The 56,406-nt window shown below is 71.2% G+C and carries 48 protein-coding genes and 8 pseudogenes; 25 read left to right on the top strand and 31 right to left on the bottom strand.

Translation table 11 applies throughout. The features are described from left to right. Window positions 1–109 precede the first annotated feature (109 nt). Window positions 110–2,506, top strand: coding sequence for a GH92 family glycosyl hydrolase (locus tag DVA86_RS34265; RefSeq protein WP_208884112.1), 2,397 nt, complete (start codon window positions 110–112; stop codon window positions 2,504–2,506). A 156-nt stretch (window positions 2,507–2,662) separates the two neighbouring features. On the opposite strand, the gene DVA86_RS34260 is transcribed toward DVA86_RS34265, so the two are convergent. Further along, window positions 2,663–3,403, bottom strand: a complete 741-nt coding sequence (locus DVA86_RS34260) for a FadR/GntR family transcriptional regulator (protein ID WP_208884110.1) — start codon at window positions 3,401–3,403, stop codon at window positions 2,663–2,665. A 241-nt stretch (window positions 3,404–3,644) separates the two neighbouring features. Between DVA86_RS34260 and DVA86_RS34255 the strand changes: the two are divergent. Next, window positions 3,645–4,154 (top strand): annotated as a pseudogene (locus DVA86_RS34255) (L-lactate permease); the annotation flags it as partial. A gap of 289 nt (window positions 4,155–4,443) precedes the next feature. Here the strand turns inward: DVA86_RS34255 and DVA86_RS34250 are convergent. The 6 genes from DVA86_RS34250 to DVA86_RS34225 all read right to left on the bottom strand — a co-directional run bounded on the left by DVA86_RS34250 (window position 4,444) and on the right by DVA86_RS34225 (window position 9,758). Then, window positions 4,444–5,202 (bottom strand): thaumatin family protein, encoded by a 759-nt coding sequence (locus DVA86_RS34250; RefSeq protein WP_208884109.1) that lies wholly within the window; start codon window positions 5,200–5,202, stop codon window positions 4,444–4,446. Between the two features lie 79 nt (window positions 5,203–5,281). After that, window positions 5,282–6,802, bottom strand: coding sequence for an Nramp family divalent metal transporter (locus DVA86_RS34245; RefSeq protein ID WP_245997479.1), 1,521 nt, complete (start codon window positions 6,800–6,802; stop codon window positions 5,282–5,284). Between the two features lie 91 nt (window positions 6,803–6,893). Continuing rightward, window positions 6,894–7,847: a phosphoglycerate dehydrogenase gene (locus DVA86_RS34240; protein ID WP_208884107.1), complete on the bottom strand. Its 954-nt coding sequence runs from the start codon at window positions 7,845–7,847 to the stop codon at window positions 6,894–6,896. Continuing rightward, window positions 7,847–8,650: an HpcH/HpaI aldolase family protein gene (locus DVA86_RS34235; protein ID WP_208884105.1), complete on the bottom strand. Its 804-nt coding sequence runs from the start codon at window positions 8,648–8,650 to the stop codon at window positions 7,847–7,849. The genes DVA86_RS34240 and DVA86_RS34235 overlap by 1 nt, the downstream gene beginning before the upstream one ends. A 160-nt stretch (window positions 8,651–8,810) precedes the next feature. Continuing rightward, window positions 8,811–8,963, bottom strand: a complete 153-nt coding sequence (locus tag DVA86_RS34230; protein WP_208884104.1) for a hypothetical protein — start codon at window positions 8,961–8,963, stop codon at window positions 8,811–8,813. Between the two features lie 348 nt (window positions 8,964–9,311). Then, window positions 9,312–9,758 carry an anthrone oxygenase family protein gene (locus tag DVA86_RS34225; protein WP_208884102.1) on the bottom strand — a complete coding sequence of 149 codons (447 nt, stop codon included), beginning with the start codon at window positions 9,756–9,758 and terminating at the stop codon, window positions 9,312–9,314. Window positions 9,759–9,853: 95 nt separating this feature from the next. Between DVA86_RS34225 and DVA86_RS34220 the strand changes: the two genes are divergently transcribed. Beyond that, window positions 9,854–10,429, top strand: coding sequence for a TetR/AcrR family transcriptional regulator (locus DVA86_RS34220; protein WP_208884101.1), 576 nt, complete (start codon window positions 9,854–9,856; stop codon window positions 10,427–10,429). Between the two features lie 51 nt (window positions 10,430–10,480). On the opposite strand, the gene DVA86_RS34215 is transcribed toward DVA86_RS34220, so the two are convergent. Then, on the bottom strand, window positions 10,481–10,936 hold the full coding sequence (locus DVA86_RS34215) for a MarR family winged helix-turn-helix transcriptional regulator (RefSeq protein WP_208884100.1): 456 nt from the start codon (window positions 10,934–10,936) through the stop codon (window positions 10,481–10,483). Between the two features lie 231 nt (window positions 10,937–11,167). Between DVA86_RS34215 and DVA86_RS34210 the strand changes: the two genes are divergently transcribed. After that, window positions 11,168–11,719 (top strand): DoxX family protein, encoded by a 552-nt coding sequence (locus tag DVA86_RS34210; RefSeq protein ID WP_208884098.1) that lies wholly within the window; start codon window positions 11,168–11,170, stop codon window positions 11,717–11,719. A 167-nt stretch (window positions 11,720–11,886) separates the two neighbouring features. Continuing rightward, on the top strand, window positions 11,887–12,654 hold the full coding sequence (locus DVA86_RS34205; protein WP_208885578.1) for a dioxygenase family protein: 768 nt from the start codon (window positions 11,887–11,889) through the stop codon (window positions 12,652–12,654). Window positions 12,655–12,662: 8 nt separating this feature from the next. On the opposite strand, the pseudogene DVA86_RS34200 reads toward DVA86_RS34205, so the two are convergent. Then, a pseudogene (locus DVA86_RS34200) lies at window positions 12,663–13,025 on the bottom strand (dihydrofolate reductase family protein); the annotation flags it as partial. 343 nt (window positions 13,026–13,368) lie between these two features. On the opposite strand from DVA86_RS34200, the gene DVA86_RS34195 reads away from it, so the two are divergent. Next, entirely contained in the window at window positions 13,369–13,908 is a 540-nt protein-coding gene (locus DVA86_RS34195; protein ID WP_208884097.1) for a hypothetical protein, read from the top strand. Window positions 13,909–13,982: 74 nt separating this feature from the next. Here the strand turns inward: DVA86_RS34195 and DVA86_RS34190 are convergent, their stop codons facing one another. Next, the gene (locus tag DVA86_RS34190) at window positions 13,983–14,339 is read right to left on the bottom strand and encodes a hypothetical protein (RefSeq protein WP_208884096.1); all 357 of its coding nucleotides are present in this window, start codon (window positions 14,337–14,339) and stop codon (window positions 13,983–13,985) included. 320 nt (window positions 14,340–14,659) lie between these two features. Further along, window positions 14,660–15,019: pseudogene (locus DVA86_RS35820) on the bottom strand (ArsR/SmtB family transcription factor); the annotation flags it as partial. Window positions 15,020–15,511: 492 nt separating this feature from the next. Here DVA86_RS35820 and DVA86_RS34180 point away from each other — a divergent pair. The 4 genes from DVA86_RS34180 (at window position 15,512) to DVA86_RS34165 (ending at window position 18,823) form a co-directional block, all read left to right on the top strand. Then, on the top strand, window positions 15,512–15,997 hold the full coding sequence (locus tag DVA86_RS34180; RefSeq protein ID WP_208884093.1) for a cation:proton antiporter regulatory subunit: 486 nt from the start codon (window positions 15,512–15,514) through the stop codon (window positions 15,995–15,997). Window positions 15,998–16,003: 6 nt separating this feature from the next. Continuing rightward, window positions 16,004–17,362 (top strand): cation:proton antiporter, encoded by a 1,359-nt coding sequence (locus DVA86_RS34175; RefSeq protein WP_245997477.1) that lies wholly within the window; start codon window positions 16,004–16,006, stop codon window positions 17,360–17,362. Window positions 17,363–17,731: 369 nt separating this feature from the next. Beyond that, the gene (locus DVA86_RS34170) at window positions 17,732–18,016 is read left to right on the top strand and encodes a colicin D domain-containing protein (protein ID WP_245997476.1); all 285 of its coding nucleotides are present in this window, start codon (window positions 17,732–17,734) and stop codon (window positions 18,014–18,016) included. A 111-nt stretch (window positions 18,017–18,127) separates the two neighbouring features. Beyond that, complete coding sequence (locus DVA86_RS34165; RefSeq protein ID WP_208884090.1) at window positions 18,128–18,823, top strand: colicin immunity domain-containing protein; 696 nt, start codon at window positions 18,128–18,130, stop codon at window positions 18,821–18,823. 293 nt (window positions 18,824–19,116) lie between these two features. Here DVA86_RS34165 and DVA86_RS34160 read toward each other — a convergent pair whose 3' ends face one another. The 3 genes from DVA86_RS34160 to DVA86_RS34145 all read right to left on the bottom strand — a co-directional run bounded on the left by DVA86_RS34160 (window position 19,117) and on the right by DVA86_RS34145 (window position 26,644). After that, window positions 19,117–19,968, bottom strand: a complete 852-nt coding sequence (locus tag DVA86_RS34160) for a hypothetical protein (protein ID WP_208884089.1) — start codon at window positions 19,966–19,968, stop codon at window positions 19,117–19,119. Between the two features lie 105 nt (window positions 19,969–20,073). After that, on the bottom strand, window positions 20,074–22,836 hold the full coding sequence (locus DVA86_RS34155) for a beta-ketoacyl synthase N-terminal-like domain-containing protein (RefSeq protein WP_425470961.1): 2,763 nt from the start codon (window positions 22,834–22,836) through the stop codon (window positions 20,074–20,076). Between the two features lie 13 nt (window positions 22,837–22,849). Continuing rightward, entirely contained in the window at window positions 22,850–26,644 is a 3,795-nt protein-coding gene (locus DVA86_RS34145) for a type I polyketide synthase (RefSeq protein WP_208884087.1), read from the bottom strand. 72 nt (window positions 26,645–26,716) lie between these two features. Here DVA86_RS34145 and DVA86_RS34140 point away from each other — a divergent pair. Together DVA86_RS34140 and DVA86_RS34135 are read left to right on the top strand one after the other, a co-directional pair. Next, window positions 26,717–26,848 (top strand): annotated as a pseudogene (locus DVA86_RS34140) (IS481 family transposase); the annotation flags it as partial. 201 nt (window positions 26,849–27,049) lie between these two features. Further along, entirely contained in the window at window positions 27,050–27,562 is a 513-nt protein-coding gene (locus DVA86_RS34135) for a GNAT family N-acetyltransferase (RefSeq protein ID WP_281279366.1), read from the top strand. A gap of 36 nt (window positions 27,563–27,598) precedes the next feature. On the opposite strand, the gene DVA86_RS34130 is transcribed toward DVA86_RS34135, so the two are convergent. Beyond that, window positions 27,599–28,609, bottom strand: coding sequence for an aldo/keto reductase (locus DVA86_RS34130; protein ID WP_208884085.1), 1,011 nt, complete (start codon window positions 28,607–28,609; stop codon window positions 27,599–27,601). 84 nt (window positions 28,610–28,693) lie between these two features. On the opposite strand from DVA86_RS34130, the gene DVA86_RS34125 reads away from it, so the two are divergent. After that, window positions 28,694–29,131, top strand: coding sequence for a VOC family protein (locus tag DVA86_RS34125; RefSeq protein WP_208884083.1), 438 nt, complete (start codon window positions 28,694–28,696; stop codon window positions 29,129–29,131). A 36-nt stretch (window positions 29,132–29,167) separates the two neighbouring features. Here DVA86_RS34125 and DVA86_RS34120 read toward each other — a convergent pair whose 3' ends face one another. The 3 genes from DVA86_RS34120 to DVA86_RS34110 form a co-directional block, all read right to left on the bottom strand. Then, a complete protein-coding gene (locus tag DVA86_RS34120) occupies window positions 29,168–29,626 on the bottom strand; it encodes a pyridoxamine 5'-phosphate oxidase family protein (protein ID WP_208884082.1) in 459 nt (152 codons plus the stop codon). Between the two features lie 43 nt (window positions 29,627–29,669). Next, window positions 29,670–30,611 (bottom strand): hypothetical protein, encoded by a 942-nt coding sequence (locus tag DVA86_RS34115; protein ID WP_208884080.1) that lies wholly within the window; start codon window positions 30,609–30,611, stop codon window positions 29,670–29,672. Between the two features lie 79 nt (window positions 30,612–30,690). Beyond that, complete coding sequence (locus tag DVA86_RS34110) at window positions 30,691–31,233, bottom strand: GNAT family N-acetyltransferase (protein WP_208884078.1); 543 nt, start codon at window positions 31,231–31,233, stop codon at window positions 30,691–30,693. A 238-nt stretch (window positions 31,234–31,471) separates the two neighbouring features. Here DVA86_RS34110 and DVA86_RS34105 point away from each other — a divergent pair. Then, window positions 31,472–33,775, top strand: a pseudogene (locus DVA86_RS34105) (GH92 family glycosyl hydrolase); the annotation flags it as partial. Window positions 33,776–33,799: 24 nt separating this feature from the next. Here the strand turns inward: DVA86_RS34105 and DVA86_RS34100 are convergent. The 3 genes from DVA86_RS34100 to DVA86_RS34090 are packed head-to-tail and all read right to left on the bottom strand — an operon-like array spanning window position 33,800 to window position 35,125. After that, complete coding sequence (locus tag DVA86_RS34100; RefSeq protein ID WP_208884075.1) at window positions 33,800–34,198, bottom strand: hypothetical protein; 399 nt, start codon at window positions 34,196–34,198, stop codon at window positions 33,800–33,802. Window positions 34,199–34,211: 13 nt separating this feature from the next. Further along, window positions 34,212–34,463 carry a type II toxin-antitoxin system Phd/YefM family antitoxin gene (locus DVA86_RS34095; protein ID WP_208884073.1) on the bottom strand — a complete coding sequence of 84 codons (252 nt, stop codon included), beginning with the start codon at window positions 34,461–34,463 and terminating at the stop codon, window positions 34,212–34,214. Between the two features lie 53 nt (window positions 34,464–34,516). Then, window positions 34,517–35,125 (bottom strand): TetR/AcrR family transcriptional regulator, encoded by a 609-nt coding sequence (locus DVA86_RS34090; RefSeq protein ID WP_208884071.1) that lies wholly within the window; start codon window positions 35,123–35,125, stop codon window positions 34,517–34,519. A gap of 95 nt (window positions 35,126–35,220) precedes the next feature. Between DVA86_RS34090 and DVA86_RS34085 the strand changes: the two genes are divergently transcribed. Further along, window positions 35,221–35,964 carry an SDR family NAD(P)-dependent oxidoreductase gene (locus tag DVA86_RS34085; protein ID WP_208884069.1) on the top strand — a complete coding sequence of 248 codons (744 nt, stop codon included), beginning with the start codon at window positions 35,221–35,223 and terminating at the stop codon, window positions 35,962–35,964. 137 nt (window positions 35,965–36,101) lie between these two features. Here the strand turns inward: DVA86_RS34085 and DVA86_RS34080 are convergent, their stop codons facing one another. Together DVA86_RS34080 and DVA86_RS34075 are read right to left on the bottom strand one after the other, a co-directional pair. Next, complete coding sequence (locus DVA86_RS34080) at window positions 36,102–40,346, bottom strand: putative T7SS-secreted protein (protein ID WP_208884067.1); 4,245 nt, start codon at window positions 40,344–40,346, stop codon at window positions 36,102–36,104. Beyond that, complete coding sequence (locus tag DVA86_RS34075; protein ID WP_208884065.1) at window positions 40,346–40,957, bottom strand: hypothetical protein; 612 nt, start codon at window positions 40,955–40,957, stop codon at window positions 40,346–40,348. Before DVA86_RS34075 ends, DVA86_RS34080 begins: the two co-directional genes overlap by 1 nt. A 172-nt stretch (window positions 40,958–41,129) precedes the next feature. Between DVA86_RS34075 and DVA86_RS34070 the strand changes: the two genes are divergently transcribed. Genes DVA86_RS34070 through DVA86_RS34060 form a run of 3 tightly spaced genes read left to right on the top strand, consistent with a single transcriptional unit; the run spans window position 41,130 to window position 43,345 of the window. Further along, window positions 41,130–42,089 carry an SDR family oxidoreductase gene (locus tag DVA86_RS34070; RefSeq protein WP_208884064.1) on the top strand — a complete coding sequence of 320 codons (960 nt, stop codon included), beginning with the start codon at window positions 41,130–41,132 and terminating at the stop codon, window positions 42,087–42,089. A gap of 46 nt (window positions 42,090–42,135) precedes the next feature. Continuing rightward, window positions 42,136–42,708, top strand: coding sequence for a GNAT family N-acetyltransferase (locus DVA86_RS34065; protein WP_208884063.1), 573 nt, complete (start codon window positions 42,136–42,138; stop codon window positions 42,706–42,708). 58 nt (window positions 42,709–42,766) lie between these two features. Beyond that, on the top strand, window positions 42,767–43,345 hold the full coding sequence (locus tag DVA86_RS34060) for a suppressor of fused domain protein (RefSeq protein WP_208884061.1): 579 nt from the start codon (window positions 42,767–42,769) through the stop codon (window positions 43,343–43,345). Window positions 43,346–43,391: 46 nt separating this feature from the next. On the opposite strand, the gene DVA86_RS34055 is transcribed toward DVA86_RS34060, so the two are convergent. From DVA86_RS34055 to DVA86_RS34045, 3 genes are all read right to left on the bottom strand, one after another. Continuing rightward, window positions 43,392–43,775, bottom strand: a complete 384-nt coding sequence (locus DVA86_RS34055; RefSeq protein WP_208884059.1) for a VOC family protein — start codon at window positions 43,773–43,775, stop codon at window positions 43,392–43,394. Between the two features lie 77 nt (window positions 43,776–43,852). Next, entirely contained in the window at window positions 43,853–44,155 is a 303-nt protein-coding gene (locus DVA86_RS34050) for a DUF397 domain-containing protein (RefSeq protein WP_208884057.1), read from the bottom strand. Beyond that, window positions 44,155–44,991, bottom strand: a complete 837-nt coding sequence (locus DVA86_RS34045; protein WP_208884055.1) for a helix-turn-helix domain-containing protein — start codon at window positions 44,989–44,991, stop codon at window positions 44,155–44,157. Before DVA86_RS34045 ends, DVA86_RS34050 begins: the two co-directional genes overlap by 1 nt. A gap of 114 nt (window positions 44,992–45,105) precedes the next feature. Here DVA86_RS34045 and DVA86_RS34040 point away from each other — a divergent pair, with 114 nt between their 5' ends. Further along, entirely contained in the window at window positions 45,106–45,537 is a 432-nt protein-coding gene (locus DVA86_RS34040) for an ATP-binding protein (protein ID WP_245997475.1), read from the top strand. 16 nt (window positions 45,538–45,553) lie between these two features. On the opposite strand, the gene DVA86_RS34035 is transcribed toward DVA86_RS34040, so the two are convergent. Next, a complete protein-coding gene (locus DVA86_RS34035) occupies window positions 45,554–45,958 on the bottom strand; it encodes a VOC family protein (RefSeq protein WP_208884054.1) in 405 nt (134 codons plus the stop codon). 171 nt (window positions 45,959–46,129) lie between these two features. Continuing rightward, a pseudogene (locus tag DVA86_RS34030) lies at window positions 46,130–46,441 on the bottom strand (heavy metal translocating P-type ATPase); the annotation flags it as partial. Window positions 46,442–46,594: 153 nt separating this feature from the next. Here DVA86_RS34030 and DVA86_RS34025 point away from each other — a divergent pair. Then, complete coding sequence (locus DVA86_RS34025) at window positions 46,595–47,800, top strand: outer membrane protein assembly factor BamB family protein (RefSeq protein WP_208884052.1); 1,206 nt, start codon at window positions 46,595–46,597, stop codon at window positions 47,798–47,800. Window positions 47,801–47,916: 116 nt separating this feature from the next. On the opposite strand, the gene DVA86_RS34020 is transcribed toward DVA86_RS34025, so the two are convergent. From DVA86_RS34020 to DVA86_RS34010, 3 genes are read right to left on the bottom strand one after another with little or no spacing between them, the layout of a single operon-like run. Further along, a complete protein-coding gene (locus DVA86_RS34020) occupies window positions 47,917–48,774 on the bottom strand; it encodes a carbohydrate ABC transporter permease (RefSeq protein ID WP_208885568.1) in 858 nt (285 codons plus the stop codon). Between the two features lie 32 nt (window positions 48,775–48,806). Continuing rightward, window positions 48,807–49,799, bottom strand: a complete 993-nt coding sequence (locus DVA86_RS34015; RefSeq protein WP_208884050.1) for a carbohydrate ABC transporter permease — start codon at window positions 49,797–49,799, stop codon at window positions 48,807–48,809. After that, the gene (locus DVA86_RS34010) at window positions 49,796–51,112 is read right to left on the bottom strand and encodes an ABC transporter substrate-binding protein (protein WP_208884048.1); all 1,317 of its coding nucleotides are present in this window, start codon (window positions 51,110–51,112) and stop codon (window positions 49,796–49,798) included. The genes DVA86_RS34015 and DVA86_RS34010 overlap by 4 nt, the downstream gene beginning before the upstream one ends. Window positions 51,113–51,221: 109 nt before the next feature. Between DVA86_RS34010 and DVA86_RS34005 the strand changes: the two are divergent. From DVA86_RS34005 to DVA86_RS33985, 5 genes and pseudogenes are all read left to right on the top strand, one after another. Then, window positions 51,222–51,395: pseudogene (locus tag DVA86_RS34005) on the top strand (ATP-binding protein); the annotation flags it as partial. A gap of 347 nt (window positions 51,396–51,742) precedes the next feature. Then, on the top strand, window positions 51,743–54,958 hold the full coding sequence (locus DVA86_RS34000; RefSeq protein ID WP_208884047.1) for a sensor histidine kinase: 3,216 nt from the start codon (window positions 51,743–51,745) through the stop codon (window positions 54,956–54,958). Between the two features lie 10 nt (window positions 54,959–54,968). Next, window positions 54,969–55,382: a roadblock/LC7 domain-containing protein gene (locus tag DVA86_RS33995; protein ID WP_208885566.1), complete on the top strand. Its 414-nt coding sequence runs from the start codon at window positions 54,969–54,971 to the stop codon at window positions 55,380–55,382. A gap of 131 nt (window positions 55,383–55,513) precedes the next feature. Beyond that, complete coding sequence (locus DVA86_RS33990; RefSeq protein WP_208884045.1) at window positions 55,514–56,221, top strand: DUF742 domain-containing protein; 708 nt, start codon at window positions 55,514–55,516, stop codon at window positions 56,219–56,221. Further along, window positions 56,202–56,406 (top strand): annotated as a pseudogene (locus DVA86_RS33985) (ATP/GTP-binding protein); the annotation flags it as partial. The gene DVA86_RS33990 and the pseudogene DVA86_RS33985, both read left to right, overlap by 20 nt.

The following is a 56,406-nucleotide window of genomic DNA, read 5'->3' as shown; positions in this document are numbered from 1 at the left end:
CGCGGCTACATTAACAGAGAAAATCTCAGCGGTGAGACGTCAAAAGCATCTGTGTGCAAGGGACAGCTAGCGCGTGAGCGTACACCTAGGCCGGCGTCGGCGGGGTCCGATGGGTATAGGGGCCAATCGCGGGGGCCGGGGCGTCGGCAGAGACACCCCACGCCTCGCCGCCCTCGCCGCGGCCGCCCTGTGCGCGGGCCTGCTCGGCGCGCCCCAGGCCGCCTCCGCCGACGCCCCGGCCCCCGCGAAGGACGGGCAACTCACCGACCTGGTCAATCCGTTCATCGGCACGCAGAACGAGGGCAACACCTTCCCCGGCGCCGCCGTCCCCTTCGGCATGGTGCAGCTCTCCCCCGACACCGGCCACAACACCGGCTACAACTGGGACCAGAACACCATCCGCGGCTTCTCCTCCGTCCACCTCTCCGGCGTCGGCTGCGCCCTCGGCGGCGACCTGCCGGTGATGCCCACCACCGGCGACATCACCAGCACCGACAACGAGAAGTACGCCGCCACCTTCAGCCACGACAACGAGAGCGCGTCCCCCGGCTCGTACAAGGTCGCGTTCGACGACTACGGCGGCACCACCGCCGAGTTGACCGCCACCCAGCGCACCGGCCACCAGCGCTACACCTTCCCGGAGACCGGCAAGGCCAACGTCCTCCTCAACTCCGGCCAGGCCCTGCACAAGGTGACGGAGTCCGAGGTACGCGTCCTGGACGACCGTACGATCGCCACCGCCATCACCGGACGCGGCTTCTGCCAGGACACGGAGAAGGAGTACACGGTCCACACCCTCACCCGCTTCGACCGGCCCTTCGACGGGCACGGCACGTGGAGCGGCGACGAGGTGACCGACGGCGGCGACACCTCGTCCGGGGCCGGCAGGCGCGGCGCGTACGCCCGCTTCGACACCCGCGACGGCGACCGCGACGTGGAGGCCGTGACCTCGCTGTCGTACGTGGACGCGAAGGGCGCCGCACGCAACATGGCGGCGGAGGGCACCCGTTCGTTCGACGCCACCCGGGACGCGGCGCGTGCCGAGTGGGAGCGGCGGCTCGGGCAGGTACGGGCGGAGGGCGGCAGCGAGGAGCGCCGCCGGGTCTTCTACTCCTCCCTCTACCGCGCCCTGCTGCACCCCAACACCGGCGAGGACGTGGACGGCCGCTACACCGGCTGGGACCAGAAGATCCACCGGTCGGAGGGGTTCACGTACTACCAGAACTGGTCGCTGTGGGACACGTACCGCACCCAGGCGCAGCTTCTCGCGCTGCTCGCGCCGGACGAGTCCCGTGACATGGCGCTGTCCCTGCTCCGCGTCGACGAGGAGGGCGGCTGGCTGCCCAAGTGGGGCTACGGCACCGTCGAGACGAACATCATGACCGGCGACCCGGTGACCCCCTTCCTCACCAACGCCTACCGGCAGGGCCTGCTGAAGGGCCACGAGGAGGACGCGTACCGGGTGCTGAAGAAGAACGCGGACGGGGTGCCGCCCGCGGACTCCCCGTACGTCGGCCGGATGGGCAACGCGGAGTATCTGAAGGACGGTTACGTGCCGTTCCTGCCGGACCGCGAGAAGGAGAAGCCCGGCGACTCCGATTTCCACCACGGCGCCTCCGCGACCCTCGAGTACGCACTCGCCGACGCCGCGCTCGCCGAGATGGCGCGCGACCTGGGGCACGAGGAGGACGCGGCGCGGTACGCCGAACGCTCCCGCAACTACCGCACCGTATTCGACGAGAGCACCGGCTTCTTCCGGCCGCGGGACGGCGAGGGCGCGTTCACCGGGCCCGAGGACCCGGCCCGCAGCGAGGGCTTCCACGAGGGCACGGCCTGGCAGTACATGTGGCTGACGCCGCAGGACCAGCCGGGGATGATGTCGCTCGTCGGCGGGCGCGAGGCCACGGGCAAGCGGCTGGACTCGTTCTTCGCGTACGAGCAGCTGCTGGCCGACCCGGAGAAGACGGCACGCGAGGTGTGGGTCAACGGGCCGTATGACTACTACAACGCGGACAAGTACAACCCGCAGAACGAGCCCGACCTCATCGCCCCGTACACGTACCTGTCGACGGGGGAGCCGTGGAAGACGACGGACGTCGTGCACGCCGCGCTCACCCTCTTCACCGACGGGCCCGACGGCGTGACCGGCAACGACGACCTCGGCACCATGTCGTCGTGGATGGTGCTCACCGGCATGGGCATCTTCCCGGTCTTCCCCGGGACCGACACCTGGGGGCTGTCCACGCCGGCCTTCGACAAGGTGACGCTGACGCTGGACCGCAAGTGGTACCCGCGCGGCGGGTTCACGGTGGACGCGGACGGCGCGGGTGAGGGGAAGCGGTACATCCGCTCCGCCTCGCTCGGCGGCGACGACCTGCCGCGGACGTGGATCACGACGGACGACATCCGGCGCGGCGACCTGTCGTTCGAGACGGGCACGGAGCCGTCGGACTGGGGCACGGGAGAGGACGCCGCACCACCGTCGACGCCGCTGCGGGGGCGCTGAGCCTGACTGCGGTCGAACGGCTCTGCGGCTGAACGGCCTTGCGGGGGCGGGTGCGTACGTGATGTGCGCACCCGCCCCCGTACGCGCGCCTGGTGCGGGTCGGCGGGTCGGCGGGTCGGCAGGTTGATGGGGAGGCGGGGGTTCGCGCCGAGCGGGTCAGCCGCGGAGGTGGCCGATGTGCTGGTGGAAGCCGCGGATGTGGGCCTCGACGAGGTCGCCCGCCCGCTCGGTGTCGCGCAGGGCGATCGCGTCGTAGACGGCGTGGTGCTCGGCGCGCAGCCGGGCCGAGACCGCCTCCCAGTCGTCGAGCTTGTGGAACGCGGTGAGCAGCGCGGTGCGTACGGCGCTGCGGACGGCGACGGTCATGTCGGCCATCAGCCGGTTGCCCCCGGCCTCCGCGATGGCGACGTGGAACGCGGTGTCGCAGTCGTTGAACTCCTCGCGGGACAGGCCGGTGTCGTCCATGCGCCGCAGTGGCTCGTCCATGCGCGCCAGGTCGTCGTCGGTGGCGCGTTCGGCGGCGAGCCGGGCGCTGGAGCGCTCCAGGGTGGCGCGGGCCTCGACGACGTCGGGGAGCGGGAAGTTGGCCAGCGCCATGTGCAGCCGCAGGAACTGCGTGAGGCCCTCACTGGGCATCGCGGAGATCACGCTGCCGGAGGCCGGTCCGGTGCCGACACGGGACCGCAGGACGCCCTGCGCCTCCAGCACGCGCAGCGCCTCCCGTACGGCGGCGCGGCTGACGCCGAGCAGCTCGACGAGCTCGCGTTCCGGGGGCAGCCGGTCGCCGACGCGGAGGTTTCCGGCCAGGATCTGCTCCTCGATCCTGGCCAGGACGAGTTCGAAGGTGCGGGAGCGCGGGACCGGCTCCCAGGCCGCCGTGGTGGTCGGTTCAGCCATCGCTCGCTCGCCCCTTCCCCCTCTGTCTGCCGCATCGCTGCGGACGGGGGTGTTCTCCCCCGGGTTGCCGCCTGCCACGATCCTAGCTTGAGGTACCCAGGCAATGGTCTGACCAAGCACATTTTACTTTCGCTGGTCTGGACACGCTTTCGGCCCGTGTTTAGCGTGTGCCCTCAACCAAGGAATGGTCTGACCAAAGACGCATTGTGAGGGTTGCATGTACGAACCCGATCTCACACCCGTCGCGGCCGCCTACCGGGTGTCCCCGGCCGCCGCCGCCCGCGAGTTCGCCGCCACCCTCGGCAAGCTGCGCTGGGCGCTGCTGACCGTCGCCGCCGTGCTCGCCCTCGCGTACGTGATGAACCTGTCCGGGCAGACGCTCACCATCGGGCAGTGGATCGCCGGTACGGGCGCGGCGTTCGCGTTCCTGTCCCCCGTACTCGGCTGGCTGGGCACCGCCGTGACCGGCTCCGACACCTCCGCCAACGCCCTCTTCGCCACGCTGCAGCAGGCCGCCGCCGAGAAGGCGGACCTCGACTCGACGCTGCTCGTCGCCGCCAACACCTCCGGCGGCGTCGTGGGCAAGATGATCAGTCCGCAGAACCTCACGATCGCCGCCACGGCGGTCGGCATGGTGGGCCGCGAGGCGGAGCTGTTCCGTGGCGCCATCAAGTGGAGCCTGCTCCTGCTGCTATGCATGTGCGTGCTGGTCTACCTGCAGTCCGGCGTCCTGGACTGGATGCTCCCGTGACCCCGCCGCCCCCGAACGGCCCCGACCCACCGCCCACGGCGCGTGCCCCGAGCGCCCGGCGCGCGCGACGCCGCGCGGCGCCGACCCCGGCAACCGCGCGGCGAGCCGCCGCCCGCCGGCCGACCGCTGGGGGGCGCGCGCCGGCGCCGCGCGCCACATGGCTCGGTGTGCGGCGTACGGAGTGGATAAGAGGCGGGGGACGGTGGGGACGTACGGGTGTGGGGCGGCGCGTACGGCGTACGGCTCGGGGTCAGCGGCTCGGGTGGGTCAGCGGCTCGGGGTCAGTGGCTCAGTGGAAAGTGACCGTGAAGCCCGAGCACTTGGTGCAGTTCCGTACGACGTCGTTGCCCGGCACCTCGTCGTTGCGGGACCACGAGTACGCCTTGGGGCAGAGCTCGGACATCGTCCGGCTGTACTCGGTGTCGGGCGAGTCCGGGTCCGGGTTGTCGCAGTACAGCGGCTCGCCCGTGTCCGGGTCCGTGACCAGGTTGTCGGCGGGGCAGGAGGGCAGCAGGTCGTCGGGGCAGCCCGCGGTGGAGCACTCGCCGGTCTCGGGTATCGGGTCGACGTCGGCGTCGACGGTGACGGGCACGGAGACCCCGTCGACGTAGCTGGTGTTGTACCAGAGCCCGAGCGGGTCGTTCCGGTCGAAGTGGAACTCGGCGTAGCTCGCGGGCTGCGGCGTGTAGACGTCGCAGCGGTCCGAGTGCGGGCCGCAGTCGCCGACCTTGCAGTGGAAGCTGTCGCCGTCCTCGCCGCCGCACTTCTGCCGGGGGACGAACTTCCCGTACCACTTGCCCTCGGCGTTCTCCGGAATCGGAACGGTCGCCTGCTGGCCGTCGTCGAGCACGGGCAGCCCGGTGAGGTTCTCCGAGCCGGGCTCGGCGACGCTGCCGATCCAGAGGCGTTCGCCGGTGTGGTTGACGAGGGTGACGGTGTAGCCCTCGGCGGCCTGCGGGGTGCCTGCACCGGCGCTGGCGGCTCCGCACCACGCCAACATGACCATGACAAAGGCCAGAACGGCCGTCCTGGTACGGGTCGTTCGCACGGGATCTCCTCTGCCGGCAGCGGGTCGCGGTCTGCACGCGCAACAGCACCGGACATCGTTGTCGGCGCCGCCCCCGCTGTCAACGACACCGCCCGGCCGTCGTAGCGCCCCAACTGCCGCCGCCGCCCCCGCAGTTGCGGGAGCGGCGGCGCGCTGCGGCGGGGTCGGAGCAGGTCAGTCCGCCGAGGGCACCAGCTCCAGCGTCTCCAGCACCCCGTACACGCCGAGGAACAGGATCGCCGCGCTGCTGACCCACCAGCGCCGCCGTCAGCCACGGATTGGCGCGGAACCGCTCCGGGATGCCCGTACTCCGCAGCCGCCACACCGCGACGACCACCGCGAGGAGGAAGACGCCGCCGCCCACGCCGCCGATCTGCACCATGAGCACGGGGGACTGCACGAACAGGAAGAAGCACACCCACAGCAGGGGCAGCGTGCAGGTGAGGATGCGGATGGTGCGGCGGCGGACGGTGACGTCCCGCCAGTCGATCACCCCGAGGATGCCGAGGGTGTTGGCCCACAGCCGCGGCACGCTCGCGGTCGAGCCGATCAGCGTGGAGAACAGCACGGCGATGGCGCCGACGAGGAACGCGTACTCGGCCCACGGGCCCATCGTGTCGGTGTAGATGCGGGACAGCGTGGTGATCATCGAGTTGCCCTCGGGGACCAGGCCCTGCGGGTTCAGCACGGCCGCGCCGATCACGTAGAACGACAGCGTGCACAGGGTGCAGACGACCCAGCCAGCGAAGATGTCGAGACGCATCACCTTCAGCCAGCCCTCGGCCCGCCGCGCGCGGGCCTCGGTGCCGTCGTCGGGGCCGGTCCAGCGGGCGTAGCCCTTCTCGATGCACCAGTACGTGTACGTGGTCATCTCGTCGGCCCCGATGCCCGTGATGCCGAACATCGCGAGCGCGACCCCCATGGTCCCGGCCGGCACGGTGAACGCCAGCCCGTCGCCCAACTCGCCCGCACCGTAGCCGAAGTCCGTGAACGGGAGGCCGAAGGCCAGGCCGACCGTGGCGAGGGTGAAGACGATGACGGACAGCATGCAGACGCGCTCGATCACGCCGTACCGGCCGGAGTAGAGCAGCGCGACGGCGAGGAGCGTGACCACGACTGCCCACAGGTTCAGCGACGAGGCGCTGAGCGCGTCGCCGGTGATCGGCCAGAGGATCGAGCAGGCGGCCGCCGTACCGCCGATGATGCCGCCGCGCTGGAACATCTTCGCGAAGTCCATGCCGATCCACAGCCAGTTGATCCAGCTCGCGCGGCCGATGCGGGGGCCGACCTCGCGGTAGCCCTCCAGCGCGGGGCGCCCGTTGAGCACCGTCCAGCGGGCGAGCTCCATCTGCACCCAGACCTTGACGCCGGTGGAGACGAGCACGAGCCAGAGCAGGGCGAAGCCCGCCTTGGCGCCGAGGGAGGTGGTGACGATGAGTTCGCCGGAGCCGACGACGGCGGCCGAGAGGACGAAGCCGGGGCCGAGATGGCGCAGCCGCCCGGGCAGCGTGTCCGGGGCCTCCCGTACGTCGTCGGGGTGCAGGGCGTACGGGTCGGCCTGCGCGGGCGCGGGTGCCGCGGCGGGTGTCGCTGTGGACATGGCGGGTCCTTGGGTTGCGTCCGGCGCCGTCGCCGGAACGGGGAAGCGGGAGCGGGGGGGACGGTGGTGCGGCGGGGCGTGGGGAGTGGCCTCAGCCGGTCTGGTGGAGCGGCTCGCGGCCGGCGAGGACGCGGGTGACGTCCTCGGCGACCATGAGGCCCATCGCGCGGTTCGCCTCCGGGGTGCAGGCGGCGATGTGCGACGTGAGGAGCGCGCGGGGAGCGGTGCGCAGGGGGTGTGCGGCGGGCAGCGGTTCGGTGGAGAAGGCGTCCAGGGCGGCGGCGCCCAGGTGGCCCGCGTGCAGGAGTTCGGCCAGCGCCGTCTCGTCGACGAGGCCGCCGCGGGCCGCGTTGACGAGCATTGCGTACGGGCGCATCGACGCCAGCCGGGCGCGGTCCAGCAGCGGGCGCCCGTACGGGTCGGCCGGCAGGTGCAGCGTCACCACGTCGGAGCGGGTGAGCAGCCCGTCCAGGGTGAGCGGTTCGGCGCCGGCGGCGGTGATGTCGTGGTCCGGTACGTGCGGGTCGTGTACGAGCGGCCGCATGCCGAAGGCCAGTCCGTACCCGGTCACCAGGCGGCCGATGCGGCCGAAGCCGACGACTCCCAGCGTCCTGCCGTGCAGTTCGGGCCCGAACGGCTTCGGCCAGCCGCCCTCCGCGACCGCCGTGTGGGAGCCGGTCAGCTGCCGCGCGGCGTCCAGGATCAGGCCGAACGTGAACTCGGCCACCGCCCGCGAGTTGCTCCCCGGCGCGTACACGACGGGGATGCCGCGTGCGCGGGCGGCGGCCGTGTCGATCGTGTCGACGCCGACGCCGTGCTTCGCGATGACCCTCAACCGCGGTGCGGCCTCGACGATTTCGGCGGTGATCTGCTCCATGCCGACGATCAGCGCGTCCGCGCCGCCGACGCGGCGGAGGAGTTCGCCGTACGGGAGGGCGCCGTCCTCGCGGGCGCGCTCCGGCCCGGCGCCCGCCCGTACGAGTACGTCCCACGGGTCGCGCGAGTGGCGGGCGAACGTGGGGCTGGTGATCAGCGTCGTCGCCATCAGGCGTCCGCTTCCCGCGCTGGCTGCTCCCGCGCCGCCTGTTCCCGCGCTGCCCGCAGGTGCCCGGCGGCGGCCTGCTGGAGGTGGACCACGTCGCACGCGACGCTGGCGAACGTGAAGCCCTCGGCGAGCCGCCGTGCGGCGCTCGCGCCGTCGGGGGTGTGGATCCCCGCCGCGATGCCGGCGTCCGCGGCGGCCGTACGGATACGGGTGAGCGCCGCCTCGAACGCCTCCGCCACGGCCGGGTCGGTGGACGTGCCGCCGCCGATGGCCAGCCGCAGGTCGGAGGGGCCGACGTAGATGCCGTCCAGGCCGGGGGCCGCGCAGATCTCCTCGACGTTCGCGAGCCCGTCGGCGGTCTCGATCATCGCGAGGACGGCGGTCTGCTCGTGCGTGTCGGCGGGGTCGGGCCCGATGCGGAGCTGGGCCCGCATCGGGCCGTACGAGCGGCGGCCGTGCGGCGGGTAGCGCACGGCGGCGACGGCGTCGGCGGCGTCCCGCGCGGTGTCGACGAGGGGCACGATGACGGCGGTGGCGCCCGCGTCGAGGGCGCGGCCGATGTACGTCAGGTCGTTGGCCTCGACGCGGACCACGCCGACGGCCGTGCTGCCCTTGGTGTCGGTGGCCAGCAGATTGCCCAGCATGCCCTGGTAGCCGAACAGGCCGTGCTGGGCGTCGAAGGCGAGGTAGTCGTAGCCGACACCGGCCAGACGCTCGGCGGCGACCGGCGAGTCGAGCAGCGACCAGTAGCCGATCAGCCGCTGGCGGGCACGGAGCGCGGCGGTGAACTCTGCGGGTGTCATCGGGGCCTCTCTGCGGGCGTCGTACGGGCGGGTGCGGGCGTACGGGGCGGTGCGGGCGCGGCCTGGTGGCGTCGCCGGACGCGGTGGACCCCCGCCCCGCCACCGCAGCCGGACGACGCTGTTCAGCCGCCCGGCCGTTCCCCCTCACCGGCAGAGATCACTACACGCGTCGTGCTTCGTCCAGTGCGCGGTACAGGTCCGCCGCACGCGCTTCCTCACCGAAGTCCTTGAGCGTCCCGGCGAACTTGAAGCCGATGTTGTCAGCCCGTGGATCGTCGACGCAGTTCTGCACCCACGACAGCGTGAACTGCACGGCCCCGCCTCCCTCGCGGCGAGCACATCGCGCAGGTTCATGCCCTCCCCGTCGATGACGCATCGGACGCCCTGGCAGGTATCGGCCAGCAGCTCGGCCAGGCAGACCGAGTACGCCAGGCACTTGACCGCCCGCAGCGACGGCTCCTCGTCGGGATCCTCCGCCATCGATTCGAGAACGCCCTGGATGTACCAGACGCTCTCGTCGGTGCCGTCGAGTTGAGCGCCCTGCTCCCGCGCCCAGTCCAGGAACCGGTGTGCTTCAGCCAGGAGTTGATTGCTCATGGGCGCACCATGACGGCGGACACCAGGCCTCGCGGCCCCGGCGGACAGCGCTGGCCGCCGCGCACTAGGCGAGGGCCACGGCGTAGAGGGCGAAGGCCAGGACGATGACGGCCACCCGGACGTAGTGGTACCGGTCCCAGCGGTGCGCCTGCTCCTTCCAGTCGGCGGGGGCGCTGTCAGGGGTCCATGTGATGGCCCGGGAGTTGATCGGCACCAGCAGTGCGAGCGACATCGCCACGCTCACCAGGAGCAGCGCCGTGCCCGCGGCCGCCGGTGACGCGCCCGCGCCGCCCCATGCCATCGCGGTCCACGCCCCGCCCAGGACGACCGAACAGATGTACCAGACCGGCATGACCCGGCCGAGAACGCGGCCGCCGTCGCTGCGCGCCGCGAGTGTGGCGTCGTCCGGGAGGCGGTCCAGGATCGGATTGACGAAGACCGCCACCGCGAACTCCACGCCCACCATCAGCCCGACCACGACGACGGTGACAACGCCCAGTGAGTCCTGCATGTCCCCTCCAGAGAGTCAGATCTAGCAGCGCTAGATTCTGATTCGATGCTAGGCGTGTCACTGCCATAATGTCTAGCACTGCTAGCATCGGGGTCATGTCGGTACGTGAACGCAAGGAACGCGAGCGGGCCAGCCGCCACAGGCTGATCGTCGCCACGGCCCGCGAGCTCGCGGAGGCCCGCGGCTGGGACGCCGTGACCACGCGCCGGCTCGCCGAACAGATCGAGTACAGCCAGCCCGTGCTCTACAGCCACTTCCGCGGCAAGAAGGAGATCGTCGGGGCGGTAGCACTGGAGGGATTCGCCGAACTGGCCGAAGCACTGCGCGCCGCCGCGCCGGACGGAGCCACCGGGCGGCAGGCGGTGACGGCGGTCGCCCGCGCCTACACCGACTTCGCCGCGCGCAACCCGGCCCTGTACGACGCGATGTTCAGCCTCGACAACGGCCTCCTCTTCGCCGACGAGGACACACCCGCACCGATGCGCGCCGCCTTCGATGCCATCGACCGCCCGCTCGCCGGCCACGCGCAAGGCGGCGCATCGGGGCTGGTCACCGAAGTGTTCTGGGCCACGCTGCACGGGCTGGTCACCCTCACCCGCGGCGGCCGCCTCCCCGCCGCTCACGCCGCCGACCGCCTCACGCTGCTGGTCGACCGCTTCGTGCCGCGTTAGCTTCACCCGGGCCGGTCGGCCGACCCCGACCCCGTGGCCGCCCTGGCCGGGCTAGCCGCCCAGACGGCTGCCGACCCGGCCCAGGGCCTCGGCGATCACGGCCAGCTCGTCGCGGTCGAGGACGTCGATGAGCGACTCCCGTACGGCCGCCACGTGGCCGGGCGCCGCCTCCTCCAGCACTTGCCGTCCCTCGGGGGTGAGGACCGCCAGCACGCCGCGTACGTCGGTCGGGCACGAGCGGCGGCGTACGAGGCCGCGCTTCTCCAACTGGCCCACCTGGTACGTCAGCCCGCTCTTCGAGGTGATCAGCCGCTCCGCCAGCTCCGTCATACGGATCTCGCCGTCGGGCGCGGCGGAGAGCCACACGAGGATCTCGTACTGCGGGTGCGACAGCCCCGCGTCCTCCTTGAGCTGGTGTTCCAGATGGCGGGCGACCCGGTTGCTCGCCTGCAGAAAGCCCGTCCAGGCCGCCATCTCACGTTCGTCCAGCCACCTGGTCTCCGTCATACGGCCATCCTACGCGGTTGTTCAAATTCGAACCAGCCGCTACGCTCGGCCGAGATAGTTCGAATTTGAACGATGCGTGTGCGGGCCAACGATCTGCGTTCGATCCGCGTGCCGCCACGCGCACCTCGCGCACGGTCCGCACCGCCCCGCATCACCCGCCTTTCGCACCTTCCATACCCCTCTCACCTTTCACACCTTCCACAGCCGCAACGACGTAGGAGGCACCGCCACATGACGTCCCCCCACGCCACCACCACCGCTCCCCAGCCGTACTCCCCCGACTCCGGCCCCCAGCCGCCGCACGCGACCGACCTCGGGCTGCTGCTGCTCCGTATCGCACTCGGGCTGATCATGGCCGCGCACGGGTCGCAGAAGCTGTTCGGCTGGTTCGACGGACCCGGGCTCGAGGGCACCGGCCAGTTCTTCACCTCCGTCGGCTACCCGGCCGGCGAGACGATGGCCTTCGTCGCCGGAGTGACCGAGACCTTCGGCGGGCTCGCGCTGGCCGTCGGGCTGCTCACCCCGCTCGCGGGCGCCGCCGTGCTCGGCACGATGCTCAACGCGCTCGCCGTGAAGTGGGGCGACGGCTTCTTCGCCCCGGCCGGTGTCGAGTACGAGCTGCTGCTCATCGCCGGCGCCGCCGCGGTGACCCTCACCGGGTCCGGCCGGTACGCCGCCGACTACTTCGTGCCCGGCCTCCGCCGGCACCGCATCACCCACGGCATCGGGGCAGTGATCCTCGCCCTGGTCACCGCCGGCGTCGTACTGCTCCTGCGCGACTGACCGGCACCCGCCCGCGTACGTCCCAACCGATCACCGAGGTACGGGCCTTGAGCACCGACGGCACGAGCACGAACCGTACGAGCACGAGCACGAGCACGAGCACGACCGCGAACACGAGCACGGCTGCGAGCGGCGGCGTGGGCAGTGGCACGCCTGCCCCCGCCCGCATGCCGGTGCTGTATCTGAGCCACGGCGCGCCGCCCCTCGCGGACGACGCGCTGTGGACAGGCCAGCTGGCCGAGTGGGCAGCCGCGCTGCCCCGCCCCCGGGCGATCCTGATGGTCTCCGCACACTGGGAGTCGGCGCCGGTCACCCTGTCCGCCACCCGTACGGTGCCGCTGGTGTACGACTTCTGGGGCTTCCCCGAGCACTACTACCAGGTGACCTACCCGGCACCCGGCGCCCCTCAACTGGCCGAGCAGGTACGGGGCCTGCTCGGCGCGCCCGTGACCCCCGTACGCGACGCGCCCCAACGCGGCCTGGACCACGGGGCGTACGTCCCGCTGGTCGAGATGTACCCGGACGCGGACGTGCCCGTGCTGCAACTGTCCATGCCGACGCTGGAGCCCGCGGGCCTCATGCGCCTCGGGCGGCGGCTCGCGCCGCTGCGGGACGCGGGCGTACTGGTCGTGGGCAGCGGCTTCTTCACCCACAACCTGCGCGGGCTGACCTGGGGCTCCGGCCCGGACGAAGCACCGGGCTGGTCGCGGGAGTTCGACGCGTGGGGGCGCGAGGCGCTGGAGCGCGGCGACGTCGACGCGCTGCTCGACTTCACGCACAAGGCGCCGGGCGGCCTCATCGCCCACCCGCGCTCGGAGCACTTCGCCCCCCTGTTCGTCGCGCTGGGCGCGGCGGAGTCCGAACTGGACACGCAGCGGTCGGTGATCGACGGGTTCTGGGGCGGCCTGGCGAAACGGTCGGTTCAGTTCGGCTGAAGGGCTGCTCAGACATGCAGCGCGGGCTGGTAGACGAGCTCCTGGATGCCGCCGTCGAACGTCCGGCTCCCGATCAGCTCGAGGTCGAAGTCGGCCGCGTCCTGGAAGATCGGGTGCGCTCCGGTCTGACCGGTGATCACAGGGAAGATCGTCAGCTGGAGGCGGTCGACCAGACCGGCGGCCATCAGCGCCCGGTTCATCGACACGCTGCCGTGCGAGCGCAACGGGACCTCGGACTCCTCCTTGAGCCGGGCGACGACTTCCACGGCGTCGCCCTTGGCCAAGGTCGCGTCCGGCCATTCGAGAGGTTCTTGCAGCGTGGTCGACACGACGGTTGCCGGGAGCGCCCTCATCCGGGTGACCCAGGGGTCACCTGCCACCCAGGCCGGTGACACCGCGCGGCCGTCCGCAAACGCCGGACGGGCTTGATCGTGCGGGCTGGGCTCGGTGGTGGGGTTGTCTCTTATCCACATCTTACGCTTCCGACGAAGTCCTGTGGTTCGTCGACGGCGTGCGCCGATATGGTAGGACTTCAGAGAGTGATATGCGTGAGCTAGTGAGGTTGGAGAGGGAAACGGTGAACACCGAAGAATACACGGGATAGTGCGGCGGCGGCGTGAGGTGTGTATAGGTGAGAGGGGGCGGTGTGCGAGTTGCCGGGGGGCGGGCGCGGGTGTGCCCTGGTAGAGGCGGGGACGACGAGAGGAGCCCGTCATGCACGCGCACGCACACAGGCCCGGCCACCGCCCGCGCTTCAGCGCACGTACGGCCGCCCGCGTGGCGGCGCGTACGGAGGTCCCCGCACGGAGGCGTACGGACGCCCGTACGGACGTCGCCGCGGGCGGGCGGGACGAGCGGGGCGTACGGGCAGGCGAGCGTACGGGCGCCGCTCCGGCGCGTACGCGGGCGCAGCACCGTACGGCGCGCTGGACGGTCCCGCTGCTGATCGGGATCGCGTACGGCGCGTACGCCTGGTTCCTGGCGCGCGACGAACGGTTCACCACCGAGGCGACGGTGACCGGGCTGGTGGCGGGCGCGGCGGCAGCCGTGGTCGCCTTCGCGCTCGGCAGGCTGCGGCGGCCCCTGGTGGCGGAGGTGCGGGCGGCCGCGTACGGCGCGGCGTTCGGCTGCGCCATCGGCTACCTCTCCAGCCTGACCGGGCCCAGCATTCTCTGGTCGTCGGTGCTCGGGCTCGGCATCGCGGCGGGAGTGACACCGGTGGTCTTCTACCACCTGCACACGCACGAGGCCTGAGCCGTTCCGGGCTCCGGCGGAGCGGTTACGCGCGCCGGCGGGGCGGGTCTCGGGGGCGCGCGGGCGGTCGCCGCTCACCAGTGGGCGTCGCGGGTGTCGCGCACGTCGTGCGGGTCGAACGGGGTGAACGGGTCGCGGGGTGCGAACGGTTCGCCGGCGTCGGCGTCGGCATCGTCGTAATAGCGCTCGTCGCACACGCGCCCGTCGTACAGGCGCGGATCCTCGTACGGGGGAGAGGCGCGCCCGTACGGATACGCCGCGGCGCGGCGCCGGGCTCCGGCGCGCAGGGCCGCGAGAGCGAGGCCGAGGAGGCCGCCGCATATGAGTATCGTGCCGAGGACCTGAACGTCGATCCACGGACTCTGCCAGGTGACGGCGTACTTGAGGATCGCGCCGATGAGCGTCAGCGCGAGTCCGCCCGCTGCGGTCATGCCGGGACTCCTTGACTCGCCGGTCGCCGGGGTGCGAACGCGGTTCCTCCAGCGAAGTCCCGTACGGGCGGGTAGGCGAGCGGTGCTGATGCACCGGAGTGACCGGGCGAGGGGCGCGGGCCGGGTGAACCGCGGACGCGCCGCGCGTGAGCGCCGGGCTACGGCGTGGGCTCGGGCACCTGCCCCGGCGTGCGGCCGGGCGCGGGCGCGGATCTGTGCCCGGGCGCGCGCGCAGGCTTGCCCGCGCCCACGTCCTGGTCTACGGCCGGCAGTTCGGGTGCCGTCTCCGCGGACATCTGGTTGCACGTCGACGGCTCACGTGCCGGACCGGCACGTTCCGCGAGCATCGCGCCCATCGCCGCCAGCACGCCGGGCGCCACCCGGTAGTACACCCACGTACCGCGCCGCTCGGAGGTCAGCAGTCCGGCCTGGCGCAGCTTCTTGAGGTGGTGCGAGACCGTCGGCTGGGAGACGCCGACATCGCCCAGATCGCACACGCACGCCTCGCCGCCCGGGTGCGACGCCACTCGCGAGAACAGGAGCACGCGGGCGGGGTCGGACAGCGCCTTGAACATCGCCGCCATCGTCGCCGCGTCCGCGGGCGACAGGCCCGGCGTGGTCAGGGGCGGGCAGCAGGGGACGGCGGTCTCGGCGGTCGGCGGTTCCGTCACGTTCGGCATGAATCTATGTTGACACTTGTCGATACAACCGCCAAACCAGGCGTCACACCTATGACCGCCGACAGGGGGCCGCGAAGGCTGCTCACCTACGGGAAGACGCGCCCGGACCGCGAAAGGATGCGGGGAATTCACGGGGATTTTCGTCCTCGATGGCGGGCTCTGGCCGTAATTGTCCCGTCTGCCGCCAGGTAATGTACTGGTCAAGCAACGGGTTCCGCACGCGCTGTGCGGTGCGCGCGGCGGGGGGTCGGGGGCCGTTCCGGGGCAGGTGTGACGCGGCACCGTTGCGGCGGCTTCGCGCCGTCCTCGCGGCCTCGTAACGGCTGGTCACTGCGGTCGCGGCCGGTCGTGGCCGGTCGCAGCGGCGCGGTCCGCGGAACCGTACGGACCTGTGCGTACGGGCCCCTGTGCCGACCCCGCCGTACGGGCCGGGAGCCCGGTGCAGGAACGTTCAACGGAACAGCGAACAGCCACGTCCACTTGGAGCCCCGTATGGAGCGCACCGCCCACCCCCGTAAAACCAGCCTGCCCGGGGTCGGCGCCCGCTACGACCTCACCACCGACGCGGGGCACCATCTCTCCGTGGTCGCGCACCAGGACGGCCGCCGGATCATCGCCTTCCACGACCCCGAAGACGACGACGCCTGCAAGGACGCCGCGCCGCTCGCGCCGCACGAGGCGACCGCGCTGGCCCAGCTCCTCACGCCCGACCCGGTGGCCCACCTCTCCCAGCACGTCGAGATCGACCTCGTCACCGAGCACATCCCGGTGACGTCCAAGTCGCCGTACAGCGGACGCACACTCGGTGACACACAGGTACGGTCCCGCACCGGTGCGTCGATCGTCGCCGTCCTGCGCCGTACGTCCGCGGAACCGTCACCCACCCCCGACTTCCGTTTCGCCACCGGCGACGTCCTCGTCGTCGTCGGGACCCGCGAGGGCGTGGACGCCGTCGCCGAACTGATCGCCGGAGGATAGAAGCCCGTGCACGACACCACCGCCCTGCTCATCGAACTCGGTGCAGTCATCCTCGGCCTGGGCATCCTCGGCCGGTTCGCCGTGCGCTTCGGGTTCTCGCCGATTCCGCTCTATCTGCTGGCAGGGCTCGCGTTCGGCCACGGCGGCCTGCTTCCGATGGGGGCGAGCGAGGAGTTCATCGCGACCGGCGCGGAGATCGGCGTCATCCTGCTGCTGCTTCTCCTCGGGCTGGAGTACAGCGCTTCCGAACTGGTGACGACGCTCAAGACGCAATACCCCTCAGGCGCAGTCGACTTCGCCCTGAACGCCGTGCCCGGCGCCGTCGCCGCGCTCATGCTGGGCTGGGGGCCGGTGGCCGCGGTCGCGCTCGCCGGCGTCACCTGGATCTCGTCCTCCGGCGTGATCGCGAAGGTGCTGGGCGACCTGGGACGGCTCGGCAACCGCGAAACCCCCGTCATACTCGGCGTCCTCGTCCTCGAGGACCTGGCCATGGCCGTCTACCTGCCGATCCTCACGGCGCTGCTGGCCGGAGTGAGCCTGGCGGGCGGCAGCCTCACCGTACTGATCTCGCTGGGCACCGTCTGCGTCGTGCTCTACGTCGCGCTGCGGCACGGGCGGATCATCAGCAAGGCCGTCTCGTCGGACAACCCGGAGATGCTGCTGCTCGTCGTCCTGGGGCTCACGCTGCTGGTCGCGGGCGTCGCTCAGGACCTGCAGGTCTCGGCGGCGGTCGGGGCGTTCCTCGTCGGCATCGCGCTGTCGGGCGAGGTCGCGGAGGGCGCGTTCAACCTGCTGACGCCGCTGCGCGACCTGTTCGCGGCGGTCTTCTTCGTCTTCTTCGGGCTGAGCACCGTCCCCGGCGACATCCCGCCCGTCCTGCTGCCCGCGCTGATCCTGGCGGTCGTCTCGGTGGGCACGAAGGTCGCCACGGGCTGGTACGCGGCGAGGCGCGCGGGCATCGGTACGAAGGGGCGCTGGCGGGCGGGCGGAACCCTCGTGGCGCGCGGCGAGTTCTCCATCGTCATCGCCGGGCTGGCGGTCGGCGTGGAGCCCCGGATCGGGCCGCTGGCCACGGCGTACGTGCTGATCCTGGTCATCCTCGGGCCGCTGACGGCCCGCTGGACGGAGCCGCTGGCGCGGCGCTTCGGCTGGTCGAAGGGTACGACGGGACCGAAGGGCGGTGCCGCTCCGAAGGGCGGTACGGGCAGGGACGGTTCGGGCGGCACGGGCGGTACGGGCGGTACTGGTGGTGCGGACGGTGCCGGTGGACCGGGCAGCGGGGACGGCACGAGCGCTGCGGGCACCGCGGACGGTGCGGGGTCCGGCGCCTCGTCCAGCGGCACGACCGCCGAGGCGCACGGCTGACCGTACGCAGGACCCGCCCCGTCACCGGCTGCTGACCGCGGATCACGGGGCACGGGTCACGGGTCACGGGTCGCTCCGTAGGCCATCCGTAGGCCACAGGTGCCAAAGGGGCGTCCGTGACAAGGCGCTGGAGGTTGGTGGGAGGTTGGGGGACGGGATCGAGGCGACGAGGCCGCCGGGCGGGGCCGCGAAACAGCCGCGCCCGGTCAGCGGCGGTCGCACCCGGCAGAGGAACGTGCGTCAGCCGCCTCCCCCCCCAACCCCCACACCTACGTCACCAACCCCCACGAGGAGACCGACCAGCTCGGATTGGCGCCGTGCCCCCGGGGCGGCTGGGAAAGGAAGGCGGACTTTTCCAGTCAGAAAGTCATGAGCAAGAAGTACCATGCCCATGCGCGAGACTTCCTGAAGTCCCCCGGCAACCTCAACGGTCCAAACATGAAGCAATTTGAGCAAGCCATGCGAGATCACATGACCAAGGAAGGAACGAAGATCTATAGATTTGACTACAGAAACCAGGGGCAAGCTATTGGATTCATTGATCCGAGTTCACAGAAGATGGTCATGCTGCACGCGGACGGAAGATTCTGGTCAGCATGGAAGCTGAGGGATCGACAGTTCACCCGAATCATCGACGAGGGCTTTCTCTTTTAGGGGGAATCTGTGCGTTTTCGAACCAACGGCGAACTCCGCGACGAGATTCTCGCCGGGCCGGGGAAGTACAGGGATTCGTGGATTGACGCTGCGAGTAAGCAGGTAGCCCCGGTGCCAGCAAATACTGGAGTCGGTCGTGAATTGATTGACCGGGCGGTCTCGGGCAGCAAAGAAGCAGCCGCGCACGGAATCTACCTCGCGGACCTCGCCCCCGGAAAGGCCGATGAGGAGATCGTCCTCACTTCGGTCTCACGCGACGTGATGGCGGATGCGACGAACGGGATTAATGATCCGTGCATCATGGCGGCCTCAAATCTTGAAGGCGCTATTCTCGTAACTCAACAAGGTTATGCACTTATCGCTGGCTCCGCTGACTACTTGAGCGGTGCGCTCGCCGAGGGCGTCGACGAAGCTCGTGCCCGATTTCGGCGATATGCAAGCAGAGTAGGGTCACCTCTGCCAGAGATTCGCCATGTCGCAGACCTCTATACACCACGGTCATTTGCTTGGTCGTCCAAGTCGGCAGTTGAACCTGGAAGTTCCACCCACGAGCAGCTTCGCCTCATGCAATCCATGGCGAGTGGTGAAATCACCGCACCGGAATTCGCACAGGAATGGCAAGGTGCCAGGCGCCGAGCCATGGAACAGGGAGAGCGAGTCACAACCCCTCTCGAAGATGCCTTGGACCGCGTATTCTACGCCATTGAGGACTACTCATTTTCTCCTGAGTTGCAAGAGCCAGGGGACCTGACGGATGAAGACCTGCTCACCGAGGTGGCAGAAGCACTCAATCAACTGGATCCTTAATCCGTGCTGAGAGCTATGAATGTGGCATGAATTCGCTCACGAGCGGGGATGATGCCATTCGGAACGACGGAGCGCATGGCCACAGAGACCGAAGCAGCCCGCTCGAACCGAGTCGTGTGACATGGAAAGAACCGACTCAACCCATTGACTTGCGCCGACACAATCTGCCGATCACAAGGCGAGCGAACTGAACCGGGGCGTCAACTTGTCCAGGTCAAGCTGACGCCCCTCATTCATGCCCCGTCACAACTCCAGGGGCCCGAGACACGTCTCGGACCCCTCGGGAGGAGGCCTCACCCGCGGTTTGTGCCGTCGAGGTAGGCGTCGAGTGCGGAGAACAGCGCTGTCAGATCGGACCCGTGCCGGGCGTCGCGTCCGGACTGGATGCCGTTCTGTTCGGGGATGGAGTCGTAGAGCACTTCGACGTGGTTGGGATCCTCGCGTTCGCGGGTGACCAACCAGCCGTTTGCCGTCTCCGGGCCCTCGGCGTGAAGGTCGTGGCTGATCGTGAGGTACGTGCCGTCGGACAGGAACGCGTAGACCGTGTGCGAGTGGAGGCCGAAGTCCACGTCACACATCAGGCCGCGCGCGCGAAGCGGTGTCGTGAGGTGGGTGAACCGCTTCCAGTGGGCTTGCCATTCGGCGTCGTTTACCAGGCTGTGGTCAGGTAGCGGCGCCAACTCGCCGTCCGGTGCGCCGTTCGCGAGCCCGCCGTCGCACGTCCCGATCGGCTGAGTTTCGGTGGCGGCTTCGTAGACGCGCAGCAACCGCGCGAGCGCGGTGTGCGCTACCGCGTACATTCCGGCGATCCGGGCGCAGGGCAGGTGTTCCTGACCGCACGTCGGCCCAACCCACCCTCGGCCGCTGCTCGAGCCGCTCCCGGGCCCGGGCGCCGGCCGGGTCGTGCAGGACGGGGTCGACGGGCACCGGTGCGCGCATTCGGCGTCCAGGGTGTCGAGCTCCGTGGCCGTGTCGAACAGCGCCCGGGCGAGCGTGTGCAGGGGGTCGCCGGGTGTGTGCTCGTCCAGGAACCTGGCGTATGGGGCGGTGTGGGTGGGGCGTTGGGTTCGCGGGTCCGGTGCCGGGTTGTGGTCTCGGTCTTCGGGGTCGCGGGGGTGGGGGATGCCGTCGCGACGTGACGTCATGGCTGGTTGTCCTTCCGTACGGGGGTGAGTGTTACGGGGTGCGCGGGTTCGCGTGGCCCGGGGGTGCCGGTGCCGCAGGTGGCACCGGCACCTGTCCGGAGTCGTTCAGGTGCGGGTGTCGGTGAGTGCTGCGGTGGCGGCGTTGCCGATGACTGCTGCGGCCTGGGCGGGGTCGGTGAGTTCGAGGAACGTGGCGCCGGAGATGGGGCAGGCGCCGGGCCGGAAGGCGAGCCACAGGACGGCGCACCCGGCTTTGCGTAGCGCCGCGATGCGGGCGGCGGCTCGTGCCCTGTCGGTGCGGCCGTAGATTCCGTCGGAGGCAACCACCAGCAGGCGTGCCGTGCCGGGCCGGGTCAGTTCGAGTCCGGAGGTCAGGGCGTCGGTGGCTTCGGCAAGGCTGTGGCCCCTGCCGTTGGCCCGGAACTGGGTGACATGGCCGGGTGTGCGCCCCGGCGCTGTGATCGCGGTCAGCGCGTGGTCGTACGCCACGGTGGCGGCGCGGGAGTCGGGGTCGGTGAGTGCGGCTGCCTTGGCGAGGATCCAGGCTGCGGAGGCGATGGGGCCCTCGGCCTCCTTCATCGATGCGGAGACGTCGACCGCGATGCCGACGCGCAGCGGCGGGTCGGGGTTGTGGTGATGGCGGGTGTGGCGCCAGGGGCGGGCGGTGGGGGTGGCGCCTGCGGCTTTCTGTGCCTCCCGTGCCAGTGCGGCGCGCATGTTGAGGCGTCCGGGTGGGGCGGCCGAGGCGGTGACGGTGGCGGTACGTTCGCGGTGGGCGGCGGCCCGCAGCGCCCGGGCCAGCCGCCCGGCAGCCGACTTCTCTCCGGCTCCGGGCGGGCGTGTGCCGATCACCGGCGAGCGGCCGACGGTGCCGCCCCGGGGATCATGCGGGCGTGCGCCGGGCGTGAAGACCTTCTCGGCGGTCCGGGCGGACTGTCGTTGCTGTGCGGCCTGTTCCGCCTTGACGCGGGCGCGTTCGGCCGCTGCGGCCCGAGCCTGCTGCTCGGCCCTGGCGGCCTGCGTCTCGTGTGCGGTCACGCTGACGATGACTTCGCCGACTGCTTCGGACAGTGCCCCTGAACGGCCGTTGGCTGCTGCGGTCTCGCCCGAAGAGGGGGCGGGCTCGTACGGGTCGGTGCCGAGTGCTTGGCACCAGGCTCGGGCGTGCTCGATCATCCCGGGCTGGTCGGTGTCGGCAGTGGTGTGCACGGCCTGCCAGATCTTGGCGAGGGTGCTCAGGGTGTCGATGCCGAGGACGCCGGTGAGGACGTGCTCCAGCGGTTCGACTTCGTCCGGGTCGAGTACGCCGGTGTCGCGGCGGGCCAGGAGGAGACCTGCTGCCGTGGCGGCCTGCCAGGGGTCGCAAGGCGTCTGGGTGGTGAAGCCGGGCATCACCAACGCGCCCACAGCTGAGCGGAGGTAGCTGCGGTCGGCGGGACGGCGCTGGAGGTGGGCGCGTTCGGCGCGGGATTCCTCCAGGATCTCTGCGGCGGTGTCCACGGCCGTGCCACGCAGCTCGGGCGGGGTTGTCCAAGCGCTGTGTGCCGCGTGCGCCGCCTCGTGGACGACGGCTCCCCACACGGCGGGATAGCGTTCCTCGTCGCCGGGGCGGGCGGGGTCGATGGTGGCGGGATCCAGAGGGGCGAACAGGTTCGCGTCGAGCTCCAGCTCGGCGGTGACCTGGAAGAACGCGGCGGGGGCGCCGGAGCGGGTGCCGGGCTTGCAGGTGACCAAGACGTCGTGATGGTCGGCAAGTTGGGGAAGGCGGCCGGTCAGTGCGGCTGAGATGCGCAGCCACTGGTCCTCGTGCCGCGCGGAAGGGAACTGCGGGGCGGGCCCGCCGTCGTCTTCCCAACGGGCGGCGGCCTTCTCGTCCTCGGTCAGTGGTGGCGGGGCGTGCTGGATGTGGCTGTGGATGTGTGCGGACATGGCGTGCGGGTGCCTTTCGTTGGCGGGTGGGGGAATTGGGGTGCCTGGCCGCGCCCGGGCCGCTGGGGCCCGGGCGCCTGGCTGCCGGCCGGTGCGGGGGCGGCCGGGGGGGGGGTGCTGGTCGGGGCCGACGGGGGGTGGCCCGCGGCGCTCCAGCCGCCCGCCGTGCCGCTGGCCGCGCCCGAACTCCCGCTGTGGCCCGCGGCGGCGGTGCTGCTCGGGCTGCTGCCGGCGTTCGTCGCCCCGGTGCCGCCCACCGCACGTGGCGAGGGTGGTTTCGCCGTTGCGGAGGGATTGGATGGCGAGGTGGGTGGCGACCAGGGAGGAGGAGCAGGCGGTGTCGATGGTCAAGGCGGGGCCCTGGAACCCGTACGTATACGCCACCCGGCCCGAGACGAAGCTGCCGAGGGTGCCCACCCCCCAACGGCCGGCCACCTGCCCGGCGTTGGCGCGGGCGAGGTACGAGTAGTCCTGGAACATGGCGCCGGCGTAGACGCCGGTGTCGGTGCCGCGCCTGGACTCGGGGTCGATGCCCGCGTCCTCGAACGCCTCCCACACGCCCTCCAGCAGCAGCCGCTGCTGCGGATCCATCGCCAGCGCGTCGCGCCGGCTGATGCCGAAGAAGCGCGGATCGAACTGTGTCGCGGTCGGGAGGAATCCGCCCGACCGCACGTAGCTCGTCCCCGGGTGGCTCGGGTCCGGATGGTAGATCTCGTCGAGGTCCCAGCCGCGGTCGGTGGGGAAGGCGGAGATCGCGTCCCGGCCCTCGGCCAGCAACTGCCACAGCTCCTCGGGTGAGTCCGCCCCGCCGGGGAAGCGGCACGCCATGCCGACCACCGCGATCGGCTCGCGGGACATCTCGTCCTTGTGCCGTAGCCGGGCGTTCTCCTTCATCGTCGAGCGGAGAGCCGCCAGGACTTCGTCGTTGTCAACAGCCATCGAGGGTCCTATCTCAAAGGTCGTCGCGGTCGCCGCGGAGTGACAGGCGGACGAGTTCTTCGGCGTCGAGGTCGTCGATGCCGGCGGCGGGGTCGAAGGCGCCGCCGTGGTCTTCCGGGCCGGTCCCGGCGTGGGCCGGCGGGTCGTCGGACGGGAACAGTTCCCGCAGGACGAGCGACGCGACGGTGCGCGGCGTGGGGTGATCGAAGATCACGGTCGCCGGCAGCTGCAGTCCCGTGGCGGTGTTGAGACGGTTGCGCAGCTGCACCGCGCCGAGCGAGTCCAGCCCGACGTCCTTGAGGGGGCGGTCCGGTGGCACCGCGTCCGCGTCCGGGTACCGCAGGACGGCCGCGGTCTCGCCCCGTACCAGGCGCAGCACCTCGTTCTCACGGTCGCCGGCGGACATCCCGGCAAGCGCCTCGACGGTCGCGCCCGCGTTCGGCGCCCCGCCGGACGGGGCGTCACGGAGCAGCCCCCGCAGCGGCGGTGGCGCCATGCCGGCCTCCGTTTGCGTGCGTACGGCCGCCAGGTCGAGGCGGGCGGCCAGCAGTACGGCCTCGGGGGTGCCGAGGGTCGCGTCCAGCAGCTGGAGCCCCTCCTCGGCGGACAGGGCGACCACGCCGCTGCCGGCCAGCCGCGACGTGTCGCTCTCGCTGAGGTGACCCGTCATGTCGCCGGGCTGCTCCCACAGCCCCCACGCGAGGGATGTCGCGGGCAGTCCGGCCGCCCGCCGTGCCGCGGCGAGCGCGTCGAGGAAGGCGTTTGCCGCGGCGTAGTTGCCCTGCCCCGGCCCGCCGAGCACTCCCGCCAGGGACGAGAACAGCACGAAGGCCTCCAGGCTGCTCTCCGCCGTGTTCGCCGTTCCCGCCGTTCCCGCCGTCAGCTCGTGCAGATGCCAGGCGGAGTCGGCCTTGGCCCGGAGCACCCGGTCGAGTGCCGCGCCGGTCAGCGAGGTGATCAGGCTGTCCTCGAGGACACCCGCGGAGTGCACGACGGCGCCCAGCGGATGCTCCTCGGGTACCGAGGCGAGCAGGGCGGCGACCGCGTCGCGATCGGAGACGTCGCACTCCGCGACCCGGACCCGTACGCCCAGATCCGTCAGCTCCTCGACGAGGGCGGGGGCTCCGTCGGCGGACATCCCGCGCCGGCTGGCCAGCAGCAGGTGCCGTACGCCGTGTTCGCGCGCCAGGTGCCGGGCGACCACGCTGCCCAGGCCGCCCGTGCCGCCGGTGACCAGGACCGTGGACTCCGGGTCGCACAGCCTCCCGTCGGTACGGGCCGGTCGTCGCGCGGCCCGCGGCACCAGGAACGTACCGTCGCGCAGCGCGACTTGGGGCTCGTCCAGTGCCAGGGCGCCGCCCAGCAGCGACGCGTCGGACTCGGTGCCGAGGTCGACCAGGGCGAAGCTGTCCGGATGCTCGGCCTGCGCGCTGCGGACCAGCCCCCAGACCGCCGCGAGCGCGGGGTCGGCTCCCTCGCCGGGCCGCGCGGCCACCGCGCCGCGGGTGACCAGGGCGAGCCGGCACGCGGGCGGGCGGTCGGCGGCCAGCCAGTCCCGTAGCAGCGAGAGGACCTGGTGCGTGACGGTACGGGCGGCCTCCGCCGGCGTGCCGCCCTCCGGCGTGCGGACGGGTACGAGGACCCACGCCGGTGGCTCCGCCGCCCCTTCCTCCGGCGCCGCCAGCGAGGCGAGGCCGGGGCAGGAGCGGACGGCCGGGTCGCCGAACTCCGGCTCCGGACCGCCGATCACCGCCATGCGGTCCGCCGGCACAGCGGCGGGCGTCGGGCCCGCGGGCGTCCAGTCCACCGCGAACAGGCAGTCGGCCGCGGCGGGCCGCGTACCGGCCAGCGTCGCGAGGGACACCGGGCGAGCCGTCACCGAGTCAACGGTGACCACGACCCTGCCCGCCTCGTCCCAACCCGTCATCCGCACCGTGTCCTGGCCGAGCGGGGTGAGCCGCACCCGCAGGGAGCGCGGCGCCCGTTCGCTTCCGTGGAGGCGTACGCCCGACCATGCGAACGGCAGCAGCGCCTCGTCCGAGTCCCCGTCGTCCCGCTCGGCGAACGAGGCGTGGAACGCCGCGTCGAGCAGCGCGGGGTGGACCAGGTGGCGGGGGTCAGGCTCCGGACCACCGTCGTCCAGCGCGATCTCCGCGTGGATGCCGTCACCGAGCCGCCACGCCGCGCGGAGTCCGCGGAAGGTGCGGCCGTACCCCATGCCCCGGTCGGCCAGCCGGTCGTAGAGCCCGCTCAGGGAGAGCGGTGCCGCGCCTTCCGGCACCTCGGAACCCGCCTCCTCCGGCGGCCCGTTCGGCGTACGGGCGGACCGCGGGCCCAGCGTCCCGGAGGCGTGCCGGGTCCAGCCTCCCGCGCCGTCCTCCGCGTGCAGGGTGAAGGCCGCCTCCCCCGTGTCGTCGGGCTCCTGCACGTGCAGCTGGAGGCCGACCGCCTCGTCGCGCACGAGAAGCGGGGCCTCCAGGGTGAGTTCGGCCACGGAGGGACGCTCCAGGCAGGCACCGGCGCTCGCCGCGAGTTCCACCACCGCCGTCCCCGGAACGACGACCTCCGCGAAGACGGTGTGGTCTGCCAGCCAGGGCAGCGCCTCCGTTGAGACCCGGCCCGTGAACAAGTGGCCCATGCCGCCTGCCAGTCGCATGTGACCGGCCAGCAACGGATGGCGGGCCGGCTTCATCCCCGCACCGGGCGCGCCCTCGGCGTCGCCGCCACCGACCCAGAACCGCTGCCGTACGAAGGCGTAGCCGGGCACCTCGACACGGGGAGCGTTCCGTACGGGCGACGCGGCCGACCAGTCGACGGGAACCCCCGCCTCCCACGCCTCGGCCACGGAGGCCAGAAAGTCGCCGAGCTCGCCGTGGTCACGGGTGAGGGAACCGACGATCACCGGGTCGCCGCCGAGCGGCTCCAGCGACTGCGCGAGCGGGGCCGTGAGGACGGCGTGCGGACTGACCTCGACGAAACACCCGTACCCCTGGTCCGCCATCGCCCGGACGGTCTCCTCGAACAGCACCGGGCTGCGCAGGTTCGTGTACCAGTAGCCGGCGTCGAGCCTGGTGGTGTCCGTCTCCTCGCCGGTGACCGTGGAGTGGAAGGCCACGGACGCGGAGCGGGGACGTACGGGTGCCAGCACGGCGGTGAGCCGTTCCCGCAGCGCCCCGATGTGCGGGGAGTGCGAGGCGTAGTCGACCGGGATCCGCCGGACCCAGACATCCTCCGCGACGCAATCCTCGTGGAAGGCTTCCAGCGCCTCGCGGTCGCCCGAAACCAGCACCGAGGAGGGGCCGTTGACCGCCGCGACGGACAGCCCCGGCGCCGTCGCGAGCATGGTACGTACCTCCGCCGCCGGGCGTGCGACGGACAGCATGCCGCCCGTACCGCCGAGTGTGGCGATCTCCCGGCTGCGCAGCGCGACGATACGGGCGGCGTCCTCGAGGCTCAGGGCGCCCGCCACGAAGGCCGCGGCGATCTCCCCCTGGGAATGGCCCACGACCCCGTCGGGCTCGACGCCGTACGAGCGCCAGAGCGCGGCCAGCGACACCATGACCGCGAACAGCGCGGGCTGCACCACGTCGACGCGGTCGAGGGAGGGTGCGTCGGGGGTGCCGTGGAGTGTGTCGAGGAGGTTCCAGCCGGTGTGCGGGGTGAGGGCTTCGGCGCACCGCTCCATCTCCTCCGCGAAGACCGGGGAGGAGGTCAGCAGCGCGCGGGCCATGCCGGGCCACTGCGAACCCTGCCCCGGGAACACGAAGGCCACGCGGCCCGGACGGATGCGCGCCGGGCGGGGTGACACCTCGTCAGGCTGTTTGTTGGTGAGGTGGGTGAGGGCGGTGGTGAGTTGGGTGGGGGTGTGGGTGATGAGGGTACCTCGAACACCGAGCGAACCGCAGCCCTGGCAAACTTCCTCCACACCTACAACCACCACCGCTGCCACACCGCACTCGACGGACACCCGCCCATCACCCGCGTCAACAACCCTGCGGGTCAATACAGTTAGGCCGTAACCACCCCCGTGCAGACCGGGGAGGCTGCCGTTCTCCGGTGCTGGGGCCCCGGTACCGGCCCCATGGTCAGGACTCTACGCGGCGGCTCTGACAGCGAGCCCCGCAGAACCGGACCGGCGACCCCGAGGATGGCGGGGACCCCGTTCGTGATCCAGAATGGGCCGGTGGTCACGCTGGAGACGCCCCGTCTGATCCTGCGCCGCTGGCGCGAGGAAGACGTCGCGCCCATGGCCGCCGTCAATGGCGACCCCGAGGTCATGCGGTGGATCCGGGACGGCAGTGTCCGGGATGAGCAGCAGACCCGCGGCGCGGTCCAGGCGTGGGAGAGCGAGTGGGAGTCACGGGGCTTCGGCCTGTTCGCCGTGGAGATCCGGGCCACCGGCGAACTGGCCGGGTTCACCGGCCTCTCGGTGCCCGAGTTCCTGCCGGAGGTACTGCCGGCGGTTGAGGTCGGCTGGCGGCTGGGACGTTCCCACTGGGGGCAGGGCCTGGCCACCGAGGCCGCCGCGGCAGCCGTACGGTTCGGGTTCGAGGACCGAGGGCTGGAGCGGATCGTCAGCATCGCCCAAGTGGGCAACGGCGCCTCCGAACGGATCATGACCAAGCTGGGGATGCGTCCGGTCCGCGAGACCGTCAATCCCACCTGCGGTCGGCGAGTGCGGGTGTTCGAGCTGGAGTCGGACCAGTACGCCGCGACCACTCGTTGACGGCCCGGCGGTAGCCCGGACTGCCGGTAGCCCGGACTACCGGGAGCCCGCCGCAGGGCGCTGCTTGTAGAAGGACTCCTCCAGGTAGGCGGCCTCGTGCGGCTGGTAGGGCTCCTCCAGGTAGGCGGCCTCGTCTTCGTCGAGTTCGACGTCCACCGCGGCGACCGCGTCGGCCAGCTGGGCCGGCTTGGTGACCCCGACGATGGGCGAGGTCACCACCGGGTTGCGCATGACCCAGGCCAGGGCGACCTGGGCCGGGGACAGACCCCGCTTGCCCGCGATCTCGTGGACGCGCTCGGCCACTGCCTGGTCCTCGTCGCGGTAGAGGATCCTGCCGCCCTCGTCGGTCTCGGCACGCGCCGTGGCGGTGTCCCGGGTCCGCGTCAGCCTGCCCCGCGCCAGCGGGCTCCACGGGATCACGCCGATGCCCTGGTCGGCGCAGAGCGGGAGCATCTCCCGTTCTGCTTCGCGGTGGATGAGGTTGTAGTGGTCCTGCATCGACACGAACCGGGTCCAGCCGTTCAGGTCGGCCAGATACAGGGCCTTGGCGAACTGCCAGGCGTACGTGGAAGAGGCCCCGATGTAGCGGACCTTCCCGGACTTGACCGCGTCGTGCAGCGCCTCGAGGGTTTCCTCGATCGGGGTGCCGTAGTCCCAGCGGTGGATCTGGTACAGGTCGATGTAGTCGGTCCCCAGCCGCTTCAGGGAGGCGTCGAGCTCGGCGAAGATCGCCTTGCGGGACAGCCCGGCGCCGTTCGGGCCGGGGCGCATCCGCATCCAGACCTTGGTGGCGAGAACGACCTCCTCGCGCCGGGTGAAGTCCTTGACCGCCTGGCCGACGATCTCCTCACTGCTTCCCGCGCTGTACCCGTTGGCCGTGTCGAGGAAGTTGACGCCGCCCTCGAGGGCCTGCTTGATGATGTCCCGGCTGGCGTCCGCGCCCAGCGACCAGGGCTCGCCGCCCCGGTCCGGCTCGCCGAAACTCATGCAGCCGAGGGCGATGGCGGAGACTTCCAGCCCGGTCGTTCCGAGTTTGATGTATCGCATGCCTCCGAACCTAGGAATTGGAGTGCGCTCCAACGCAAATTCGGAGGAAGGGTCCGAGCGGCCCGGCTCGGTAGCATGCCGCCCATGGCCATCAAACTTGAGAACGTCGCCATCGCAGTCCGGGACCTCGAAGCAGCGATCTCCTTTTTCACCGACCTCGGCCTCACGGTCCTCGGCCGGGACACGGTCAGTGGTGAATGGACCGACACCGCCGTCGGACTTGATGGCAATCACGCCAAAATCGCGATGCTCCAGACGCCGGAGGGCCAGGGACATCTTGAGCTTTTCGAGTACATCCACCCCGAAGCGATCGAGACGGAGCCCACTCTTCCGAACGAGATCGGCATGCATCGCGTCGCCTTCTCCGTCGACGACATCGACGAAGCCCTCGAGACTGCCGCAAAGCACGGATGCCGTCCGCTCCGCGGCGTGGCGACCTACGAGGGCGTGTACAAGCTCACGTACGTCCGCGGCCCCAGCGGCATCCTCGTCATGCTCGCCCAGGAGCTGAAGAAGAACTGACCGCCGGACCGCGGCAATTGGCCGGCCGATGCCCGTTCAGCCACTGATGTCGAGTGCCGTCCCGTACAGCCTGGACACCTTCAGCCGGATGACCACGCGGCGCTCGGCGACCAGCTCCTCCAGGAACGCACGCTCGTCCTCCGGCTTCGCCGCCTCGGGCACCATCGCGAGCAGTTCACGCCCGGTCGCGTCACCCGGCGTGGTCGTGACCTCGGAGACCTCCGCCTCGCCCTCGGCTACGGCGAACGACCACACGTCGCCGCCCGGGACATGCACGGCCGCGCGCGGGTCGCGCCGGAGCTGGGCGACCTTGACGCGGTCGGCCGTGGTGGAGAACCGCACGACGCGTTCCTCGGCGTCCCAGCTGTAGACCATGGTGGTGAGATGGGGGTGGCCGCTGCGCTTGTTCGTGGCGAGGGTGCCGAACTGCTGGGTGCTCAGCAGTTCGGAGAGCGCGTCGTCGGACAGGGTGCGGGGTGCGGGCTTTTCGGTCATGGCCTGCTCAACTGCCGTGTGTACGTGAGCATTCCACGCCGTCTCATTCCCACTGCGTGACCATGGCCGCCAGGTGGCACTCCGTGTGCAGGAAGAACGTGTGGTACCCGACATGGTGCGTGAGATCCTGCATGTCGATCTGGGCGATGGAGGCCATGGGCTTCCGGCACTTCGGGCAGTCAGGGTAAGCGGCGTCGTCCATCCAGACAGCCTGGCCGCCGACTGCCGAGCCGACGGGGCGGCGGCCCGACCGGTCGCCGAGAACCATTCGCACCGTAGGAGCCTCGAGCATCGGGGCGTCGGTGGAGGGCTCAGGCGGATCCGTCAGTCGAGAGGTCCCGTCCGGGCGCACCTCGATGAACAGCGTGTCGGCAGCGGCAGCGCATCCGTAGCAGAACGCCGGCCGGAGCCGACCGGACCAGCCGACATGCGCCAGCGCCTCGGCGACCCGTTCGTCGGCGGTGTCCAGGTCCAGCGCGGTCCACACCGGGCCGCCGCATCCCCGGCAGCGCTCGCGCTCCGAGTGCTCAGGGCCGTCCTCGGCCTCCAGGCCGTACGAGACGGGCCCGCCCAACTCCCGTACGTCGTCGCCCTCCAGCATCCAGCCGCCTTCCCGCATGTAGTCGGCCGGACCGATGTGGAGCTGGTCCGCGCCGGGCGGAGGCTGGTCGCGCCAGCGTCGGAAGGCCGCCTCGGCGACCGGGCCGCGCGTCTGCGCCAAGGCGACCAGCAGGTGGTTCAGGCGTAGTTCGTCGTCCGCGTCGTCCTGGCAGCAGGTGTCGGCCTTCGCGACGAGGCCACGCTGAACCTCGCTGTCGGCCGCGCGGTACAGCTTGCCCGGATACACCACGTCCGCGGCGAGCAGCCGCGGGAGATACGGCGCCAGGTCTTCCGGCGCGTCGTCCGCCACTTCCGTGAGCTCGTAGATGTCGCCATACCCTTCGGCGACGGCCCGCGCGATGAGTTGTTCCAGGTCGTCGATCACCCGTGAAACGTAGCAACGGCCTCTGACAAGCCGAGCGGCGCGAGACCCGATCCGCACCCGTGACAGATGAAGCGGCCCGCTAGCCCTCCGAGCCGGACTTCCACTCCTCCGCGAGGAGCCCCAGCAGTACCTCGTCCATGAACTCGCCCAGCACCCAGGCCGCGGAGCGCATGACGCCCTCGCGTACGAAGCCGTTGCGTTCGGCGGAGCGCAGCATCGCGTCGTTGTCCGACAGGGTCTCGATCTGGAGGCGTTGGAGGCCGCGTACGACGAAGCCGTAGTGGCACAGTACGGCGACCACGTCGGTGCCGTAGCCGTGGCCGCGCGAGGACGGGAGCAGGCCGAGACCGATGTGCGCGGAGCGGTGGTGGGTGTCGATGTCCCAGAGCGAGGCGGTGCCGATCAGCGTGCCACCGTCCAACTCCACGACGGAGAACGGGACATAGGACTGCGCGGTGTCGTCCACCACGAGCCGCGAGTCCTTCGAGCCTGGTGTGACCGGCCGCCACGGTCGGCCCTCGGACCGCGCGGCGTTGACCACGTCGTCGTAGAGCTCGGTCCGCAGGACCGGGATGTCGTCCTCGTGCCGGGCCCTGAGCCCGACCTTGCTGCCTCTGAGCATGTGGGCTTCCTATCCGACCCCGCGGGCGGCGGCAAACCGATTACCGGCGGCGTACCGGCCTGGAGCACCCCGGCACCCTCATCCGCCCACGGTTTCCGACGGCTTCGCTTCCGGCTCCCCGGCAAGGCCGGTACCGCCCGCCCGGGGCCCCGCCTATAACGCACGACACACGAAGCGCCCGCGCGGCGGGCTAGCGTCACGCCCACCCGCACGAGGTGCACCCACCGCCCCCGCGAACCCAGCCGCGCTCGTCGACCCCCTGATCGGCTCCGCGAACGGCGGCAACACCTACCCCGGCGCGGTCCTCCCGTACGGCATGATCTCCTGGTCCCCGACCAGCACCACCGGCGACCAGACCAACACCGGTGCCGCCAACGGCTACTCGTACGACGCCACCCGCATCCGCGGCCTCAGCCTCACCCACGTCAACGGCGCCGGCTGCCACCCCGGCGCCGCCGGGGACATCCCGATCATGCCCTTCGCGGGCGACGTCACCTCGTCCCCGTCCGCCGACACCAAGGACGAGGTGTACGCGTCGGACTTCAGCCACGCCAACGAGCGTGCCGTGCCCGGCCGTTACACCCTCGGCCTGGACTCCGGCGTACAGAGCGACCTGGCGGTCTCCCGCCGCGCCGGCGTCGCCGACTTCACCTTCCCCGCGGGCAAGCCCGCCAGCCTCCTCTTCCGCGTGTCGAACTCACTCAACGGCAGCGAGGACGCCCACGTCGAGATCGACCGCGCCGCCCGCAAGGTCACCGGCTGGGTCCACACCGGCGCCTTCTGCGGCCGCCGCGCCAACGGCGGCGAGAACAACCGCAAGAGCTACTACAAGCTCCACTTCAGCGCCTCCTTCGACCGCGACTTCGCCACCACCGGCACCTGGCGCGACGGCACCCTCTCCCCGGGCTCGACGTCCGGCGGCGGAGGCGAGGGCTACGCGACCGGCGCCGACCGCGCGGGCCGCGGCTCCGGCGGCTGGGTCGGCTTCGACACCGGCCGTGACCGCAGCGTCCACATGCGGATGGGCATCTCGTACGTGAGCCAGGCCGGTGCCGAGGCGAACCTGCGCGGCGAGATCGCGCCCCGCGCGAGCGTCGACGAGGTGGCGGCGGCCGGACAGCGCGCCTGGAACCGGGAGCTGGGCAGCGTCACCGCGTCCGGCGGCACGCCCGCCCGCCGTACGGCCTTCTACACCGCGCTCTACCACTCCCTCCTCCAGCCCAACCTCGTCAGCGACACCGACGGCCGCTACCCCGGTATGGACGGCCGCGTGCACCGCGTCGTACGCGGGCAGCGGGCGCAGTACAGCAACTTTTCCGGCTGGGACCAGTACCGCGCCCACGTGCAGCTCCTCGCGCTCCTCAAGCCGGACGTGGCGGGCGACTTCGCGCAGTCCCTCTACAACTTCGCCCGCCAGAACGGCGGCGTCTGGGACCGCTGGGTGCACATCAACGGGCCCACCCACGTCATGACGGGCGACCCCTCGGCCGCGACCCTGGCCACGTTCTACGCGATGGGCGTACGGAACTTCGACGCCCGCGGCGCCTTCGAATCGCTCGCGCGCCAGGCCACCGTTCCGCATCCGGACGGCCTGTCCGACGCGGGCTGCCCCGGCCAGTGCGAGGGGCAGCGGCCGAACCTGGAGCAGTACCTGGAGAGCCGTTACGCGCCGCAGGACGCCTGCCACTGTTGGGGCGGCGCGGCGGAGACCCTGGAGGACGCGGTCGCGGACTCGGCGCTGGCGCACTGGGCGCGGCTGCTGGGGCGTGACGCGGACGCGGACCGGTTCGCGGCCCGCGCCGGGTACTGGCGCAACGTATACGACCCCGAGGCCACGGACGGCGCGGGCTACGTACGGGCGCGCAACCTGGACGGCTCGTGGGTGAGCCCGTTCGACCCGGGCAGCGACCGCGGGTTCGCGCAGGGCACCAGCGCCACGTACACGTGGATGGTGCCGCAGGACGTGCAGGGCCTGGCCGCGGCCATGGGCGGCCGCGGGAAGGCGGCGACGCGCCTGGACGGCTTCTTCCACAACCCGGACGGCTCGTGGGCCATCGGCGGCGGCGACCCGCTCCGCTACGACCCCACCAACGAGCCCGGCATCCACACCCCTTGGCTCTACAACGCGCTGGGGCAGCCGTGGAAGGCGCAGGAGACCGTACGGCAGATCGCGGACACGGCGTACGGCACGGGGCCGCGCGGCCTGCCCGGCAACGACGACCTGGGCACGATGTCCGCCTGGTACGTCTTCGCCTCCCTCGGCATGTACCCGCAGGAGCCCGGCACCGCGGCGATGCTCCTGGGCGCGCCCTCGTTCCCCCGGGTGCACCTCGAACGCCCGGGAAACCGCGACATCACGGTCAGCGCCCCGGACGCGGGCGACACGCGCCCGTACATCGACGCGGTCCGCGTCAACGGCGCGGAGACGGACCGTTCGTGGGACGGCGGCGGCCTGGTACTGCGGGGCGGGCGGCTGGACTACAGGCTCTCGGACCGGCCGAACAAGGAGTGGGCGACGGACCCGGGCAGCCTGCCGCGGTGATGGGGCGGGCGGGTGCCCGTGCCGTCACCGGTGCAGGACCCGCCCGCACCAGCGGTTCTCCAGCTCCCCGATCCGCGCGACCGCCGTTCCGCGCTTCGGGCACACCCACACGGCCGTGTCTGTGCGGACCGTCGCCGTCAGCGGGTGCGTGTCCGGGTGTGCCGGGCACCGGGGCCAGACCGCCGACGCGCCCTCGGACCACAGTGCCTCCACCGCCCATTCCTGGACCTGATCCGCCAGGCCCGCCAGCCGCTCCGCGGCGGTGCCGCCCGGTGGCGGAGTCAGGCCCTGACCCGAACCGTCCGGGGCCCAGAGCATGACTCCGGACCCGTCGTCCGCCTGCACGCGCGGCTGCACCGCGCACTGCGCCCGGAGGTCCCGCAGGACTGTCTCCAGGGCTCCGGCGAGCTCGATGCCGTCCACGGAAGGCTCCCGATCACATCGCGGCGAGCTCTGCGAGAAGCTCCCCGTGTGACACAACCGGTTCCGGGGAGCCCTGGGCTTCGTTGAGACGGTTGCGCGCGATCGCCAAGTCGTCTTCCAGGTCGGCGAGTTCCTGGGGGCTGATCAGGATGGCGACGGGCGCGCCGCGGTCGGTGATGACCGTCCGCTCGCCGCTGGTGGCGACCTTGCGGCACAGGTCTCCGAGGTTCGCGCGTGCCTGCGCGAGGCCCATTGCTTCGTTCATGGATCAAGTGTGGCTGGTGCAGCGGCCATCGCGTCACAGCGGTGGTGGCCGGCTCAGCCGAGGGGCCAGTTGCGCAAGGCCGCGTCGGCCATCTTCCGGAGTTCGTCCTGGGGGACACCGCTCGCGGCCTGCACCGCGATGCCGAACGCCAGGGAGGTGACGTAGCGGGCCAGTACCCCTGGGTCGGTCCCGGCCGGGAGTTCGCCTTCGTCGACAGCCCGTTGGAACCGGTCGCGCACGCGGCAGCAGCCGTCGTTGCGCCATGCGGCGAGAAGGTCGCGGACGCCGTGTCCGGGGTCGCCGGTGGCCAGGGCGCCCTGGACGCCCAGGCACCCGTGGGGGCGGGCCGGGCGGGTGGTGGTGCGGATGGCGCCGGCCAGGATCGCGGTGGCGACGCCCAGGGCGGTCGGCTCGTCCAGGGCCCGCGCCAGATAGCCGCCCGGCCCTTCGGTGTAGCGCTCCAGGGCCTTGCGGAACAGCTCCTCCTTGCTGCCGAAGGCCGCGTACATGCTGGTGGTGGAGATGCCCATCGCCTCGGTGAGGCGGGCCAGGCTCGCTCCCTCGTAGCCGTGCTCCCAGAAGACGAGCATGGCGCGCTCGAGAGCCTCGTCGGCGTCGAATCCCCGCGGCCGGCCGACGGGGCCGCTCTGTTTCGTTCCCACCCCCGCAGCCTACCTCTTCTGCATCGGTCGATGCAGAAGTGCTACGGTTCTAATTCCGCATCGATCGATGCGGAATTAGAGGGAGGGTCGTCCACATGGGACTGCTTGAGGGCAAGACCGCGCTCGTCACCGGCGGCAGCAGCGGCATCGGCCTGGCCAGTGCGGTACGGCTGGCGGAAGAGGGTGCGCACGTGTTCATCACCGGCCGGCGCAAGGCGGAACTCGACGCGGCCGTCGAGGCGATCGGACCGGTGTCGGCCACCGCGGTCGTCAGTGACATCTCGGAGCCGGCCGACCTGGACCGGCTCTACGAGGCGATCGGCGGCAGGGGAGAGGGTCTGGACGTACTGTTCGCGAACGCCTCCGTCGGCGAGTTCGCGACGCTGGAGCAGATCACCGAGGAGCACTTCGACGCGATCTTCGGCATCAACGCCCGTGGCACGCTGTTCACCGTCCAGAAGGCGCTGCCTCTGCTCAACGACGGCGCCTCGGTGATCCTGAACGGCTCCACCACCGTGGACAGCGGCGAGGAGGCGTTCGGCGTGTACGCGGCGACCAAGGCCGCCACCCGGTCGTTCGCCCGGACCTGGGCCAACGAGCTCAAGGGGCGCGGCATCAGGGTCAACACCGTCACACCCGGCCCGACCGACACCCCCGCGCTGTCGGGGCTCACTCCCGAACCGGAGCGGTTCAAGCAGCAACTGGCGACGAGCGTCCCGCTGGGCCGGCTCGGGCGCCCGGAGGAGGTCGCCGCCGCCGTGGCGTTCCTCGCCTCCGGGCAGAGCAGCTTCATCACCGGTTCGAGCGTGTACGTCGACGGCGGCCTGAACCAGATCTGAGTCCGCGGGAGTTGAACGGCCGGCGGCGGGGCGGCCCTGGGCGGTCAGGCGGGCCGTAGGGCTGGCTCTTATACACACCTGACCACGCCGACGACGCCCCAGGGGGCGTAGCCGGTCCCCGCTGGTTCGGTGTTGTGTTAAGCGAACGACAACGGTGGCGATGGAAACCTGAGGCTTCGTGGTCGGGGGGAGAGGTGGATAAGAGAGAGGGGGTCGGGGGTGGTGTAGCGGGCCGTGGTGGGGTCGTAGTAGCGGTGGAAGTTGTAGTGCAGGCCCGTTTCCGGGTCGTGGTACTGGCCCGGGAAGCGGAGTGGGGTGTAGGTGTTGGCGTCGCGGTTCCAGGTCGTGGAGCCCCACAGGGTGGTACGGGTGTGCCAGGCGATGTCGCCGTGCTCGTCGACCAGTTCGGTGGGGGTGCCGACCAGGTCGGTGACGATGGCGAAGAAGCGCGAGTCGATCTCGGTCTGGGTGGCGGCGTCCGTGAGGCGTTCCGTCTGGGTGAGCGGGGTCAGGCCGTCGTGGTCCCAGGTGAGGGTGACCGGGTGGGGCAGGTCCCCGGTGGCCGAGGCCGTGGTCTGTTCGATCAGGGTGGGGCCGTCCCAGGTGAAGTCCACCCGTTCGGCGACCTCGCCGGTGGCGGTGAGGCGCTGTTTGGAGGTGCGGCGGCCCAGTGGGTCGTACGCGTAGCGCCAGGTCGTGCCGTCCGGGGTGGTGACGGCGGTGAGCTGGTCCTCGGTGTTCCAGGTGTAGTGCCACGTGTCGGGTTTGCGGGAGAGGCGGGTCTTGCGGCGGAGGGTGACGCGGCCCGCGGCGTCGTGGTCGTAGTGGACGCGGCCCGCGCCGTTGATGCGTGTGCCGGTGTACGTGCGCGGGCCGCGGGCCTCCGGGGCGGGGTGGTCGTCGGGCCAGTGGGCCCGGGTCTGGTTGCCCGCCTCGTCGTACGCGTACGTCTCGCTCCAGCCCGCCGCGTGCACCGCCGTGACGCGCCCGGCCGCGTCCAGGTCGTACGTGCGGGAGCCGGCGAGCCGGTCCGCCATGGCGACAAGGTGGCCGTCGGGCCGGTAGGTGTACGTGCGGTGCTGGACCCGCTCGGACGAGGGACCGAGCACGGTCTGCTCCGTCAACCGGCCTGCCGGGTCCCAGAGTTGGGTCAGCGACAGCTGCCCGCCGACCCGGCGCCCCGTCTCCCGCCCCGCCGCGTCGTGCGTGAAGTCCAGGGTGCGGCCGGAGGCGGTGAGCGCCGTACGGTTGCCCGCCTCGTCGTACGCGAAGGTGGAGACCGCGCCCGACGGCGTCACCCTGCGCGTACGGCGGCCCAGCGCGTCGTACGTGTGCGTGAGGACGCGGCCGTCGGCCAGTTCCGTCTTGACGCGGCCCAGCCTGTCGCGCTGCCAGACGAGTCGGGAGTCCGGCCCGGCGGCTTCGGTGAGGCGGCCCGCCGGGTCGTACGCGAATGTGGTGACCTGCCCGCCGGCGTCCTTCCGTACGATCCGGCCGAGCGCGTCGCGCGTGAAGGAGACCGTCTCGCCCAACGGGTTGGTGCGGGCGGTCAGCTGGCCGGCCGCGTCGTAGGCGTACGTCAGCGTGCGCGCGTCGAAGTCCGTCTCGGAGACGAGGCGGCCCGCCGGGTCGTAGACGTACTGCCAGGTCAGCCCCTGCGGGTTGGTGACCTGGGTGAGCCGCAGTTCATGGTCGTGCGTGAAGGTGTAGCGGACGCCGTCGGGCCCGGTCTGGGCGGCGAGCAGGTCGAAGTGCGTGTACTCGTACGTGGTGACGCCGCCGTTCGCGGCCACGTGGCGCGTGCAGTTGCCCTCACCGTCGTACGTCCAGCTCTGCTCGGCGCCGTCCGGGTCGGTCCGCCGCAGCAGGCGGCCCTCGACCGACCAGTCCAGGCGCGTGACCGCGCCCAGCTGGTCCACGAGGGCGACGGGGCGGCCGAACGCGTCCCGCTCGTACGAGGTGGTCCCGCCGGCCGGGTCGGTGATCTCGACGGGGAGGCCGGCCGCGTCGCACCGTACGTGCGTGGTCTCGCCCAGCGCGTTGGTGACGGCGGCGAGGTGGCCGCTGGCGTCGTACGCGTACCGCGTCTCGTGGCCGAGCGGGTCGGTGGTGGAGGTGCGGTTGCCGCGTTCGTCGTAGTCGTGGCGCCACACGGTGCCGTCCGCGGCCGTGGTGGTGGTCGGCAGGCGCAGGCCGTTGAAGTCGGCGTGCGAGGTGCGCCCGTCCGGGCGGGTGACCGTGGCCGGGCGGGAGCCGGGGCCGTCGTACGTGAGGCGGACCGTGTGCCCCAGCGGGTCCGTACGGGACAGGAGGCGGTGGTAGGGGTCCCATTCCGTACGGATGACCGCGCCGTTGGGGTCGTGCTCGGCGACCACCTGGCAGCGGTTGTTGATGACGTAGCGGCTGACGTGGCCCTGTGACGTGGTGACCGTCGTGACGCGGTGGCCGGTGGCGGGGTCGGTGGCGCCGTAGTCGATGCGCAGCTGGACGTGGCCGTCCGTGCCGCCCTCGGCGATGCAGCGGTCGCGGTTGTCGTAGACGTAGTCGTAGCGGCGGTCGTTGGTGTCCGTCCAGGAGACGACGCGGCGCTCGTCGTCGTACGCGAAACGCAGCGGCAGTCCTGAGGAGTTGACGACCTCGGTGAGGTTGCCGTCGGTGTAGCCGTAGCGGATCAGCTGCCGGCCGGCCAGCGACAGGCCCGTGATGCGGCCGTCCGTACAGGTGATCTCCAGGCGGTGGCCGCCGCTGTGCGCCAGCGCCAGCGGGGTGCCGTCCTCGTCGTACTCGAAGGTGACCGCGTGCCCGTTGCGGTCGGTGAGCTGCTCCAGCAGCGCGATGCCGTCGCGCCCGTCGCCCGGCGGCCCGAAGTGCCGTACGACGCCGGTGTCCGGGTCGGCGACCGTGTACCCGCCCTCGCGCGTACGCTCCAGCGGCCACCGCGCGCCCGTCTCCGGCAGCGTCGGCACGCCCGGCGCCGGGTGCGGGTACGCCAGCAGGCGGCCGTCCTCGGTGACGAAGACGACGCCCTCCGGGTCCACCTCCAGGCGCTGGTCCGCCGTACTGGACCAGGACGGCCCGAACCAGCGCCCCGCCCCGTACCCGGACTCCACCCGCCGTACGAACTGCAGCGGCAGCGCGCCCGGCAGCGACACGTCCGTCTGCGGCAGATACATCCGGCCCGTCGCCATGTCGACGGGGTCGGTCGGGCCGTTCGAGGTGGACTCCGGGCCGCGACCGCTGCCGTCCGGCCCGTCCGGGTGGGCCCGCAGGCCCGTACGGCCCGCGCGTGCGCCCGTCTTGAGCAGGCCCGCGCCCTTCGTGCCCAGCATCTCCGGTGCCAGCTGCCCCAGGAAGTCCTCCGGGTCGCCCTGGAACGCCTTGGCCAGGTTCTCGGCGGCGCCCTGCGGGTCACGGGCCATCTGGTACATGCCGTTGGCGGCGGCGTTGACGTTGGTCGCGAAGTCGCCCGGGTTCATCATGTTGTGCGGGTCGAACATGTTCACGCTGCGCGCGAACGACAGCACCCCCGCCGCGCCCTTGATCACCCCGCCGCCGAAGTGCGTCAGGCCCAGGCCCTTGATCGCCGCGTCGCTCGCGAGCTGCTCCCCCGTCGACGGCTTCGGCGGCGCCGCGTCCCGCGCCGACTGCACGGCCGCCCGCGCCCGTTCGGCCGCCTCGTTACGCTGCTTGCGGGCGCCCGCGAGGATCTCCTCGGCCTCCTCGCGCATCCCGGGCCCCGGGTCCTTGAACTCCCCCGGCGGCGCCGGCCGGGCGCCCGGCTCCTCCCCCGCCCGTACGGCCGCGTTGTACGAGTCCGCCGCCGCGTTGTACGTGTCGACCTTCGCGTTGTGCGCCTTCTCCGCGTCCTGGGTCGCCTTGTCGGCCGCCTTCCACTTCGCGATGGCCTCCTTGGCGCGTGCCTGCGCCCACTCCACCGTCCCGGCGAAGTCCTCCAGCGCCTTCGCGGCCTTCTCGCACGCGTCAGCCGCCTTGAACCACTTCTTCGGCTCCAGGTCAACCCGGTTCCGGAACGACTCCGCCGCCGCTCCCTTCCACTGGCCGGGGTCGAGGCCCTTCAGTCCGTTGCCGACCTTGTTGAACGCCGTTTTGAAGTCCGTCAGATGCCTGCTCGTGGAGCGCAGCTTGCCCGCGCTGCCGAAGATCAGTTCCTTTGGGTCGTCGGTCTGGCCGAGATTCATCTCGTCGACGTCGGCGCCCATCCGGTTGGCGACCGCGTTCTTGGCGTGCCGGACCGCGTTCGCGCCGTCCTCCCAGCCCACCTTGTCCAGGCCGTCGGCGACCAGCTCGCCGCCCTCGTCCACGACCTCACCGGCGAACTCGGTGCCCTTCTCCACCCAGTCGTCGACCGGCCCCCAGCCCATCAGCCGTCACCGCCGGCCGGGGGCTGCATCGACTTGGTGGTGCCCTCCGGGTTCGCCCACGAGTCGCGGATCTCCTGGCCCGCCTTGACCTGCGACTCCGCGCTCCAGTCCGGGCCGTCCGGGGTCAGAATCTCGCCCCAGTCCTGCTCGGCGACCTCCTGCTGGGACAGGCCCGGGTCGGCGCCCGGATTGGCCGCGTTGGCCGCGTACTTGAACGTGCCCTGCCAGTACTGGTCCTCCGCGTACAGCATCCCGGCGGACAGCCCCAGACCGGCCGCGATGGCGTTCGCGTCGAAGACGAGGCCGCGTACGCCCCACTCCCAGTTCTCGCAGAAGCCCTCGAAGTCGTCGGCGAGGCCGCCGTGCCCGGCCTCCTTGTTCGTCAGCGACATCCCCTCGAAGCCGGAGCCCATCACCGACTCCGTCGCCGACGCGCCCGCCGACTTCAGCTCGCCGATCGCCGCGTTCAGCCCGTCCGTGAGCTGCTTCAACGACTCCTTGCTGATGCTCAGATCAGCACCCTCGCCACCCACGCGTGCCGCCCCCTCGGTCACCACGGCCGTGTCCCACGACGGCCCCTGGAACCGTACGACAGTTGTTCGGGGCGTCACCAACAGTGTGCGGAAGTGTTCGCATTGAGCGGGCGGGGCAGGGCCGAGGTGGGGTGCTGTCGCGTATACACATCTCCGGGCCCACCACGCGTCGTCCGCTGCTGACTCTTCCTATTTCACGTCCTGGCGCCCACCTGGATCGCCACCACAGCCTTCCTCGGCAGCGTCATGTGTGTATAAGAGACAGGCCCCGGACCGTACGAGCCCCCGCACCTGGTTCGTCACCGGTGCCAGCCGCGGCCTCGGCCGCGAGTTCACCAGGGCCGCCCTGGAACGCGGCGACCGCGTGGCCGCCGCCGCCCGCACCACACACACGCTCGATGCCCTCGCCGAGGAGTACGCCGCCACCGGCAGCCTGCTCCTCCTGCCCCTCGACGTCACGGACCGCGCAACCGTCCGGACCGCCGTAGGGGAGGCCACGGCGCACTTCGGCGGCCTGGACATCGTCGTCAACAACGCGGGGATCATGTCCCTCGGCATGGTCGAGGAGTTCACCGAGGCCGAGGCCCGCGAAGTGCTCGACACGAACTTCTTCGGCGCCCTCTGGGTCAGCCAGGCCGCCCTCCCGCACCTGCGCGCCCAGGGCAGCGGCCACATCGTGCAGATATCCAGCATCGGCGCGCTCGGCGGCTTCCCGAGCACGTCGCTGTACAGCGCGAGCAAGTTCGCCCTGGAGGGCATGAGCGAGTCGCTGGCCATGGAGGCGGCCGCGTTCGGCGTGCAGGTCACCATCGTCGAACCCGGCGGGTACTGGACCGACCTCTACGCGAGCATGCGCACGGCCGCCCCGCTCGACGCGTACGGGCCCCTCCGCGCCGAGTTGGAGAAGCAGTGGGCGGACGGCTCCGTCGACAGCCCGCCCCGGCTCGCAGCCGAGGCCCTGCTGAAGCTGGTCGACAGCGACGACCCGCCGCTGCGGCTGCTGCTCGGCAGCATGGTCTACGACCTGGCCTTCGACGTGTCCCGGCAGCGGATGGACGTATGGGCGTCCTGGGAGGAGGTCAGCCGCGCGGCCGAGAACCCGGTCCCGGCCCCGGCCCCGGCTCCCGCTCCGGCCCCGGCTCCCGCTCCGGCCCCGGCTCCCGCTCCGGCCCCGGCGGACGCCGTACCCGCGCCGCCCCTCGGGGAGTGAGCGGTGCCGCCGGGTGCATCGTGCGGCGTCGTGCCATCGTGGCGTCATGACCATCGCAGTCCGCCCGGCATCGATCTTCGAGGACGTCCGGACCCTGGTCGGTCCCAAGTCGCCTGGGGCCAACGTCTGCTGGTGCCTGAGCTACCGCATCCCGTCCAAGCTCAACAACGAGCTCCGCGGACCCGCCCGCGGCGAGTACGTCGCCGAGCTGTGCCGTGCCGAGCCCCCGCCGGGAGTGCTCGCCTACGACGGCGACGAGCCGGTCGGCTGGGCCGCCGTGGCGCCCCGCTCGGACACCTCCTTCGCGCACAGCCGGAAGATCCCGCACGTCGACGACCTGCCGGTCTGGTCGCTGTGGTGCATCCGCGTACGCCCCGGTCACCGCAAGAAGGGGATCTCGCACGCCCTGATCGCCGGCGCGGTCGACTTCGCCCGCACCCACGGAGCCCCGGCGGTCGAGGCGTACCCGATCGACAACGGTGGCGCCAAGATCGACCTCACGATGGCGTACGCCGGGCTGCGGAAGAACTTCGAGCGCGCCGGATTCGTCCACGCCGCCGACACCACCTCGGTGCTCGCCGGTCACCCCCGCGTCCTGATGCGGCTCGACCTGCGCTGACGGCGGCGCCGGGCCGCGAGCTGCCTGGCGGCGGCCCGTACGCCTAGTGTGGGTCGGCATGAGTGACGACGATCGGTTCGAGGGCCTGGCGGAGCATGTCGTACGGCATCTGGGGCCCGCGACCAAGCGGTGGGACCCGCCCGGCGACGATCCCGGGTACGGGGTGACGCTGCACTACCCGGAGAAGCGCCCGCTGCCCGTGGTGTCCGCGGTCACCAACGGCCTGCGGTTCCAGCCGATCCGCGCGCCGAAGCCCTCCGAACTCCTCTGCACGCTGCAGACCGGCCAGGAACAGGAAGCGCTGCACCTGGTGGACGGAGCGGCCCAGTACCTGCTCCGCCAGGACCCGTCGCCGCTCGCCGTCCACGGCCACCTGGTGGCCGGTGACGACCCGCTGGTGCCGGAGACGAACGTACGCGGGCTGCTGTTCGCGGTGAGCCCCGTGTTCCCCGACGTGTCGGTCTTCCTCGGCCCGGACGGCGAACCGGCGGTGCAGTACCTCGCGTTGCTGCCGCTGACGGGCTCCGATCTGCAGTTCCTGACCGAGGACGACAAGGGCCACGACAGGCAGGACCGGCTCTGGGAGCGCTGGCGCGCGAACAAGGCGGAGTTCTGGGACATCCGCCGCCCCGACTGACCTGGGCGGAGCCGGAGCCTTGCTCCCGGCCAGGTCGGTCTGAGCCTCAAGAAGACATCGCAGCGCGGTCGGACTCACTGCGAAGAACACAGAACTCGTTGCCTTCAGGGTCTGCGAGGACGGCCCAGCCTGCGCCATCGGGTTCCCGGCGATCGCTGACGAAGACGGCACCGAGGCCCAGCAGTCGCTTGACCTCCTCCTCGCGCGAGGTCTTCGGGCGCAGGCACAGGTGGATCCGGTTCTTGGCTGTCTTCGGTTCCGGCACCTGGTTGAAGTGCAGCAGCGGGCCCTCCGGCAGCATCACGTCAATCTCCGGGTCGCCAGGTCCGTCCTCTGGATGCAGCGGACAACCGGTCACCTCGGCCCAGAACCGTGCCAGCTCATAGGCATCCGCACAGTCGATCGCCACGTTCTGCAACACCGAGACCATGAACATGAGCCTGCCCCAGCACCGGCACACCGTTCAAGCGCCGGTGTCACACGGCACCAGCGCTTCCGGAACATGCCTCAGGGGCGGCGGTGTGAGGCGTAGCCGACGAAGGAGGCCCAGGCGTGGGGGGTGACGGCGAGTTGGGGGCCGGTGGCGTTCTTCGAGTCCCGTACGTGGACGGTGCCGGGGCAGGCGTCGACCTCGACGCAGTTCCCGCCGTCCGGGCCGCTGTGGGTTGCTTTGTGCCATCCGACCTCGACGCAGTCTCCGCCGTCCGAGCCGCTGTGGCTCGACTTGCGCCAGGAGACGGCGACTTCGAGGCAGTCGCCGCCCTCGGGGCCGCTGTAGCTGCTCTTGAACCAGGTCAGGTCGCTGCTCATTACGCTCCCGCTGCATGCTCGATCAGACGTGCGGACTCCTCAATATTGAGGGCACGCGAGCGCAGCTTGCCATACCGCAATCCGAAGGCGCTGACCGTGGCTGGATCGGTGATCACTGAGCCAATGCCCTGCGACTCCAGGTACCCGACTTGACGGTGTTCAGCGGTCTCCAGGAGCACCATGGGACCGCTGTTCCCCGGATGCATGCCGCTGCTCTCCGACACGACCTGGACCTCGACGTTCGGCAACTCCGTGAGCTTCAGCAAGTGCCTCAACTGCTGCTTGAGCACCGCCACTCCACCCACCGGATTACGCAGCACCGGTTCCCACAGCACGAACGAGAACTGCACCTTCGGCGTCCGCGTCAGCAGCTTCTGCCGTTCCATCCGCGCCTCAAGGTGCTGCTCGAAGACCTCGGGTTCCAGCTGTGGCACGTGCCCGTTGAAGACGGCCCGCGCGTACTCCTCGGTCTGGAGGAGCCCTGGTACGAGTTGGGGTTCGTAGGCGAAACGGCTGACCGCTTCGATCTCGATCTTCGCGAAGTCCTGGAAGAAGCGCGGCAGTTTGGCCAGTTCCACTTCCTCCTGGAGTGCCAGCAGCGCCCCGCGTGCGCTGAGCACCCGGTCCGCCGTCTCCGTGAAGACCGCCTTGGCGGGGCGGCGGCCCTGCTCGATGGAGGACGTCTGCTCGTACGAGTAGCCGACGGCCTTCGCGAGGTCGGGTTGTGTCAACCCGGCCTGTTCGCGGAAGAGTTTGACCAGGCGGCCGTAGCAGCGCCACGCCTCGGGCCGGTCGTCGTTCTGCTGCTTCTGCCTCTGCTTCGGCTGGCGGCCCATGCCCGCCACCTCCCGGTCCCCGGCCCGTACATGTCCCGTACCAGCTCGTACGCGCTGCGTTCGTACAGCGAGCTGATCTGGCCACTCTAGACCGGGTGACGACACGGTTACCCTGTGAAGTCACAGATTCCCTCCCCAGGGTCCACCCGGCTGTTCTGCATGCGGTTCACCTCCACCCGCCGGGGTGTCCGCCTCGCCCGCCACCTTGCCGCCGAGCGGCTCGACGCGTGGGGGCTCCCGTACGACTGCGCGCTGACGCGTGACGCGGAACTGGTCGTCGGCGAGCTGTGTGCGAACGCCGTACGCCACGGCTGCGTCTCCGGCCGGGACTTCGAGCTGCGGGTCACCGTCCTGGAGGACGCCCTGCGTATCGAGGTGTCCGACGCGCGCGACGAGCGTTATCCGCCGCCGACGGCGCAAGCGCCGGACGAGGGCGCCGAGTCGGGCTACGGCCTGTACCTCGTCGCCGCGCTCGCCCTGCGCTGGGGCGCGTCCGCCCGCGACCCGATCGGCAAGACGGTCTGGGCGGACCTCCGCTATCCCTAGCGGGCATCCCCAGCGGCTATCCCTGGCGGGCGAACTTCGCGACGGCGTCCGGCGTGACGGGGGTGAAGAAGTTCACGAGGTTGCCGTCGGGGTCGCGGAACAGGAGCGAGCGGTTGCCCCAGGGCAGGGTGGTGGGCTCGGTGACGAACTCCCCGACCCAGTCGGTCAGGTTCTCGTACACGCTGTCCACGTCGTCGACCAGGAACTCCAGGATGGCGCTCCGGTTGGCGGCCGGGCGGGCGGAGCCGGGCGCGAACAGCGGGACCGTACGGGTGCTGCCGATCGCGAGGGTGGCCGAGGCGTGCCTGAGCTCGGCGAAGTCCTCGTTGGCCCAGCTGGCGGTCGTGCCGGTGGCCCGCTCGTAGAAGGCGACGAGGCGGGCGACGTCGTCGGTGATGATGCGGACAGAGACGAAGTTCATGCGTGCGCTCCAGGTTGCTGTGCGGTGCTGCCGCCCACACGCTAGATGAATGAGTCCGATGTCGGTGCTGGTCGCGACCATGGCGAAGGGCGCCCGTTGGTCAGTGTGTGAAGACAAACCTGGACGCCCTTCTGGCGGCACTGTACGTGTTCATCGACGACCACGTGGGGCGAGGACGCCGTGCCGGCCGGCGTTCGCGATGGCCGACAGCAGCGGCGGCATCGTCGCCAGCACGACCGCGCAGGGCGAGGCCACGATCATGAAGGTCATCGCGCGCAGCAGCGCGGACCTCGGCCCGTCCCCGAAGGCGAGGGGGACCAGGACGACCGCGAGGGTCGCGACGACCATGCCCAGCGAGTACCCCTCCTCGACCTTCCCGCTGAACAACTGCGGGCGCGCCCTCGTACGGGACGCCTCCTCGCCCCTCCGTACGATGCGGGCGATCACGGCGTCCCCCCGGCCCCGGCCGACCCGCCCCCGTATGTGCCGGGCTCACCGGAACACCCGCCCGCGGCCCACCAGTTGCCGACACAGACGGCCGCCCCGTCCCTGCCCGGGAACACGCCGGGTGCGGCGGACGGGCCCGTGGCCTTCGCGCCTCCCGCCACCGCGGTTCCCGAAGGCCCCACGACTCCCGTGATTCCCACGGCTCCAGAGCGTCGCCGCGCTCTGCTGCTCGGCCTGGGCGGGGCGGCCGCCCTGGTGGCCGGCGGCACCGGGCTCGCGCTCACCCTGGGCAAAGGCACCGACGGGGACGGCGCCGGAGACACCGAGTCGGGAGCGGAAGCCGCCCGCCGGCCCAAGGTGCGCCCGTGGCGCCACGACGTCAAACTCGATCTGCCGACCCTGTGCACGGCGGCCGACGGTGTCCTGTACGTGGCCGCCGATTTCAGGATCACCGCCCTGGACGCGCGCACCGGACACAAGCGCTGGGACGGGCCCAGGCTCCTCTTCCTCCCGAACCAGCCCGCGGTCGCCGACGGGTCGGTGTACGTGGGTGGCGGGGACGAGTTGTGGGCGCTGGACGCGGACGGCAGGAAGAAGTGGACGTTTCCCACCGAGGGCCAGATTCACAGCAGGCCGACCTTGGCCGGCGGGATCGTGTACTTCGCCAGCCAGGACAAGCACGTGTACGCCGTGCGCGCGGACGGAGGGCGGAAGGTGTGGAGCCGTCCGCTCGGGGACGAGATTCAGGGCTCTCCCACGGTGGCCGACGGCACCGTGTACATCGGCTGCGACGGGAAGGACAGCACCCTCTACGCGCTGGACGCGTCCAGCGGTGCCAAGAAGTGGGACTTCCCCGCGGACGGGGGTTTCGCCCAGAAGCCCGTCGTGTCCGGCGGTCTGGTGTACGCCGGCGCCGGCGACGGGAGCCTCTACGCGATCAACTCCGAGAAGGGCACCAGGAAGTGGTCGGTGCCGGGGACCACCGGAGCGGACCCGACCGTCTGCCTCGCGGGCGACACGCTCTGTGTCGCCGGTGCCGACGGACGCGTCCACGCGCTCGACGCGTCGACGGGTGCCAAGAAATGGACCCACGAGGGCATGTCGACAGTGAATCCCACGCAGCTCGCGGTGGCGGGGGGCCTGGTCTACTTCAGCGAAACCCTGAGTGCCGTCGGCAGCGTTCGCGCCCTCGACGCCGATGACGGCTCCGAGCGCTGGTCCACCGCGACCGGCGCCAAGATGTCCCCCGGCAACCGGGACACGGGCCCGGTCACGGCGTACGGCTTCGTGTACGTCACCAACGAGAGCGGCGTGCTGGCCCTCGACGCGGCCACGGGGAAGGCGCCCGGCCCGGCCACGAGCGCGTCACCGGCGGGCGGCGGCACCGCGGGGTGATGCCAGTGCGACGCTCCCCCGCGGTCGGCTCGTTGGCTCGGACGAGTCCTCGGGCGCGAACCGCATGAGCAGCCGAATCCGCCTCCGTACGGCGTCACTTCACGCACCGTACGGCGTCACTTCACGCTGCCCGCGGTGAGGCCGGAGCGCCAGTGGCGCTGGAGCAGCAGGAACGCGATGACCAGCGGCAGCAGTGCCAGCAGGGAGCCGATGACCATCAGCGGGTAGTAGTCGGGGTTGATGGGCGCGGTGGAGTTCCAGCTGTAGAGGCCGAGGCTGAGCGGGTAGAGGGAGGCGTCGTTGAGCATCACCAGGGGGAGGAAGAAGTTGTTCCAGATCGCCGTCAGCTGGAACAGGAAGATGGTCACGTAGCCGGGGGCGAGCATCCGCAGCCCCACGGACAGGAAGCTGCGCAGCTCGTTCGCGCCGTCGACGCGGGCGGCCTCCAGCACCTCGTCGGGGACATAGGAGGCGGAGAACATCCGCGCCAGATACACGCCGAAGGGGTTGAACAGCACCGGGATCAGCACCGACCAGACCGTGTTCGCCAGTCCCAGGTCGGAGGCGAGCAGGTACAGCGGCAGGGCGAGCACCGTGGCCGGCACCATCACCGAGATCAGGATGAGGGCGAACAGGGCGCCCTTGCCCGCGAATTCGAACTTGTCGAAGACGTACCCGGCGGCGGTGCTGACCAGGGCGCCGACGGCGGCGCCGCCCACCGCGTACAGCAGGCTGTTGCCGTACCAGGTGAGGTACGCGCCGTCGTCCTGGGCGAGCAGAGTGCGGATGTTGTCCACGAGGGCGAAGTTCGACGGGCCGAAGAAGTCCGAGGCGAACAGCGCCTCCGCGTCCACCGTGGAGGCGAGCAGCAGCCACAGCAGGGGCAGCAGCGCGTACAGCACGCTGACGCCGACCACGACGTTCGCGACGACGCGGCCGTACGGGCGGCCCGCGGGCACGGAGCGGGCGGGCACGGAGGCGGTGGGGACCGGAGCGGTGGAGGTGGTCACGGGCGGGCCTTCCTGGAGTCGGGGACGCGCCGGCCGGTGCGGGCCGTGCCCCGCGTCACCACGTAGGACAGGGCGCAGCACACGAGCAGCAGCAGGACGGAGGCGGCGGACGCCAGGCCGTAGTTGTTACGGGTGAAGGCCGCGTCGAAGATGTACATGTTCGGCGTGAAGCGGGGGCCGACCAGCGGCGTGGCCCGGCTCAGCAGCATCGGTTCGGTGAACAGCTGGAGCGCGGCGATCGTGGTGAAGATGGCCACGGTGGACAGGGTGCCGCGGATCATCGGCACCTTGATCGTCAGCGCCGTGCGCACCGGGCCCGCGCCGTCGACCTCGGCGGCCTCGACGAGCTCGCGGGGAATCGCGCGCAGGGCGGCGAAGAAGATGACGGCGGTGTAGCCGAGCCCGCTCCACAGCGCGATGTTCACCAGGGACGGGATCAGCATGCGCAGGCCGAGGAAGTTCACGGTGACATCGGCGCTGCCCAGCACGTCGAGTACGGGCGAGAGACCGGGCGTGTAGAGGTACAGCCAGATGACGGTGGCGATGATGCCGGGCACGGCGTGCGGCACGAACAGCACGGTCTGGCTGAGCTGTCGCGCGCGCACCAGCCCCGAGTCGAACAGCAGGGCCAGGGCGAGCCCGCCGGTCAGGACAAGGGGCAGGAACACGAGCGCGTACAGGAGCGTGACGCCGACACCGCTCACGAAGCTCGGATCGGACAGCACGGCCGCGTAGTTGCGCAGGCCCACGAAGGCGGTACGGGCCTTGCCGAAGCCGAGGCCGGTGTGGGTCTCGGAGAAGAAGCTCAGCCGGACCGCGTACAGCACCGGCACCAGGAACACGGCGACCAGCAGCAGGACGAACGGCCCGAGGAGGACGCCCACCGCCTGCCGCTGCGGACGGCGCGGACGGGTCGCGGGGGTGGACGCGCGGGCACTCGGCGGCGTGTGCACCGTACGGGAGGTGCCGGGGACGGTGGACGTACTCATGCCTGCCTCACCTTCAGGCCCAGACTGCGCATGTCGGGCAGGGTCTCGGCCTGCGCCGAGCGCAGCGCCTCGGTGACCTTCGTGCCGTACGAGAGCCGGGCCAGGCCGTTGTGCAGGGACGTCGCGGTGGCCTGCATGCGCGGCCCCCACGTCCAGCCCGTACGCAGCAGGCGGGCCTGCTCGGTCACGAGGGCGTACAGGTCCTGGCCGCCGTAGAAGTCGGTCTCGAACTGGCGCGAGGCGGCCTCGACCTGGGCCGGCGCGGCGGGGAAGAGGCTCGAACGGCCGCCGGAGAGCCGGGCGGTGATCGCCTCGGGTGTCGTCGACATCCACTCCAGGAACCGCATCGCGCGCTTCTTGCGCGGGCTGTCGGCGGTGATGGCGTGCAGGGAGACGCCGTCGGTGCCCACGACGGGCCTGCCCGTACCCCACTGCGGCAGCGGGGCCACGCGCCAGCGGCCGGAGGTGCCGGGCACCGAGGAGGCCAGGGCCGCCAGCCCCCACGGCCCCACGAGGTGGGCGGCCACCCGGCCGCGGGCGAGCGCGGACATCCACTCCTGGCTGCTGCCGGGGGCGACGAACAGCAGGTCCTCGTCGATCAGCCGCTGCCAGTAGTCCGCGACGCGGCGGGTGGGCTCGTCGAGGAAGTCGACCACCCAGGTGTCGCCCTCGGTGGCGAACCACTGGCCGCCGCTCTGCATGGCGTGACCGGCGAGCACGTTGTACGCGTTGGGGTGGAAGGACGTCAGGTGGGTGCCGGAGCGCCGCCTGAGGGTGCGCGCCGCGTCGTGGAACTCCTCCCAGGTGACGGGGATTCCGACGCGGTGCGCTTCGAGGAGGTCCTTGCGGTACGCGAGCAGCATCGGGCCCAGGTCCAGCGGGATGCCGTAGACCCGGCCGTCCAGCTTGCCGTTCGTCCAGGCCTGCGGGCCGAGTTGGGTGCGCAGCCGCGGGGTGACGAGGCCGGTGACGTCGGCGCATACGCCGTCGATGGCGAAGGACGGCAGGTCGGCGTCGACGATGGTGACGATGTCGGGGGCGTTCCCGGCGCGGGCGGCATTCGAGAGCTTGGCGTTGCCGCCCGCGAGGCCGGAGGTCATCGGGGAGAAGTCGACGGGGTCGTCGGGGTGGAGCGCGTTCCACTTGGCGACCAGGGTGTCGGTGCCGCGCAGCGCCGACCAGAGGGTCACGGGGCCGTCGGGATCGCCCTGGCCGGCCGAGGCGTTGGCGCAGGACGCCGTGCCGGCGCCCGCCAGCGCGGCCCCGAGGCCGGCGGCCAGGACGCGGCGTCTGCTCGGCGGGCGGCTAGCCATGACGGCCGCCCCGGGGGCGGGGCTGGCTCTGATACACATCTGAAGCTGCCCGGGAGGGCATAGGGGGAGTATGCGGGGGCAGGGGGTAGCGTGATAGCAAACACAACAGATCGCGTTGAACGGTTTTGACGGGCATCAGCCGTATACGCCGGAGGAGGTGCGGGAGGCGTTGCAGATCGGGCCGGACGCGCCGATCATCACCACCGACGCCAGGCACCGCGCCGACGCCAAGAGCGGACTCATCACGTTGGTCGAGCACGCCCTGCTCGCCCGCCTCAAGTGACCCCGTCGATCCACCAGTCTGACAACTAGCCGGGCCCGCAAGGTAGTTGCCGCGGGCCACCGGTTTCTTTGTCATGCCATGATGAGGGCTTCATAACATTTCGATACGTGATTGACACACGGCCAACACAGGCGGCGAGCGGAACACTTCACTCTGCGCACGATTCTATGGGGCTTTGTCGGATTACGTCTGTGATGCACGAATTATTCAATCTTGCCTGCCATAAATTCCCCGTCCCGTCAAGAGTTTGGAAAGAGGTGCAGTGACGTGCTGAAATTCGCTGAACTCAGCAGTAGCCACGACCCGACCTGAGTCGGGAGCCGAGCGCCCGAGAGGTGAGTAGTCGAGTGAGGCGTAGCAAGACGGGCTCTGCCCCGCAGGCGCGCGACGAGTCGCGGGGGAACTTCACCCCGCCGGCCCGGTCCGCTGCGGGAAGCGTGGACGTGCCCGAGGCGCCCGCCACCAGCGGCAGCCGCTTCGCGATGCGGAACTGGCGCGTACCCACCCGGTTGAACGCGATCCTGCTCATCCCCGTTCTGGTGGCCCTCGTCTTCGGCGGCTTCCGCGTCCAGCACACGATCGACACCTGGAACGACGCCGAGGACGCCCGGCACATCGCCGAACTCGTCGAGTCCGCCGCCGACTACGGCCAGGCCCTGCTCAACGAGCGGGACCGGAGCGCCGAGCCGCTCCTCGCGGGCGACCGCGACAACCCCCAGGTGCAGGAGCTGCGCGCGGCCACCGACCAAGCCAAGAAGCGGTTCGACGCCCGCGCCGAAGAGATCCCGGACAAGCAAGGCCTCAAGCGCCGCCTCGCCGCCCTCCGCAAGGCCGAGCCGAAACTCGGACCGCTCCGCCAGGCCGCGTACAGCGACCGGCTGAGCGGCGTGCAGACGGAGGAGGCGTACACCCAGGTACAGCACCCGCTGATGGAGCTCGCCAACGAACTCGGGCTGGGCACCGGCAACGTCACCTCTTACGGCCGTACCGTCTACGCCATCTCCCTCACCAAGTCGGCCGAGTCGCTGCAGCGCGCCATCGGCATGCATCTCATCCTCGAGCCCGGCCCGTCCGCGGCGGCGAAGAAGAAGCAGCTCACGGCCTTCGCCTCGTACGCGTATCTGGAGAACGTCGCTCTCGCGGAGTACGTCTCCGGCGGCCGCCCACAGGACGTCGAGCTTCTGGAGAGCGAGCTGCGCAAGGTCGAGCAGGAGGGCAAGGAGAAGGCCGCCGCGGCCAAGGCGGAGGCCGAGTCCAAGGACCAGCCGTTCGTCGCCCCGCCGCCGCTGAAGGACATGGTCACGGCCATCAGCAGCGGCGCCGGCGAGAGCGCCCTGAAGGAGAAGGGCATCACGCCCAGCACGTGGTTCAGCACGTCGACGGCGAAGGCCGACGCGTACCGCGTGGTCGAGAAGAAGCTCGCGGGCGACGCCGTACGGGAGACGGAGCAGATCGCGTCGGACGCCCGCCGGGACACGTTCATCAACGCAGGCATCGTACTGACCGCGCTGCTGGTGGCGTTCCTCATCGCCGGCATGATGGCCCGCTCGATGGGCCGCAGCATGCGTACGCTGCGCGGCGCGGCGTTCGACGTGGCGCAGACGCGGCTGCCGTCGCTCGTCGACCAGCTCTCGCGGACCGAGCCGGGCCGCGTGGACACCCGCGTGCAGCCGATCCCCATCGACAGCCGGGACGAGATAGGCGAGATCGCGCGCGCCTTCGACCAGGTGCACCGCGAGGCCGTACGGCTCGCCGCCGAGCAGGCGCTGCTGCGCGGCAACGTCAGCGCGATCTTCACCAACCTCTCCAGCCGCAACCAGGGCCTCATCGAGCGGCAGCTCGCCCTCGTCTCGGAGCTCGAGAACAACGAGGCCGACCCGGAGCAGCTGGAGCACCTCTTCCGGATGGACCACCTCGCGACGCGTATGCGCCGCAACGGCGAGAACCTGCTGGTCCTCGCGGGCGAGGAGCCGGGCCGCCGCTGGAACCAGCCCGTGCCGCTCGTCGACACGCTCCGCGCCGCGTCCTCCGAGGTGGAGCACTACGAGCGCATCGAACTGTCCGGGGTGCCGGAGACCGAGATCCACGGCGCGGCCGTCAGCGACCTCGTCCACCTGCTGGCCGAGCTGCTGGAGAACGCCACGTCGTTCTCCTCCCCGCAGACCAAGGTCCGGGTCACCGCGACCCGGCTGCCGGACGGCCGCGTGATGATCGAGATCCACGACAAGGGCATCGGTCTGACCGCGGAGGACTTCGCGGACATCAACCACAAGCTGGCGAACCCGCCCACCGTGGACGCCGCCATCTCGCAGCGCATGGGCCTCTTCGTGGTCGGCCGGCTGGCCAACCGGCACGGCATCCGCGTCCAGCTCCGGCCCTCGGGCGAGCAGGCGGGCACCACCTCGCTGGTCATGCTGCCCCAGGCGATCACGCGCGGCGGCGGTGGCGACGAGCAGCCGGCCGAGGAGGACTTCACCGTCTCCCGGATCGTCCCGGACCAGCCGAGCGCCCCGCAGCCGGTGTTCGACAGGCATCTGCCGTCCGCGGCCGACCTCGGCTTCGACGACTCCCGCTACGGCCCTGACGGCCCCTCGGCGGACCCGTCGGCGCTCGACCCGGTCGGCCGCTCCCTGCAGCGCGACGAGCGCCGTGCCGCGCTGGAGGCGCAGCAGCAGGACTACGGCCAGGGCCAGGCGCAGCCGGGCGGCCAGGGGCAGCAGCCGGTGCCGTACGGCTACGACCCGGGCCAGGGCGGCTACCAGCCGGGCTACGAGGGTCAGCCAGGGTACGACGGCCGGCAGGGGCACGACGGCCAGAGCGGCTACGAGAACCAGCCCGGCTACGACGGCGGGCAGGGCTACGCCCCCCAGCCCGGCTACGACCCCGGCGGCTACTCCCCGGAGCACACGGGCCAGTACGCCCCCGTGGACGGCTACCAGCAGCCCGGCTACCCGCCGTCCGACTACGCCCCGGAACCCTCCTCGTACGGTGCGCAGCAGCCCGTACAGCCACAAGCGGAATCCGCCGAGAGCGTTCCCGACGCAGCCCGCGACCGCGTAGGCTTCGACCGTCTGGGCCCTTCTCCGAGCAGTGTCCGCTCTACGACCGGCGCGGGTCTGCCGCAGCGGGACCGTGGACGGCCGCAGCCCGAAGGGGGTCCGGATGCACCGCAGCAGCCGCAAGCGGAATCTCCACTGGCGCTGCCGTCACGGTCGTCCCAGGCGTCCCCAGCGCCACAGCAGGACCCGCAGGAAGGCGCGGATCCCGGCTGGCAGTCGGCCAACGACGAGCGCTGGAGCCGGGCCGGCAAGCTCCGCAAACCGGAAGCCGGAGGCGTCACCGAGTCCGGCCTCCCCCTGCGGGTGCCCAAGGCCAACCTGGTCGAGGGCACCGCGGAGCAGAACGCGCAGGGCGGCCCGCAGGTGTCCAGGGCGCCGGAGGACGTCCGCGGCAGGCTGAGTAACCTGCACCGCGGCATCCGCAGAGGACGCACCGCAGGCGAGAACACCCAGAATGACCGACAGGGCTACGGCCCCGGCAGCACCTACGATCAGGAGCGTTAGTGTGAGCCCGATGAGCCAGGCGGCGCAGAACCTGAACTGGTTGATCACCAACTTCGTGGACAACACCCCGGGTGTGTCGCACACGGTGGTGGTCTCCGCCGACGGACTGCTTCTCGCGTTGTCCGAGGGCTTCCCGCGCGACCGGGCCGACCAGCTGGCGGCTGTCGCGTCGGGTCTGACCTCGCTCACCGCGGGCGCGTCCCGGATCTTCGAGGGCGGCCTCGTGAACCAGACGGTGGTGGAGATGGAGCGGGGGTTCCTCTTCATCATGTCCATCTCGGACGGTTCGTCGCTGGCGGTGCTCGCGCATCCGGAGGCCGATATCGGTCTTGTCGGGTACGAGATGGCGCTGCTCGTCGACCGTGCGGGCACCGTCCTCACCCCCGACCTCCGTGCCGAGCTTCAAGGAAGCCTTCTCAACTAGTGCGCAAACATGAGACAGGCCGTGCGCATTGCGTCTCCGCCCCATAAGGTGCGGGGACGCGGTGTCCGCTCGGATGCTGAGGCAGTAACTGGCAAGTGTGGCCCGCTAGTCCGTGAGCCGGAGGAGGAAACGTGACAACGCCCCCAGGCGGTCCGTCGTACGGAAGTGGCCGTGACCAGCAGCAGTCTCAGGGCGCGCCCCTGAAGCGCTACAACTTCCCCTCCGCGCCCAGCGATCACGTGCGCGGCCAGCGGCAGCAGCAGGAACCACAGCCGCCCCAGCAGTCACAGGGGCAGCGTGGGCAGCATGCGTCGCAGCAGCACTACCAGCCGGGGCAGCCCCAGCAGCCCCAGCACGGTCAACAGCCGTACTCCGCACCGGAGTCGGCCCCACAGTCCCGGCCCCACCAGCCGCCGCCGTCCCCCTCCCGCATCCAGCCGGTGCAGCCGCCCCGGCCCCGCTCCGAACAGAGCGGCGCGGACGGGCGTGGCGAGCCGCAGCAGCTGGTGCGGCCGTACGCCATGACGGGTGGCCGGACCCGTCCTCGGTACCAGCTCGCCATCGAGGCACTGGTGAGCACGACCGCCGAATTCGCCCAGCTCCAGGGCCAGTTGCCCGAGCACCAGCGGATCTGCCGGCTGTGCTACGAGATCAAGTCGGTCGCCGAAATCTCGGCGCTCCTCTCCATTCCGCTCGGCGTCGCCCGGATCCTCGTCGCCGACCTGGCCGAGGCCGGACTCGTTGCCATCCACCAGCCTGGTGGTGACGACTCCACCGCAGACGGCCAGCCAGACGTGACACTGCTCGAAAGGGTGCTCAGTGGACTTCGCAAGCTCTAGCGGCGGTGCGGCTGCCCGCTCCACGACCTCGGCCAAGATCGTGGTGGCTGGTGGGTTCGGCGTGGGTAAGACGACCTTCGTCGGCGCGGTTTCGGAGATCAATCCGCTGCGTACCGAGGCTGTGATGACGTCGGCTTCGGCGGGGATCGATGCCTACTACCCGCCTGGTAGGCGTTATTTTTTTT

Source organism: Streptomyces armeniacus (genome assembly GCF_003355155.1).
Lineage (GTDB): Bacteria > Actinomycetota > Actinomycetes > Streptomycetales > Streptomycetaceae > Streptomyces > Streptomyces armeniacus.
The sequence above is the reverse complement of the archived record's forward strand: the minus strand, read 5'-3'. Positions and strand labels throughout refer to the sequence as shown.

Bases quoted from the DNA above. Each gene is read 5' to 3' on its own strand.
- DVA86_RS34065 (WP_208884063.1), top strand. From the start codon at position 42,136: ATGACCATCGCAGTCCGCCCGGCATCGATCTTCGAGGACGTCCGGACC.
- DVA86_RS34160 (WP_208884089.1), bottom strand. From the start codon at position 19,968: ATGACGTCACGTCGCGACGGCATCCCCCACCCCCGCGACCCCGAAGAC.
- DVA86_RS34010 (WP_208884048.1), bottom strand. From the start codon at position 51,112: ATGGCTAGCCGCCCGCCGAGCAGACGCCGCGTCCTGGCCGCCGGCCTC.
- DVA86_RS34035 (WP_208884054.1), bottom strand. From the start codon at position 45,958: ATGAACTTCGTCTCTGTCCGCATCATCACCGACGACGTCGCCCGCCTC.
- DVA86_RS34215 (WP_208884100.1), bottom strand. From the start codon at position 10,936: ATGACGGAGACCAGGTGGCTGGACGAACGTGAGATGGCGGCCTGGACG.
- DVA86_RS34180 (WP_208884093.1), top strand. From the start codon at position 15,512: ATGGAGCGCACCGCCCACCCCCGTAAAACCAGCCTGCCCGGGGTCGGC.
- DVA86_RS34235 (WP_208884105.1), bottom strand. From the start codon at position 8,650: ATGACACCCGCAGAGTTCACCGCCGCGCTCCGTGCCCGCCAGCGGCTG.
- DVA86_RS34155 (WP_425470961.1), bottom strand. From the start codon at position 22,836: ATGGCTGTTGACAACGACGAAGTCCTGGCGGCTCTCCGCTCGACGATG.
- DVA86_RS34205 (WP_208885578.1), top strand. From the start codon at position 11,887: ATGCCGGTGCTGTATCTGAGCCACGGCGCGCCGCCCCTCGCGGACGAC.
- DVA86_RS34245 (WP_245997479.1), bottom strand. From the start codon at position 6,802: ATGTCCACAGCGACACCCGCCGCGGCACCCGCGCCCGCGCAGGCCGAC.
- DVA86_RS34195 (WP_208884097.1), top strand. From the start codon at position 13,369: ATGCACGCGCACGCACACAGGCCCGGCCACCGCCCGCGCTTCAGCGCA.
- DVA86_RS34125 (WP_208884083.1), top strand. From the start codon at position 28,694: ATGGCCATCAAACTTGAGAACGTCGCCATCGCAGTCCGGGACCTCGAA.
- DVA86_RS34080 (WP_208884067.1), bottom strand. From the start codon at position 40,346: ATGGGCTGGGGGCCGGTCGACGACTGGGTGGAGAAGGGCACCGAGTTC.
- DVA86_RS34260 (WP_208884110.1), bottom strand. From the start codon at position 3,403: ATGGCTGAACCGACCACCACGGCGGCCTGGGAGCCGGTCCCGCGCTCC.
- DVA86_RS34055 (WP_208884059.1), bottom strand. From the start codon at position 43,775: ATGGTCTCGGTGTTGCAGAACGTGGCGATCGACTGTGCGGATGCCTAT.
- DVA86_RS34190 (WP_208884096.1), bottom strand. From the start codon at position 14,339: ATGACCGCAGCGGGCGGACTCGCGCTGACGCTCATCGGCGCGATCCTC.
- DVA86_RS34015 (WP_208884050.1), bottom strand. From the start codon at position 49,799: ATGAGTACGTCCACCGTCCCCGGCACCTCCCGTACGGTGCACACGCCG.
- DVA86_RS34170 (WP_245997476.1), top strand. From the start codon at position 17,732: ATGAGCAAGAAGTACCATGCCCATGCGCGAGACTTCCTGAAGTCCCCC.
- DVA86_RS34060 (WP_208884061.1), top strand. From the start codon at position 42,767: ATGAGTGACGACGATCGGTTCGAGGGCCTGGCGGAGCATGTCGTACGG.
- DVA86_RS34095 (WP_208884073.1), bottom strand. From the start codon at position 34,463: ATGAACGAAGCAATGGGCCTCGCGCAGGCACGCGCGAACCTCGGAGAC.
- DVA86_RS34085 (WP_208884069.1), top strand. From the start codon at position 35,221: ATGGGACTGCTTGAGGGCAAGACCGCGCTCGTCACCGGCGGCAGCAGC.
- DVA86_RS34050 (WP_208884057.1), bottom strand. From the start codon at position 44,155: ATGAGCAGCGACCTGACCTGGTTCAAGAGCAGCTACAGCGGCCCCGAG.
- DVA86_RS34110 (WP_208884078.1), bottom strand. From the start codon at position 31,233: ATGCTCAGAGGCAGCAAGGTCGGGCTCAGGGCCCGGCACGAGGACGAC.
- DVA86_RS34045 (WP_208884055.1), bottom strand. From the start codon at position 44,991: ATGGGCCGCCAGCCGAAGCAGAGGCAGAAGCAGCAGAACGACGACCGG.
- DVA86_RS33995 (WP_208885566.1), top strand. From the start codon at position 54,969: ATGAGCCAGGCGGCGCAGAACCTGAACTGGTTGATCACCAACTTCGTG.
- DVA86_RS34130 (WP_208884085.1), bottom strand. From the start codon at position 28,609: ATGCGATACATCAAACTCGGAACGACCGGGCTGGAAGTCTCCGCCATC.
- DVA86_RS34210 (WP_208884098.1), top strand. From the start codon at position 11,168: ATGACGTCCCCCCACGCCACCACCACCGCTCCCCAGCCGTACTCCCCC.
- DVA86_RS34265 (WP_208884112.1), top strand. From the start codon at position 110: ATGGGTATAGGGGCCAATCGCGGGGGCCGGGGCGTCGGCAGAGACACC.
- DVA86_RS34240 (WP_208884107.1), bottom strand. From the start codon at position 7,847: ATGGCGACGACGCTGATCACCAGCCCCACGTTCGCCCGCCACTCGCGC.
- DVA86_RS34225 (WP_208884102.1), bottom strand. From the start codon at position 9,758: ATGCAGGACTCACTGGGCGTTGTCACCGTCGTCGTGGTCGGGCTGATG.
- DVA86_RS34120 (WP_208884082.1), bottom strand. From the start codon at position 29,626: ATGACCGAAAAGCCCGCACCCCGCACCCTGTCCGACGACGCGCTCTCC.
- DVA86_RS34220 (WP_208884101.1), top strand. From the start codon at position 9,854: ATGTCGGTACGTGAACGCAAGGAACGCGAGCGGGCCAGCCGCCACAGG.